The sequence below is a fragment of the Aeromonas sp. 3P genome, assembly GCF_051919745.1.
In the GTDB taxonomy this organism is placed as follows: Bacteria; Pseudomonadota; Gammaproteobacteria; order Enterobacterales; family Aeromonadaceae; genus Aeromonas; species Aeromonas veronii.
On the sequence record NZ_JBQBED010000001.1, the window covers coordinates 2962672 to 3019768 of the forward strand.

Consider the following 57097-nt stretch of genomic DNA (forward strand, 5'->3'; position numbering starts at 1 on the left):
GCGGCCACCCGCCCGACGTCGCGGGCGGCTGCCGACATAATCCCGGGTTGCCATCTATTACATGCGCTCCAGGGTATGGATGCCCAGTACGCCGAGGCCCAGTTTCAGCACCTTGGCGGTGGCGGCACACAGCAGCAGACGGCTCTGACGGGTCGCTTCGTCCACGCCATCCTTGTTGATCGGGCAGGCTTCATAGAAGGTCATGAAGTTGCCGGACAACTCGTACAGGTAGGTACAGAGCAGGTGCGGCATGCCTTTGTCGGCCACGCCGTTGACCGCGTCGGAGAACTGGATCAGCTTCTGGGCCAGCACCTCTTCGGCCTCTTCGTTCAGGGTCACGTTGCCGGTCAGCGTCTCGGCATCGATGTTGGCCTTGCGGAAGATGGACTGGATACGGGTATAGGCGTACTGCAGGTAAGGGGCAGTGTTGCCTTCAAACGACAGCATCAGATCCCAGTCGAAGATGTAGTCGGTAGTGCGGTTCTTGGAGAGATCCGCATACTTGACCGCGCCCATGGCGATGGCGTTGACCACGTTGGCCTTCTCTTCGGCAGAGAGGTCGCTGTTGCGGCTTTCCAGCAGGGCAGCGGCGCGCTCTTCGGCTTCGTTCAGCAGGTCAACCAGCTTGACGGTGCCACCAGAGCGGGTCTTGTAGGGACGACCATCCTTGCCCAGCATCATGCCGAAAGCGTGGTGCTCAAGCGGTACGGATTCCGGCACATAGCCCGCCTTGCGGGTGATGGTCCAGGCCTGCATCAGGTGCTGGTGCTGACGGGAGTCGATGAAGTACATGACACGGTCGGCGCCCAGGGTCTCATAACGGTATTTGGCACAGGCGATGTCGGTGGTGGTGTAGAGGAAACCGCCATCGCTCTTCTGGATGATGACGCCCATGGCCTCGCCATCCTTGTTCTTGAACTCGTCCAGGAAGACAACGGTGGCGCCTTCGCTCTCGACCGCCAGCCCCTTGGCTTTCAGGTCTGCCACGATCTCCGGCAGCATGTCGTTGTACATGGACTCGCCCATGATGTCCTTGTTGGTCAGGGAGACATTCAGGCGGTCGTAGTTGATCTGGTTCTGTTCCATGGTCATGTCGACCAGCTTCTTCCACATGGTACGGCAGTACTCATCGCCGCCCTGCAGCTTGACCACGTAGTTACGGGCGCGCTCGGCGAAGGCTTCGTCTTCGTCGTAGCAACGCTTGGCCTGGGTGTAGAAGGCTTCCAGATCCTTGAGCGCCATGTCGCTGGCGTGCTCGTTGGACATCTTTTCCAGATAGGCGATCAGCATGCCGAACTGGGTGCCCCAGTCACCGATGTGGTTGGCACGGATCACTTTGTGGCCGAGGAATTCCAGCGCGCGCGCAGCCACGTCACCGAGTACGGTGGAGCGGATGTGGTGCACCGCCATCTCTTTGGCCACGTTGGGGGCGGAGTAGTCCACCACCACGGTTTGTGGAGCGGGCAACCGTACGTTGGCGTTGGCAGAGGTCACCATGGCCTCGACCTGACCGGCCAGCCAGCGCTGGTCGAAGAAGAAGTTGATGAAGCCGGGACCGGCGATCTCGACCTTGGCGATCAGGTCGGAGGCGGGCAGGTGCTCGATGATGGCCGCCGCCAGCTCACGGGGATTCTTGCGGGCCGGTTTGGCCAGCAGCATGGCCAGGTTGGTAGCCAGGTCGCCGTGAGCTTTTTCCTTGCATCGGTCTACTTGCACGCGGGCTTCCAGGTCCGCCGGCAGGACGCCTGCTGACTTGAGATTGGCTACCGTTTGTTCAAGTAGATGATGAATATGCTCTTTCATAACTGACCACCAAGGTTGCGCGTCGAAAAATGACTGATATATAAGGGCGTGAATTTTACCCGCATCGGCCCGAGAAAACTATAGGGATGACCCGCCGCTCGCTGTCGGGCGGATATTTCACTGCGTTTAGCGCCATATTCCAGAATATTGGGCGGAAATTACGGTGCTTATCCATTTCTACTGCATATCGAAGCGGCTTGTCCAGGCTATTTTCCCCTGATTGTTAAGGGTTTTTCCTTTCCGATGACGGGAATGATCTCCTCCCTCTGGCCCGGCGTATCAACAGAGGTTCCCAACCGAGGAGTTTGCGATGCGACTGGCGCTGTTTCCCCTATCTGCCCACCTGCTGCCCGGCGGCGTCATGCCGCTGCGGATCTTCGAACCGAGATACCAGCGGATGATCGCAGAGGCGGGGGAGTCCGGCTTTGCCCTCTGCATGGTGGACCCTCGCCAGCCCGACGCCCTGCGCAACATGCTGCCCATCGCCACCCGGGTCACCATCATCGATTTCGACCGGCTGCCGGACGGCATGCTGGGGATCACGGTGCAGGGGATGGAGCGGGTGCAGATAGAGGATCTGTGGCAGGAGCAGGATGGCCTGCGTATCGGCGAGGTGACGCCGCTGACGGCCTGGCCGCCCCGCCGGCTCCATCCCGATCAGCAACCGCTGGTCGAGGCATTGCGGGAGGTGTTTGCCGACTATCCAGACTATGCCGCCCTCTATCCCGCCCCCCGCTGGGACGATGGTAACTGGGTGGCCCAGCGCTGGCTGGAGGTGCTGCCGATCCCCCCTGAACAGAAACAACTGCTGCTGGCCGCCGCCGACAATCAGCCCGCCATCGCCTTACTAAAGGGGGTACTGGTGGCCAGCCACTGATTTTTTCTGACCCGCTGATCCGCCAGCGCCGCAGCGCCGTACAAGTCATTACCACAGCATGTTCGACAGCACACCAAAGGGATGGCGCAATGGCATATACTGGCCAACCACACTCGACCATACGCAGGACCTCGCCCGTGATGGATAACCCGGATGGCGACCTCAAATCTCTGCTGATCAGGGTGGCAGAGCAGGCCGACAAGGCTGCTTTTGCTCGCCTGTTCCAACACTTTGCGCCGCGCATTCGCAGCTACGGGCTGCGCCATCTCGGCAGCGAGGCCAACGCCATGGAGCTGGTGCAGGAGACCATGCTGCTGGTGTGGCAGAAGGCACGCCTCTACCACCCCGAGAAGGGGGCGCCGGCCACCTGGATCTACACCGTGATGCGCAACCAGTGCTTCGACATGCTGCGCCGTCGTCGCGCCAGCAAGGAGGATCTCTGTGCCGAGGAGCTGTGGCCCGTGCTGGAGTTTCAGGCCGAAGAGGAGCATCTGAGCGGGGGGGAGGATGCGGTGCTGACCCGTCAGATGGCCCACTATCTGGGCACCCTGCCGGAGCCGCAACAGCAGGTGGTGCGCGGCATCTATCTGCAGGAGTTCTCCCAGCAAGAGCTGGCGGAGCGACTCGGCGTGCCGCTCGGTACCATCAAGTCCCGCCTCAGACTGGCGTTACAGAAACTGAAAGAGCAAGTGGAGCAAGGCCATGATTAAAGCCCATCCGACCGACCCTATGCTGCGTGCCTTCGCCGCCGATGAGCTCCCTCTGCCGCTGGCGGTAGGGCTCTCCGCCCACTGTGAACTCTGCCCCGATTGTGCTGCACGACTGAAGACATTCGAAGAGGAGCTGGCGCAGCAATATCTTGCCTCGCCAGCAGAGCCCGAGCTGGCCTCCCGCGATGAAGTGGGACTGGACGCCGGATTCGACGCCATGCTGGCGGATATTCTGGCCCAGCCGCTTGCAGAGCCCCTCTCCGAGCCAACACATGACCAACCCCGAGCCCAGCCCGGAGAGCTGGAGGTAGCCGGTCACGCCTACCGTTTGCCACGGGTGCTGGCCCGTTATCGTTCGCCCAAGTGGCGCCATATCGGGGCTATTCGTCAGCATAGTTTGCCGCTGGACGAGATGGGGGCGCGCGCCAGTTTGCTCCATATCGAAGCGGGCGGCCGCATCCCTGAGCACACCCATCAGGGCTATGAGCTGACCTTGCTGCTGGCTGGCAATATTCAGGATGGCGATACCCTTTACAAGGCGGGAGATTTCATCTGGCGCGATGCCAGCCACTCCCACAGCCCGCACACGCCGGATGGCTGCCTTTGCTACACGGTGCAGGATGCGCCGGTGCAGTTTACCAAGGGGCTGTCGCGGCTGCTGAACGGCATCAGCCAGCACCTCTACTGAGCACCATGACGCCATAGAAAAAGGGACCAAGTTGGTCCCTTTTGTCATTTCATGGCTGGCTGCCGGTCAGGCGACAAACACCAGATAGACGGCGAATGCCACGACAAAGCGGTAGATGGCGAACGGGATAAAGTCGATGCGGCGGATCAATGTCAGGAAGGTCTTGATCGCAAACATCGCCACCACGAAGGCGGTGATAAAGCCCACTGCAAACATCGGGAAGTCGGCCATCGAGAGGAAATCGCGGCTCTTGTAGAGATCAAGCCCGCTGGCCGCCACCATCATGGGCACCGCCATGATGAAGGAGAACTCGGCGGCTGCGTGACGACTGATCCCCATCAGCATGCCACCACTGATGGTGGCGCCGGAGCGGGAGAAGCCGGGCCACAGGGCCAGACACTGGAACAGACCGATGCCAAACGCCTGCTTGTAGCTGATGTCATCCAGGGTTTCAGCTGTGACGGCCGGGCGGAACTTCTCGGCGATGATCAGCAGGATGCCGCCCGCAACTAGCGCGTACATGACGGTCTGCGGACCAAACAGGTTGGCCTTGATCCAGCTGTGGATGGCCAGACCGACCACGATGGCGGGCATCATGCCGAGGATGACGTGCACCAGCGACAGGGTGGCGTGATCCCGGGACGGCTTCTGGCCAAAGTGGATGCCAATCAGGCCAAACAGGCGACGCCAGAAGACGGCGACCACGGCGAGGATGGAGCCAAGCTGGATCACCACTTCGAAAGTGGCAGCCTTGGGCCCTTCAAAGCCCAGCAGATGGCCGACGATAATCATGTGGCCGGTGGAGGAGACGGGGAGGAACTCGGTCAGCCCCTCGACGACGCCCAGAATAAAGGCGACCAGCAGGCTATAAGTGTCAGTCATCGAACAAACAATCCTTAACTTCGTTGATGTAAAACGCCCCGGGAGGGTCTCGGGGCGGCTTATCTTGCTCGATAGTGACTGCTGAGGCTATGTAAAAATCATGAAACCTTTAAGTCAGTCGCGGATAAAACGGTAGCGGGTCTGGTGGTAATAACGCCCGCCCGGCAGCAGCCAGGGGTTGCCCAGCTCGGGGCGATTGGGGCTGTCCGGTAGCTGTTGCGCCTCAAGACAGAAGCCGTCGTGATCCCGGTGCGACTGGCCGCTACGGTTCGGGGTATTGGCCAGCCAGTTTCCGGTGTAGAACTGTAGCGAGGGCTGGTTGGTATAGACCTCCATCGCCAGCTGCTTGTCGCCAGAGACTATCCGAGCGGCCCATTCTGATGTCGGGCCGTTGAGCACAAAGGCGTGATCGTACCCCTTGGCCTGTTGCTGCTGGGGATGGCTCAGCCAATCCTGTCCGACAAGGCGCTCGCGGCGCAGATCGAACGGCCCCTCCACCGGAGTGATGGCGATCGGCAAACCGCTCGGGTCGGTCGGCAGGAAGTGGTCGGCATTGATGCTGATGAGGTGGTCACGGACATCGTCGCCATCGGTTTGCCCATCGAGATTGAAGTAGGCGTGGCTGGTGAGGCTGACCGGAGTTGTGGCATCCGTGCTGGCGATGAAATCCACCACCAGATCGCTCTGCTCCAGCCGGTACTCCAGGGTGACCCGCAGATTGCCGGGAAAGCCCTGATCCCCCGTTCGGGAGAGCAGCGCCAGCTTGACCCGATCCGCTTCCAGCTCCTTGATTTGCCACTGCTGGCGATGAAATCCCGCCTGCCCGCCATGCAGGCAGTTGGGTGCCTGATTGGCATCCAGCGACCAGCGCTCGCCATCGCGTAGCAGTTCGGCGCCGCCGATGCGGTTGGCAAAACGCCCCGCCACAGCGCCCAGCCACACCTGCTGGGCGGGATAGGTGTCGTCGGCACAGCCCAGCAGCACTTCACGCCGTTTGCCCGCCACCGGCAGGGTGAGGGAGGTGAGGGTGGCGCCGAAATCGAGGCCGCGCAGCCGCAGCCCCTCCTCGTTTTCCAGTTCGAATGGCGTCATGGTGCTGCTCATAGCTTGCCTGCACCGGCGCTGGCAGAGCAGACGTAGCAGTCGGCCTTGAGGCCCGAGATGGCCGGATACTCCGCTTCGACGGCGGCAATCACCTCGGCCACCTTCTCGGGGCGCAACAGGGCGACCACGCAGCCGCCGAAGCCGCCGCCGGTCATCCGCACGCCGCCATCTGTGCCGATTTTAGCCTTGATGATCTCCACTAGACCGTCGATGGCGGGCACTGTGATCTCGAAGTCATCGCGCATGGCGGCGTGCGACTCGGCCATCAGCTCGCCGAGGCGGGTCAGGTCGTGGCTCGCCAGCGCATCGGCGGCCGCCAGGGTGCGGGCATTTTCCCCAACGATGTGGCGGGCACGGCGATAGCAGGCCTCATCCAGCCCGGCTTTGCCCGCTTCCAGTCCGGCCAGATCGAGATCGCGCAGCGCCTTGACCCCGTAGTGATGGGCGGCCGCTTCGCACTGCTGGCGGCGGGTGTTGTATTCGCTGTCCACCAGACCGCGGCGCACATTGGAGTTGACGATCAGCACAGCCAGATCCGCTGGCATGGGGATGAGGCGAGTCTCCAGCGAGCGACAGTCGAGCAGCAGGGCGTGGTCAGTTTTGCCGCTGGCGGAGATCATCTGATCCATGAGGCCGCAGTTGCAGCCGACGAACTTGTTCTCCGCCTGCTGGCCGTTGAGGGCGATCTCGGCCTGGCTGATGTCGAGCCCCAGCGCCTCCTTGAAGGCCTGACCGATGGCCACTTCCAGTGAGGCTGAGGAGGAGAGCCCCGCCCCCTGCGGCACGTTGCCGGAGACCACCAGATCGAGGCCGCGCAGGGTATAGCCGCGCTCCTGCAGATACTTCACCACGCCGCGGATGTAGTCGCTCCAGCGCTGGCTGGGGTGGTGCTCGATGGGCTGGTCGAGGTCGAACTGGTCGCGCTGGTTGTCGTAGTCGGCGGCGATCACCTGTACTTGCCGGTCATCGCGCAGACCGATGGCGACGCAGGTCTCGTAGTCGATGGCGCAGGGCAGCACGAAGCCGTCGTTGTAGTCGGTATGTTCACCGATGAGGTTGACGCGGCCGGGGGCGCGCACCAGCAGATCGGGCGCTTTGGCAAATTGCTCGGCAAAAACGGCGCTGACGCGTTGGCTCGGGGTCATAGGGCCTCCTCATTGGTTTGATTGGTCTGGTTGTAGTGAATGGGGCTCAGAGCGCGCAGCCGCTCGGCAGCCTGCTCCGGAGTCAGGTCGCGCTGGGTTTCGGCCAGCATCTCGAAGCCGACCATGAATTTGCGCACGGTGGCGGAGCGCAGCAGCGGCGGATAGAAGTGGGCATGCAACTGCCACGCCTCGGGGCACTCCGACTTGGGCGGTGCAAAGTGCCAGCCCATGGAGTAGGGGAAGCTGCACTCGAACAGGTTGTCGTAGCGGCTGGTGAGTTCCTTGAGCGCCACCGCCAGATCCTGTTGCTGGGCCTTGGTCAGGTTGAGCATGGAGGGGACGTGCGCTTTGGGCAGCAGCAGGGTTTCGAACGGCCAGGCGGCCCAGAAGGGAACTACGGCGAGCCAGTGTTCGGTCTCCACCACGACGCGCGAGCGATCCGCCAGCTCCCGCTCCACATACTCCAGCAGCATGGGGCGGCCATGCTTGGCCAGCCAGTCACGCTGGTGCTGTTCTTCACGGGCGATCTCGTTGGGCAGGAAGTCGCTGCCCCAGATCTGGCCGTGGGGGTGCGGGTTGGAGCAGCCCATAACGGCGCCTTTGTTTTCAAATACCTGCACCCACTCCCACTGGGCTGACAGCTCGGTGACCTGATCCATCCAGGTGGTGATCACCCCCTCGATGGCGGGCAGCGGCAGCTCGGGCAGGGTCTTGCCGTGATCCGGCGAGAAGCAGATCACCCGGCTGGTGCCGCGGGCGGCTTCCAGTTTCAGCAGGGGATCGCTGGCGCTATCGGCGGCCGGGGTATCCTGCATCAGGGCGGCGAAGTCGTTGGTAAAGACGAAGGTGCCCTTGTAGTCGGGGTTGATGTCGCCGGTGACCCGGGTGTTGCCCGCGCAGAGGAAGCAGTCGGGATCATGTACCTGTTTGGGGGCCTGACTCACTTTCTCCACCTGCCCCTGCCAGGGGCGTTTGGCCCGATGGGGGGAGACCAGCACATACTGGCCGGTCAGCGGGTTGAAGCGGCGATGGGGATGATCGACGGGGTTGAACATCATCTCTCCTGAATAAGGTATTGAAAAATAAGGTCGTCTATTAACAGGGAGCAGGCAGGCCTACTCCTCGTAACCGTTCGGGTTGGCGGATTGCCAGCGCCAGCTGTCGGCGCACATGGCGTCTATGTCCCGGGTTGCCTGCCAGCCCAGCTCGCGCTCGGCCTTGGCCGGATCGGCCCAGCAGGCGGCGATATCGCCCGGGCGACGCGGTTCGATGCGAAACGGCAGCGGCTTGCCGCAGGCATTGGAGAAGGCGGCGACCAGCTGCAATACGCTCTGGCCCTGGCCGGTGCCTAGGTTGTAGGTGTGCACGCCACCCTTGCCGGCGCAGTGTTGCAGTGCCTTGACATGCCCCTCGGCGAGATCCATCACGTGGATGTAGTCGCGCACGCCGGTGCCATCAACAGTTGGGTAATCGTTTCCAAAGACCGACAGGCAGTCGCGACGGCCGATGGCGACCTGAGTGATATAGGGCATCAGATTGTTGGGAATGCCTTGGGGGTCTTCCCCCATGGTGCCCGACTCGTGGGCGCCGACCGGATTGAAGTAGCGCAGCAGGGTCATGCTCCAGTGCGGCTCGGCCAGCTGCAGATCCTCGAGGAGCTCCTCGATGATCAGCTTGGAGCGACCGTAGGGGTTGGTGGCGCTGCGGGGGAAATCCTCGCGGATCGGCAGACTGGCGGGATCGCCGTAGACGGTGGCCGAGGAGCTGAACACCAGATTGTGCACGCCAGCCCGCTTCATCGCCTGCAGCAGGGTGAGGGTGCCACCGAGGTTGTTCTCGTAATAATCCAGTGGAATGCGGGTCGATTCACCGACCGCTTTGAGGGCGGCAAAGTGGATCACCGCATCGATCTGCTGTTCGGCAAAGATCCGGTCCAGCAGGGCTGCATCGCGAATATCCCCTTGATAGAACACGGGTTGCTGGCCGCTGATGGCGGCGACTCGGGCCAGCACGCTGCGCTTGCTGTTGCCGAGGTTGTCGACTACCACGGGATTCATGCCTGCCGCTTGCAGGGCCAGACAGGTGTGGCTGCCGATATATCCGCAGCCGCCGGTGACCAGAACGTTCATCTTGCTCTCCACTGAAAAGTGTCTGGAAGCAGTCTAGCCGAGGGTGTGGCGACCAAACTGTGAGCTTGCTTGCAAAACAGTGTAAACGATTACACTGTTTTTGTGATCATCCTGACGGCAGATATGCGTTTCACCCCTGTTTTCAAAGGGTTTGCTGGGTATAATGGCGCTCTATTGCACAGTGAAAGAAGTGAAAACAGCATGAGCACCATCAAGGATGTCGCCCGTTTGGCCAATGTGTCGGTGGCAACGGTTTCACGGGTGATGAACAACTCCCCCAAGGCCAGCGCTGCGTCTCGCGAAGTGGTGCAGAAGGCAATGGCCGAACTGGGCTACACCCCCAACGCCAACGCGCGGGCACTGGTCAGCCAGACTTGCGACACCATGGGGGTGGTGGTCGGTGACGTGGCCGATCCCTTCTTCGGTGCACTGGTTAAGGGTGTCTCCGGCATCGCCGTCGAGCAGAACCTTCACCTGCTGATGGGTAACGGTTTTCACAAGGCGCGTCAGGAGCGTGAAGCGATCGAGCTACTGATCGGCAAGCGTTGCGAGGCGCTGGTGGTGCACAGCAAGGCGCTGAGCGACGAGGAACTTTACGATTACGCCATGCGGGTGCCCGGTATGGTGCTGATTAACCGCGATATTCCGGCCCTCAGGGGGCGCTGCATCGCCCTCAACAACCGGCTGGGTGCCGCCACGGCGACCCGTCATCTGATCGAGCTGGGCCACCGCCATATCGCCTTTATCAGCTCGGATCACGCCATCGAGGATGCCACCTTGCGTCTGCAAGGTTATCAGGATGGGCTGATGGAGGCGGGTCTGGCAGCCGATCCCGAGCTTATCGAGAGCGGCACACCGAACGAGGAGGGGGGGGAGCGTGCCATGCTCAACCTGCTGGCCAAGGGGCTCAAGGTGACCGCCGTGGTGGCTTATAACGATGCCATGGCGGCGGGCGCCATCTCTGTGCTGGCCGACAACGGCCTGCGAGTGCCGGAGGAGGTCTCGGTAGTGGGCTTCGATGACATCATCTATGCCAGATATTTGCGCCCCAAGCTCTCCACCATGCGCTATCCCATCGAGTTGATGGCGGCCCAGGCGGCCAAGCTGGCCATTCAGCTGGCGGCGGGGGAGAGTGACGCGACCCAGAGCCGGATCTATACCCCCACCCTGATCAATCGCCACTCGGTGGCACCGGTTCGGGCCGGATAGCCCCCTTTTGCGGCCCTGTTCGGGGCCGTTTCTTGCACAGTTATTGTTTTACCTATTTTTAATCATTTTTACTCCGCTTTACTTAACAAAATTAGTGTAATCGTTTACATCTGTGTGAGCGAGATCGCCGTTCCCTGCGTCATACTTCTCTAGACTGAATACGTTTTCCAATCAGCAGGGAGAGAGTGAATGCTCAGGGAGATAGTGGCGCGTCAGGATTGGCAGACTCAGGCCATTACGTCGGTAAACCGGCTGGCTGCCCATACCCCCATGTTCAGCTGGCGCAGCGAAACGGATGCCAGGGGTGATCTGGCTTCTTCCTCCCGTCTCTTGCTCGATGGCGAGTGGCGCTTCTCCTTCTTTGCCGCTCCCGAATTGGTGCCAGAGAGCTGGCTGGCGCAGGATATGGTGGATGCCACTCCCATTACCGTACCGGGTAACTGGCAGCTGGATGCCGCCTATCCAGCTGCGCGGCCGCTCACCGATGGCCCCATCTACACCAATATCAAGTACCCCTTTCCCTGCGATCCGCCCCGGGTGCCGGCAGAGAACCCCACCGGTTGCTACTCCCGCGAGTTCGAACTGTCCGCCGACTGGCTGGCCAGCGGTCAGAGCCGGATCATCTTCGACGGGGTGAGCAGCGCCTTCCACCTCTTCTGCAACGGCCGCTGGGTCGGTTACTCCCAGGACAGCCGCCTGCCCGCCGAATTCGATCTGACTCATTATCTGCAGAGCGGTCGCAACCGGCTGGCGGTGCTGGTGCTGCGCTGGTCCGACGGCTCCTATCTGGAAGATCAGGATATGTGGTGGCTGTCGGGGATCTTTCGCTCCGTCAGCCTGCTGCACAAACCGTCCCGCCATCTGATGGATATGCGGGTGACGCCCGAGCTGGATGCCTGCTATCGGGATGGCCGTCTCAAGATTGCCCTGCAGGTGGCCAATGCGGCCGGTCTGTCGGTGGAGGCCAATCTCTATGACGGTGGCGAGCGGGTCGCGACCCTGCGCCAGCCGATCGGCACCCAAGTCATTGATGAAAAAGGGGCTTATGACGATCGCGCCGAGCTGTGGCTCGATGTAGCTGCGCCGTGCAAGTGGAGCGCCGAGACGCCCCATCTCTATCGCCTTACCCTGACCCTGCTGGACGAACAGGGCCAGGCTATCGAGAGCGAGGCATGTGATGTGGGCTTTCGGGTGGTGGAGATCCGTGGCGGTCTGCTGCGGGTCAATGGTCAGCCGCTGCTTATTCGCGGTGCCAACCGCCATGAACACCACCCCACCAAAGGCTATGCCATCGATTGCGCCACCATGGAGCGGGATCTGCTGCTGATGAAGCGGCACAACTTCAATGCGGTGCGCTGTTCCCACTATCCCAACCACCCCGACTTCTATCGCCTCTGCGATCGACTCGGTCTCTATGTGGTGGACGAGGCGAATCTGGAGACCCACGGCATGACCCCCATGGGGCGGCTGGCGCGGGATCCCGCCTGGAGCAACGCCTTTCTGGAGCGGGCTACCCGCATGGTGGCGCGGGATTTCAACCACCCCTCCATCATCATCTGGTCGCTCGGCAACGAGTCGGGTTACGGCCCAGCCCACGATGCCATGTATGGCTGGATCAAGCGCAGCGACCCGAGCCGTCCGGTGCAGTACGAGGGGGGCGGGGCCGATACTCCGGCGACCGACATCATCTGCCCCATGTATGCCAGAACCCATCAGGATCAACCCTTCCCGGCGGTGCCCAAGTGGGCGCTGGCCAAGTGGATTGGCCTGCCCGGCGAGCACCGGCCGCTGATCCTCTGCGAATATGCCCACGCCATGGGCAACAGCCTGGGGGGCTACGCCCACTACTGGCAGGCGTTTCGCGATCATCCACGCCTGCAAGGCGGGTTTGTCTGGGATTGGGTCGATCAGGGGCTCGACAAATACACCGCCGATGGTCGCCACTACTGGGGCTATGGTGGCGACTTCGGTGATGTGCAAAACGATCGCCAGTTCTGCTGCAACGGCCTGCTGTTCCCGGATCGCACCCCCCATCCAGCCCTGTGCGAGGCAAAGCGTGCCCAGCAGCCGTTCCGCTTCACTCTGCTTGAGCACACCCCGTTGCGGGTGCGGATCGAGAGCGAATACCTGTTCCGCTCCACCGATAACGAGCGGCTCTGCTGGCAACTGTGCGAGAACGGCCATGTGCAGCAGCAGGGGGAGGTTTCCCTCACGCTGGCGCCGCAAGGGGTGATCGAGTTGACCCTGAGCGAGATACTGCCTCCCTTTGCGGCAGGCTCACTGGCCTGGCTCGATCTGGCCATCGTTCAGCCACAGGACACCCTATGGTCGCAGGCGGATCACAAGGTCGCCCGTCAGCAGTTCACTCTGCCGACCCCCCTTGCCCTGCCTGCTCCCGCCGCTGCCGCCACCCTGAGCGAGCAGCCGGATGGCTGGCGGATCACCGCCGCAAACAGCCAGTGGTGGCTCGACAAGCAGAGCGGTCGCATCACCAGTTGGCAAAAATCGGGGCAGGAGCAGCTGCTGGCGCCGATCATGGATCACTTCTACCGCGCGCCGCTCGACAACGACATCGGCACCAGCGAAGCGGATCACGCTGACCCCAACTCCTGGATTGCCCGCTGGCAGGGCTGTGGCCTCGGTCAGTGGCAGCACCACCGTCTGGGGATCGCGGTCGCCGGAGGGGATATCCGGGTCAGTAATGGCTACTTCCACCACGATGAGCTGCTGCTGGTGAGTCACTGGCATCATCGCTTTACCGACGATGGCGCCATGAGCCTGGAGATAGAGACCGAGCTGGCGCAAGCGCTGCCTTCGCTGCCGCGGATCGGTCTGCTGCTCCATCTGGCCGAGGTGCCAGCGCGAGCCGAATGGCTAGGGCGTGGCCCGCACGAAAACTATCCGGATCGCCTGCTGGGCGCCGATCTGGGGCGCTGGAGTTTGCCGCTGGAGGCCATGCACACCCCTTATGTTTTCCCGAGTGACAACGGCTTGCGCTGCGATACTCGTCAGCTGCAGCTGGGCAGCACGACGGTGAGCGGCAGCTTCCATTTCAGTGCCAGCCGCTTCAGTCAGCAACAGCTGGCCGCTGCTCGTCACCAGAGCGATCTGGGGGCCGAAGAGGGGCTGTGGGTCTGCCTCGATGGCGCCCACATGGGGGTGGGCGGTGATGACTCCTGGAGCCAGAGCGTGCGTCCCGAGTATCAACTGCTCGAGCGTCGTTACCGTTGGGGCTGCACTCTCCGCTAATCCAGCTATTGAAGCGACTGTCTAGCCAGTGCGCCATTTTGACAACAGACCAGTAACGACTAGCCTCAATGCTGTGGGAAAGATTGAGTCTCAAATCTGATTTTTATTTATATGTATTTGAAAAATAAATATAAAGTTTCAATGTAACAGAGTGTAAACGTTTTCATTTTGTTGTCATGATCACAGAAGAAATGACAACAAACTGATTACATTGATTGGCGCTTGCTCAATTGCTCGCCACCCTACAACACAGATAGACACATCGGAGCACACATAATGAAAAAACTGACCACAGTTGCCGCCCTGCTGATGGGCATGATGGCTGGAGCCAATGCCCAGGCTGACACCCGTATCGGGGTAACCGTCTACAAGTACGACGACAACTTCATGGCGGTCGTGCGCAAGGCCATCGAGAAGGAGGCGGCAGCCACTCCAGGGGTGGAACTGCTGATGAACGACTCCCAGAACGACCAGTCCAAGCAGAACGACCAGATCGACGTGCTGCTGGCCAAAGGGGTGAAGGCGCTGGCCATCAACCTGGTTGACCCAGCTGCGGCCCCGGTGGTGATCGAGAAGGCCCGCGGTGAAGATATTCCGGTGGTCTTCTACAACAAGGAGCCGAGCGCTACCGATCTGGCCAGCTACGACAAGGCCTACTACGTGGGCACCGACTCCAAGGAGTCAGGGATCATCCAAGGTCAGCTGATTGCCAAACACTGGAAAGCCCATCCGGAGTGGGATCTGAACAAGGATGGCGTGATCCAGTTCGTGTTGCTGAAAGGGGAGCCGGGCCACCCGGATGCCGAAGCTCGCACCTCCTACGTGGTCAAGACCCTGAACGATGGTGGCGTCAAGACTGAACAACTACACATGGATACCGGTATGTGGGATACCGCCATGGCGAAAGACAAGATGGACGCCTGGATCTCCGGCCCCAACGCCAACAAGATCGAAGTGGTCATCGCCAACAACGACGGCATGGCAATGGGTGCAGTCGAGTCACTGAAAGCCCAGGGCAAGACTGCCATTCCGGTATTCGGCGTCGATGCGCTGCCGGAAGCGCTGGCCATGGTCAAGAGCGGTGCCATGGCGGGTACCGTGCTGAACGATGCGGCCAACCAGGCCAAGGCCACCTTCGAGCTGACCAAGAACCTAGCTGAAGGCAAACCGGCCGGTGAAGGCACCAAGTGGAATATCGTCGACAAGGTAGTACGTGTTGCCTACGTCGGTGTGGATAAAGACAACCTGTCCCAATTCGAGTAATTCCCTCCTCCAGGGCAAGGGAGATCCCCTTGCCCTTTTTTCAACCAGATGTGATGGCTGATATGACAACACAGCAACAATCAGAATGGCTGTTGGAGATGATTGACGTCAGTAAGAGCTTTCCCGGCGTCAAGGCACTCGATAATGTCAATTTACGGGTCCGTCCTCATTCTGTGCATGCGTTGATGGGCGAGAACGGAGCGGGAAAATCCACACTGCTCAAGTGTCTGTTCGGCATTTACGAGAAGGATCAGGGCAAGATCTTCTTCAAGGGGCAGGAGATCAACTTCACCTCCTCCAAAGAGGCGCTGGAAAATGGCGTCTCCATGGTGCATCAGGAGCTCAATCTGGTGCTGCAGCGTACCGTGATGGACAACATGTGGCTCGGCCGCTACCCCACCAAGGGGTGGTTTATCGACCACGGCAAGATGTATGACGACACCAAGCGCATCTTCGATGAGCTGGATATCGACATCGACCCCAAGGTGAAGGTCGCGACCCTGTCGGTCTCCCAGATGCAGATGATCGAGATCGCCAAGGCGTTCTCCTACGATGCCAAGATCGTCATCATGGACGAACCCACCTCCTCCCTGACCGAGAAAGAGGTGAACCACCTCTTCAAGATCATCAACAAGTTGAAGGATAAGGGGTGCGGCATCGTCTACATCTCTCACAAGATGGAGGAGATCTTCCAGCTCTGTGACGAGATCACCATATTGCGGGATGGCCAGTGGGTGGCAACCCAGCCGCTCAAGGGCATGACCATGGATCAGATCATCGGGATGATGGTCGGCCGTGAACTGACCCAGCGCTTCCCGGAAAAGACCAACCAGCCGAAAGAGGTGATCCTCGAGATCGAACACCTGACGGCGAAGAACCAGCCCTCCATTCAGGATGTGACCTTCAACCTGCACAAGGGGGAGATCCTCGGCATCGCCGGACTGGTCGGGGCCAAGCGCACCGACATCGTCGAGACCCTGTTCGGCATTCGTGATCGCAGTCAGGGCAGCATCAAGCTGCACGGCAAAGAGGTGGCCAACCACAACGCCCACGAAGCGATCCGCAACGGCTTTGCGCTGGTGACGGAAGAGCGCCGCTCCACCGGTATCTACTCCCGGCTCGATATCGCCTTCAACTCCCTGATCGCCAACATGGACAGCTACAAGGGCTCCATGGGGCTGCTCAGCGACAACAAGATGAAGAGCGATACCCAGTGGGTGATCGACTCCATGCGGGTCAAGACGCCGACCCAGCAGACCCAGATAGGTTCTCTCTCCGGGGGTAACCAGCAGAAGGTGATCATCGGTCGCTGGCTGCTGACCCAGCCGGAGATCCTGATGCTCGACGAGCCCACCCGCGGCATCGACGTCGGGGCCAAGTTCGAGATCTACCAGCTCATCCTGGAGCTGGCGAAGAAGGACAAGGGGATCATCATCATCTCGTCAGAGATGCCGGAATTGCTGGGGATCACCGACCGCATCATGGTGATGAGCAATGGCCGGGTCGCCGGGATCGTCAATACCAAAGAAACTGACCAGAGCGAGATACTGCGCCTGGCATCTCTGTACCTCTAGAGACAGGAAGACATTTATGGAGTCGGCTAAAAATTTCAATCTGATGCAGGCGCTCAAGGAAAACGCCATCTATCTGGTGCTGCTGGTGCTGCTCATGGTCATCGTGATCCAGGAGCCCTCCTTCCTGAGCCTCACCAACTTCAGCAACATCCTGACCCAGTCCTCGGTGCGGGTCATCATAGCGCTGGGGGTGGCGGGCATCATCATCACCCAGGGGACGGATCTCTCGGCCGGTCGTCAGGTCGGTCTGGCGGCACTCATCGCGGCAACCATGTTGCAGGCGCTGACCAACGTCAACAAGGTGTTCCCGACATTGGGAGAGGTGCCCATTCCGGCGGTGATCCTGCTGGTGTGTGTGGTAGGTGCCCTGATTGGTCTGGTCAACGGTCTCATTGTGGCCTACCTGAACGTAACCCCCTTCATTACCACCCTGGGCACCATGATCATCGTTTACGGTATCAACTCCCTCTACTTTGACTCGGTGGGTGCTTCGCCGGTGGCCGGGTTTGACCCCCGCTTCTCCAGCTTCGCCCAAGGGTTTATCCGGATAGGAGGATTCAAGCTCTCCTATCTCACCTTCTATGCGGCCATCGCCAGCGTCTTTGTCTGGGTGCTGTGGAACAAGACCCGCTTTGGCAAGAACATCTTCGCCATCGGCGGCAACCCCGAGGCAGCCAAGGTCTCTGGCGTCAACGTGGCGGTCAATCTGGTGATGATCTATGCGCTGGCTGGGGTCTTCTACGCCTTCGGCGGCATGCTGGAAGCGGGCCGGATCGGCAGTGCCACCAACAACCTCGGCTTCATGCGAGCTCGATGCCATCGCGGCGTGCGTGGTGGGCGGCGTGTCGTTTGCCGGCGGGGTGGGAACGGTCGCGGGTGTGATCACCGGCGTACTTATCTTCACCCTGATCAACTATGGTTTGACCTATATCGGGGTCAGCCCTTACTGGCAGTTCATCATCAAGGGCGGCATCATCATTTTGGCGGTGGCATTGGATTCCATGAAGTACGCCAAGAAGAAATAACGATTGGCAGGGAGGGTTGGCGTTGCCAGCCCTCTCTTCTGGAGGGAACCCATGCCATTCAAGGTCAAGATTTACCTCTTGCTGCTCCTGGCCATTCTGGTCACCATCGGCACCGCCGGACTCAGTGTGAATCACTTCATCAGTGGCTACATTCGCACTCAGGCCACCCACAACATCAACGAGCAGATCACTCTGGTCAAAGAGAAGCTGGCCAGCGACATCAATCAGAAGATCCTGTTGGCTGCCAACCTCAACTTCGGGGTGACCAACGTCAAGAAGACCCTGCAAGAGACCGGCTTTCACAACATCGTCAAGGTGATCGGCGACATGGCATTCGACGTGAGCGGTGTCATCAACGACAACGCCAAGGTCGATGCCCTGCGCAAGCTGATCCCCGCCGCCAACAACCAGATCACCGTCAGCCCGCTGCAACAGGTGGATGGCAAGCCGGTCATCACCATTCTGGTGCCGCGCGGTGCCGATTCCGCCTATCTCTACTACCTCGACATGAGCGAGTTCAAAAGCCTGCTGGAGAAGATGAGTGGCGATGGCCGCTACTTCTCGCTGGCCGACAGTCAGGGCAACAGCCTCTATAACAGCAAGCCGCAGGGGGAGAGCGAAGCGCGCCCCAACCAGCTGGATATTCGCGGCAGCAGCTGGACGCTGACTGGCTACATCGATCTTGACTACATCCGGGCCATGACCAGGGCCCTCAACGGCCAGATCATCATGGCGCTGTGTGGCGTGGCGATCGTGGTGATGGTGCTGGCAATGCTGGCGCTCAATGTGGCCTATCGCCCCATTCTCTCGTTGCGGGATCTGGTGCTGGAGCTCTCCCGCGGCAGCGGCGATCTCACCCGCCGACTGGCGGTGACCAGCAAGGATGACCTGGGCCAGATCTCGGCCGGGATCAACCGCTTTATCGAGCGGCTGCAGGAGATGATGGGGGAGGTGCGGCAGGCGAGCGGCCAGCTCAACAGTGGTATAGAAGGGCTGGCCAGCCAGACCGGCGCCGCCCAGTCCCTGCTGGCGGAACATGTACGCGAGACCGAGCAGGTGGTGACTGCCATCAACGAGATGAGCCGCACCGCGGTCTCCGTCTCCGAGAGTGCGGCCAGCACCGCCCAGCTCACCGGCCAGAGTCAGCAGCTGGCGAGCCAGTCCCGTCAGGTGGTGGATCAGGCGATGGCCAGCGTGATGGCGCTGGTGGACGAAGTGGAAGCCACTGCCCGCTCCATCGAGGCGATGCAGCAGGATGTGCAGCAGATTGGCTCTGTGCTGGGGGTGATCGGCAGCATTGCCGAACAGACCAACCTGCTGGCCCTCAACGCCGCCATCGAGGCGGCCCGCGCCGGTGAACAGGGGCGTGGCTTTGCGGTGGTGGCAGACGAAGTGCGCTCCCTTGCGGCCCGCACCCAGCAGAGCACAGCCGAGATCCAGACCATGCTGGCCAGTCTGCAGCGGGGCACCCGAACTGTGGTGGATGCCATGGGTAACACCAAGCAGAGCTGTCAGGGGGCGGCCGAGAACACCACCCGGGTCAACGAGTCGCTGGATCTGATGGCAGGGGAAGTAGTGGAGATCAACGATCTCATCAGCCATATCGCCACGGCGGCGGAGCAGCAGAGCGCGGTGGCCGAAGAGATCAACCGCAACATGAGCGCCATCGCCGAGGTGATCCGCCAGCTGACTCACAATGGCGAAGCGACGGTTGCCAGCTCCGCGGCGATGCAGCAGACCTACGACCGGCTGCGGGAGATCGTGGGTCACTTCCAGCTGGAGTGAGGCCGATGTTCAGTCAATAACAAAACAGGGCCATCCGGCCCTGTTGTTGTTTTCCTGTCTGCCTGAATCAACCGGCCTTGCGGCGCAGATAGACCCCGGCTTCCATGTGATGGGTCCAGGGGAACTGGTCGAACAGGGCGAAACGGGCGATCTCGTGGGTTTCGCCCAGCACGGCCATGTTGGCCTGCAGGGTATCTGGGTTGCAGGAGATGTAGAGGATGTTGTCGTACTCCTGCACCAGCTTGACGGTGGCATCATCGAGACCGGCGCGGGGCGGGTCGACGAAGATGGTGTTGCACTGGTAGCTCTTGAGATCGACCCCCTTGAGGCGGTTGAACTCCCGCTCGCCACGCATCGCCATGGTGAACTCTTCGGCCGACATGCGAAGGATGATCAGGTTGTCGACGCCGTTGGCGGCGATGTTGAACTGGGCGGAGTCGACGCTCGGCTTGGCGATCTCGGTGGCCAGCACCTTGCGGAAGTTCTGCGCCAGCGCGATGGAGAAGTTGCCGTTGCCGCAATAGAGCTCCAGCAGGTCCCCTTCGCTCCCCTTGGTCACATCCAGCGCCCAGGCCAGCATCTGCTCGTTGATGGCGGCGTTGGGCTGGGTGAAGCTGTTCTCCACCTGTTTGTAGGTGAGCTGGCGACCCGCCACGTTGAGCTGTTCGATGACGAAGTCATCCCCCAGACAGATCTTCTGCTTGTGGGCGCGGCCAATCAATTGCAGCTCGAACCCCTTGGCGCGCAGATCGGCCTGCAGCACTTCGGCGGCTTGTTGCCATTCGGCCTCCAGCTTGCGGTGATAGAGCAGGCTGACAATGATCTGGCCGGACTGGGTGGAGAGGTAGTCAATCTGGAACAGCTTGCGGCGCAGCACCGGGTGTGGGCGCAGCCCCTCCAGCAGCAGCGGCATCAACTGGTTGATGAGGCGGCTGGCGGTGGGGAAGTGGTCTATCTTGATGATCTCTTTGGTCGCCGGGGCATACATGCAGTGGAAGAGGTCATCCCCTTCGTGCCAGATGCGAAATTCGGCGCGCATCCGGTAGTACTCCGCCGGCGAGCTGTGCACTTCCAGCGCCGGGAGGGTGAAGCCGGCAAACAGCTCGGTGAGGCGAGCGCGCTTTTCGTCGAGTTGGGCCTGATAGTCGGCCGCGGTTCTAGGCGCCGGAGCGTTCGCGGAAGGCTGTTGGGACTGGGTCATAAATACCTCACATGCACACCGGCCGGGCCGGGTCGAAATCGGGGGAAGGCAACAGGCCACCCAAAGGGGCCCGATTTTAAAAGCCAGCCGCAGATTGTCCAGCATTTTATGGTCAAGAAGTGTTCAGTCAGGCCGATAGCTGATCTACAGGCATGGTGGGAGGACACATTATGCAAATCGAAGGCGTGGGCGCAGCCCAACCCAAGGGAGTGGGTGTTTCTCCCAAATCGCCCCAACAGGCGGAGCAGAAACAGGTCAAAAGCGAGGAGGAGGTCTCCTTGCACAAGCCGCCCAAGTGGGCGCAGGTGCTGATCCAGCAGGCGTTGCAGTTCTCGCTGGAGATCAACGGCCAGGGCTATCAGGCGCCGAAGGTGAAAGAGCCCGAAGAGATCACCCCTGAGACCCTGTTCGACTTCCAGTCGGTGGCGGACAACGTGTTGCAATTCGTGACCGGACGGCTCGGCGCCGCGCGGGCCGATGGCAAATCCGACGACGACCTGACCGGGATGATGGAGCAGGCCCGCAAGGGGGTCGACAAGGGCTTTGACGAGGCGAAGAAGCAGCTCGGCAAGTGGGCGACTGACAACGACGATATCAAAACCGGTATCGATCAGAGCTACAAGCTGATCCAGAAAGGGCTCGAGGAGTTCGAGAAGGAGTTCTTCGGCAAGATTTCTCCGACCGACATGGGACAGGCCGAGATGGCCAGTCGCCAGCAGGGGTATCTGGAGATCCAGACCAAGGATGGCGACAAGGTGGTGCTGCGATTCAACGACAGCTGGCAGACCAAGTCCCAGACCAGCGAGAGCGGCAGCCAGTTCAGCCTCAAGTCGAGCCAGAGCTTCAGCTTCTCGCTGGAGGGGGATCTCAACAGTGACGAGATGGAGTCCATCGGCAAGCTGGTCAAGGGGATCGACGAGCTGGCGGGGAACTTCTTCTCCGGCAACTTCGAGGATCTGCTGGACAAGGCGGGCGAGCTGAAACTGGATGACAGCCAGCTGGCCTCCTACTCCCTCAAGCTCAAGCAGAGCGTCAAGCTGAGCCAGACCTATCAGGGGGCGCACTCCCTGCAGGATCTGATCAAGCCGTTTGCCGACTACCTGCCCAAGCTGGATCAGGTGCAGAAACAGGCGGATACCCTGCTGCCACCATCCCAGCAACAGGCGCTGACCCCGGCCGTGCTGGCCGCGAGAGGAGAAGAGGAACCAGCGCAGGTCGATCGCTTCACCAGCTTCAACCAGCGGATGCTGGAGGCGCTGCGGATGATCAACCAGTTCCAGCCCTCCACTGAGCCCACCAGTAAGAACGCCTGAGCCACAGCGCGTTACGCAAGTAATAACCTGCCGTTTGCCAGCCCTTCCCGGGGCTGGCACACTGGCCTTTTCTCCAATCCGGTTGCCCCATGAACCCCAAGAAGCCAAGAGACAAGCGCGAGCTCTGCTACCCCTTTATCTTCGAAACCTCGTTCAAATGTGATTTTGAAATCGCCACCGACGAGCTCTGCTGTCAGGTCGGGGCCGTGCTGTCACACCTTGCGCCGGATGCCGATACCGAGCCCATGCTGGTGGATCTCGCGGCGTTGCAGCGACTTATCTACAACCTAAACGGCTCGGTACGCGGCAAGCTGGGGATCTTCGACGCAGACCTTGAGTGGCTCAAGGCCCGTTACGACCACTACAACGAGGCGAGTCGCGGGAGCGTCACCGGTTTCGTGCTGCCACAGGGGCCGCAGCCCATCCCCACCCTCCATCTGTGCCGCTGCGGCAGCAAGAAGGTGGTGCGGCTGCTGGTCCGGTTGGAAGAGAGCGGGGTGGCCTTCGATCCCATTCTCTATCGCTTCGCCAACCTGCTGGCCAACTTCTTCTTTGTGCTCACCGTCTACCTCAAGCAGCGCTGGCAGGTGCCGGAAGTGCCTTACGTCAGTATCAACTACTGAACACAGCCAAAAAAGCTTTTGTTTTGCATGAAGATCAAACACGATCATCCCATTTGTCGGTCGCCGGGATGGTTCCGGTAGCGCAGCGGGGAAGGTCATGACCATGCTTCATCTCAGTGGCAGTTCGTTCTTAATGCCGGGCAACCTCGCCTGGCGCCCCTTGGCTGAATACGGTCAAGTGCAGGTAGCCCCCCATGGTCAGTGGTTGCAGACCCTGATGCACCAGAGCGCCGATGCCGCGGCTGGGACCCACATCATCATCTGGCTGTGGGAAGATCTGGTGCCCGCCCAGACCCTGCAGGAGTGGGGTCGTCTGACGCAGGACGAGCAGCAGCTGGAGGTGGCCGCCTTCGTCGATGCGCTCTGCCTGCCTCTGTTGCAGCATCTGCAGCGCCGCCCGCAGGATCATGTGCTGGTGGGGGCCTGCAGCCATGCCCCGCTCTCCGTCTATGGCCCGGCCCCTGCCGTGCTCGCTGCGCTGGCCAGTGCGTTTGAGCTGCAGATGGCCCGCCTGCGCCAGCAGCAACCCGGCCTAGATGACTTGCACCTGCCGCTCTGGCTGCAACAGCATGGCCGCCAGCACTGCTTCGATCGGCGCAACCTCTATCTGATGTCCTGCCCCTTCTCCATGGCCGGTCTGGCCAGCCTGGCGCAGTGGATTCTTCCCTTGCTGCAGCGACTGCAGCGACCCGCCCACAAGGTGCTGGTGCTCGACTGCGACAATACCCTGTGGGGCGGCGTGGTCGGCGAAGACGGTGTCGGCGGCGTCCTGCTGGGACAGGACGGGATGGGCCGGCTCTATCAGGCTTTCCAGCAGGCGGCCAGTCATTGGCACGGGCAGGGCATCGTGTTGGCGCTCTGCTCCAAAAATCTGGCGGACGATGTGTGGCGGCTGTTTGATGAGCATCCGGGTATGGTGCTGACACAGGCGCAGATCGCCGCCGCCGAAATCGGCTGGGAGCCCAAATCCCAGGGGTTGCGGCGGCTGGCCGCACGCCTCAATGTCGGGCTGGACAGCCTGGTCTTCTGGGATGACAGCGAGCTGGAGCGGGCCGAGGTGCGGGCTAACTGCCCCGAGGTGATGGTGATGACCCCGCCGGCCGATCTCTGGAGCTGGCCGGATACCCTGCTGACTCTGCCGGCCCTGTGCAGTCGCCACCAGAGCCGAGATGATGGCCTGCGGCAGCACTCTTATCAAGCCCAGGCCGAGGCCGAGGCGGTGCGCCGGCAACTGGGCGACGAGCACGCCTTCCTGCGGCAATTGGCGCTGCAGGCCGACTGGCAGCCGCTCTCTCTGGGCAACCAGTTGCGAGCCGAACAGCTCAGCCAGAAGACCAATCAGTTCAACCTTTCCGGCCGCCGCTATCAGGCGGCAGAGCTGGCCCGGCTGGCAAGCGAGGGGGGCGACGTCTGGCTGGCCAGCCTGCGAGACCGGTTCGCCGATCACGGCATGACGGCGCTGCTGGTGGTGCGCCCGCTCGATGCGGGAAGAGTGCTGTTGGACACCTTGGCCATCAGCTGTCGGGTGCTGGGGCGTGGCTTTGAATACTGGCTGCTGGCCCAACTGGTTGATCGGTTGCTGGCGCAGAACGTGACCGAGCTGGTCATTAGTTTGGTTACTACGGAACGCAACTTGCCCGCACGGGATTTTCTGGCGAATCTGCCAACTCGGCCGATAAACATTCCAGCGGGATTGATACCGCTGCCGGACGAGGTCTTCCTTAGTCTGGATCTGACTTCTCTTTCTCTCCCGTTTTTGGAGTTTTATGCCAATGAATGACCTTCTTTTGCTGGTACGCCAGCAGTTTCCTCAGGCAAATGTCAACGCGCAGTCAGCGCTAGGAAGCTTTCCCGAGTGGGATTCTCTGGGCCATTTCAATCTTCTGTTACTGATCGAGCAGCACTATAGCGTGCGTTTCGAGCCGAACGAGCTGGTCGAATTGAAGAGTCTGGCCGACATCCAGCAAGCCCTGCAGAGCAAAGGGGTTGTCGTGTGAAGCTGGCGCTCGAGCATACGCTGACCGAGCTGGGGATCCCTCAAGGCTGCGCCCTGATGGTGCACTCCGATGCCATGGTTGTGGCCCAGTTTGCCGGGATGGGCAACGCCGCGGGTATCGCGGCTTTCTGGACATGCTTGGAGCAGTGGCTGGGCGGACACCTGCTGGTGCCGACCTTCAGTTACAGCCCGATGGCGGACGAGTGCTTCGACCCTGTGCAGACCCCGAGCAAGGTGGGGCTGATGACGGAGCTGTTCCGCCAGCGCGAAGGGGTGGTGCGTACACTGGACCCCATCTTCAGTATGGCGATTAGCGGTCCGCAGGGGCCTGCGCTGGTAGCCCGGGAGTGCCACGACTGTTTCGGTCAGGAGAGCCCATTTGGCTGGCTGGCGGAGCAGGATGGTTGGCTGATGGGGTTGGGTTGCCCCCCTAGTACCACCTTTACTCACTATGTAGAGCAGAGATTGGTCGTATCCTATCGCTATCACAAGGGGTTTGTGGGTCAGGTGCGCGTCGATGGGCGCGTGCGGGAGTGGCTGGCCGACTACTATGTGCGCGACCTGTCGCTGGCCAGCGAGATCGACCTTTCCCGGCTGGTAGCCTTGTTGCAGGAGCGGGGGGGCTGGCGCCAAGCGTTGTGCCATCGGGTGCCAGTCTGGGCTGTCTCGTGCCACGACTTTATGATTGCTGCTGGTGAGCTGCTGGCGGTAGCACCATATGCTCTGATCCGGGCGGGAGGGGAGCCCCATGCAGTTTGAGCGTATCGGACTGGTGGTGCCGAACCTCGCCTTTAGGGGGCAGCCTATTGCTGTGACGAATTGGGGGTGAGCCGCTTCTTTATAGCGGTATAGCGGTGGAAGAGCAGCAAGACGAGCATGGTTTGTGTTACGAACAGGTAGCCCCGACAGGTTAGGATAGTCCGGAGGTTCTGCTACTCAAGACTCCGTGCAACGTTATCAACCACATTGCCTGTCGGGTAGTCTGCAAGCAGGAGTGGATCGTCTGATTGAGGGAACTGCGATATCTTCCTTTGGAACCTGCCAGGCTGCCATCGCAGTTGGTGGTGCCTATATCTAATTTTGCTTGAACCCATCTAGACATATTGTGGAGTTGATTGAGGAAGCCTCATGATATCTAAAAAAATTATTGGTTATTTGCCAACGGACTGGGACGATCAGACTCAACTTGGCGAGAAATTGCATCATTTATTGACCCTGTTATTTCCGCTCAATCGCAGTTTGACTGGTGATGGTGTGAGGAAAACATTAGCCTTGTTTCGCGAGCATTGTTTACCTGAACTGCAGATTCATGAAGTTGCTAGCGGAAGCACATTTTTTGATTGGACTGTGCCGGATGAGTGGAATGTCAGAGCGGCATACATCATAGGTCCCGATGGGCACAAGGTGGTTGACTTCAATGATAGTAACTTGCATCTGGTGGGGTATTCAGAGCCAGTGCGCTGTACCCTCTCCTTGGCTGAACTACAGTCCCACTTGTATTCATTGCCTGAATTACCGGATGCCATCCCTTATGTTACTTCTTATTATCACCGTCACTGGGGCTTCTGTTTACCACATAAAGTTCGAGAGGCGCTACCGGAAGGCAACTATGAGGTGGTAATCGATGCAAGTTTGCAGCCTGGTTCACTTACTTATGCTGAGTGGGTGTTGCCAGGAGATAGCCAGCAGGAGGTTCTGTTATCCAGTTATATTTGCCATCCATCTATGGCCAACAATGAGCTATCTGGTCCCGGTATCGGGGTGTTTTTGATGGCTTGGCTAGCCTCATTACCCCGGCGTCGTTATAGCTATCGGCTAATGCTTGTTCCAGAAACACTAGGTGCAATAGTTTATCTATCGCGTCATTTGGAACATTTAAAAAAACATACAATAGCTGGTTTTAACCTGACCTGCATGGGGGACGAGCGGTGTTACTCCTTTTTGCCATCTCGGCAGGGTAATTCTTTAGTTGATCGTATAGGTCGTCATGTGTTGCATCATATCGCCCCTGATTTTATACAATATAGCTATCTTGATAGAGGCTCGAATGAGCGCCAGCTGTGTGCACCAGGAATTGATTTACCTGTTACGACTATAATGCGTAGTAAGTATGGCTGTTATGCTGAATATCATACATCACTGGATGATATGTCGCTTGTCACGCCATCTGGCCTAGCTGGCAGTTTCGCCGCTCTGCGGCGAGCCATTGAATGTTTGGAGCTGGATCAAAGATACAAGGCTGCGGTGCTAGGGGAGCCCCAGCTCGGCAAACGTGGTCTTTATCCTAATCTTTCGATGCGTAACTCGGGTGAACATATCCGAGATATGATGAATTTATTGGCCTATAGTGATGGGGAATTAACCCTGTTTGAGATCGCGGAGGTCATTAATGTACCATTTTGGCGAATAGAGCCACTCGCAAGATTATTGCTTGATGCTGGTGTGTTACTTCGTATTTCAGGTGATGTACAGACAGGATGAAAATTCATTATTATTCATGTGACTTGTGGGATGACAGTGTTCCGATATCAGATTGTTTATCAAACATGGCATGCTCTATGTGACATGAAAATATAATGTTATTGACCTTGATTATGATTTAAGGAAAAAGTTATGAAGTGTCCATATTGCCACAGTGATAATACATCAACCTTCCTTGAACGAAAAATGCCAACCGTTTTGTCTGCATATTCTGGTGAATTTCCTGTCAAGGTGGCAGAAATGCAAGTCAGTGTTTGCAAGGACTGTTTGCTCGGCTTCGCATCAAAAAAATTATCCTCAGAAGAGTTGGCGGAGATATACGATAATTATTTATACATCTCTCCTCTTAATAATATCGGCATAACTAAATACGATGGAATAATTAATACTATTAGACGCTATTTTAGTTGTGATGATGAAATACTAGAGGTAGGTTGTTCAGAAGGATATCTTCTCACAAAACTGGGTGAAATTGGCTTTCATAAGGTTAGGGGTATTGAGCCGGGGCCTCAAGCTGATAGTGCAAAGGCATTAGGATTAAATGTAACAAAAGGTTATTTTGACGCATCTCATGCAAATAAAAAAATAGATGGATACTATTTAATGCATGTTTTTGAACATTTTGAAGATCCATTTTCGATCTTCCAGTTAATGTCGGATACCTTGAAGGATAGTGGTAAGATAGTAATTGAAGTACCAGATTTTGGTGGTTTTCATGTTCAGCATCTTTTCTATTACAATATCTATTTCATGCAACTTCTATCTCACGACAACAATTTAAAAATAATAGATTACTGTATCGAGGATGATAACCTCAGAGTTGTTTTGGCAAAAAAAGATAATGCTAAATATAGTGAGATTGATGTGGTTTTTGACAAGGCTGGCTATATGTCAAGATTGGTTGACATTAAGAGCCATTGTGAATCCTTGCGGCAGAGAGTTCACGATTTTCTAAGAAAAAAAGAGAAGATAGTTTGGTGGGGCGCCGGTTCTGCATCGGTAATCCTATTGAACGGAATAGAGAATGATATTCTTTGCAATACAACAATTATTGTTGTTGATGGGGACGAAAATAAGGCTGGACTCATGATTCCTGGTGTTAATTTAAAAGTCCACCATTTTAATGAAATTAAAGGTATGCATATAAAAAATCTGGTTATTGCATCCAGCTTTTATAAAGAAATACTTAATTCAATAAGACTTGGTGGAATAACATACGATAATGTTGAAATTTTCAGTCATGCTTAATAAGTAGTCTCAAATAGAGGCCGGCAATCTCTATTTAGCATGACCTTGTGAAGTACGATTTTGGTCTGCTATCACAGATAGACCTGTATATACAGGTCTATCAAATGGAAAAGTGAGGTGGGGGCGGAAGTGTTTCCACCTTTCAAGTGGATATTCCCCTTATAGTCAGCTGGAGATCAGCACTCTCGCCGAGTTGGCCGGGATGGTGAGCTGCACCTCGCCCTGCACCACCTCGAACTTCTCGCCATTGAAGGCATCGGTGAAGCGGCTGGCGGGACTCGCGGTCTGCCACAGGGGCAGGCCGATGGTGCGCGGCTCGCTCGGGTGGCGGTTGCAGGCTACTACCACCTGATCGCTTTGCAGGGTACGGGCGAACACATAGCTGTGGGGCCCGGCGTAGAGGGTCTGGATATCGCCGCGGCGCAGGGAGGGGCGCTGGCGGCGGATCTGGATCAGCCGACGATAGTGGTCGTGCAGCACGTGATCCCAGTCTGTGGTATCCCACGGGAAGCAGCGGCGGCAGTCCGGGTCGTTGCCGCCGGAGAGCCCCACTTCATCGCCGTAGTAGATGGACGGCACACCGATATAGGTGAGCAGCAGGGTGGCGGCCAGCTGCATCCGCTGCTTGTCTTCACCCAGCAGGTGGAGGAAGCGGGCGGTATCGTGGCTGTCCAGCAGGTTGAACTGGGCCAGCTGGTTCTTGAACGGGATATGGGCCCGCGCCAGCTTGAGCCAGCGATCCAGCTCTTCGGCGCTGATCTTGATGGGGTGGTAGGCGATGTCCTGCCCCGCCAGGAAGGCGCGGACCGGGTGGGCGAAGCCATAGTAGTTCATGGCGCCATCCTCCTGATCCCCTTGCAGCCACTGGCTCGCCTCGAAGAAGTGTTCGCCGAGCACATAGGCATCCGGGTTCTCCTGCTTCACTGCCCCGCGAATGGCGCGCACGTGACTGCGATTGCCCTCGGCGGTGCCGCGCTCGCCCAGCATGTGGATGACGTCAAAGCGCCAGCCATCGATCTGGTAGGGGGCGCGCATCCAGTAACGGAGGATGGCGTCGTCGGCCCGATAGACGGCGTCTTGCACCTTCTCGCAGGAGAAGTCGAGCTTGGGCAGGCTGCGAATGCCCTTCCAGCTGACGTAATCCCCTTCTTTATCAAAGGTGTAGAAGCTGCGCCACGGGGAGTCCGGGTTGCTCTGGGCTCCCAGTGGCGGGCAGAACCAGGGGTGCTCGGTAGAGGTGTGGTTGACCACCGCATCGAGGATGATCTTCATGCCGCGCTGGTGCAGGTTGCGGGTCAGCTCAGCGAACTGCTCGTTGCTGCCGAGGTGGGCATCCACCTTGAAGTAGTCCTGGGTGTCGTACTTGTGGTTGCTCGGCGAATCGAAGATGGGGTTGAGGTAGAGCGCCGTTACCCCGAGAGATTGCAGATAGTGCAGCTTGGCATCGATCCCCGCCAGATCGCCGCCATAGAATTCGCAGGCGCCGTGGCCCTCTTCGTGGCGACTGACCGGCTCGCCCCACGCTTTGCTGATCACCGCTTTGCCGCGATATTCATACTCGTGATGCTTGACGCTCAGCGACGGATCGCCGTTGCAGAAGCGGTCGGGGAAGATCTGATAGAACACCTGATCCTGCACCCAGGCCGGTGGCTGGTGCAGGCTGTTGAAGCGAAAATGCTGCTCCCGTGGCGGCATGGACGCGCTGACGCCCGCCCCGTGCAGCCACCACTGCTCCTCGTCGGTGAGGCACTTGAAGCTGTAGAGGTGGATATCCTGTCCCTTGATGAGCGGCAGGGTCGCCTGCCACACCTGCAGCCGATCGCGGGTGGAGACTGCCGTCATCGGGATCAGGTACTCCTCGTTATCCGGCTCGTGGCGCAGCAACACCTCGCGGATCGGCGCATCCAGCTCGCTAAAAAGAGTCAATTGCAGTGCGTCGGCGCTCTCTTTGAACCAGGGCGCCACCTGGGGATGAAACAGAAACGGATGGGTCATGATGCTTATTGAGTCAGAAGATCGGCGAGGGCATTACCCTGTTCATGCAATGTTTCGAGCTGGCCTGCCAGCGACTTGGGATCCAGTCCCAGCTGATCGGCGAGCGGTTTGGGGAAGCGGGCGATGATGGCCTGGGCAGGCACGCCCGCGTTCCAGGCGAAGGAGATAAACACGGCGAGGCGGATCAGCACCGCCTCCTTGCTGACCGGATCGTGGGAGAGCGGGTCAAGCTGTTGGGAGATGGCATCGACGAAGGCCTCGGAGAGGTTCCAGCGCCGCGCCAGCTCGGCACCGAGCTGAGCATAGTCGTAGCCCAGCATCTCCCGCTGGGCCTCGACCCGGCTGCTGCCGTTCTGGAGCGCCATGTTGATGAGCTCGGCCTCCTCCGGCAAGGTGCTCTGGATAAGCAGTTCGCCGATGTTGTGGATCAGGGCGCAGGTAAAGGCGGTCTCGGGATCCATCACCTTGGCCTCCTGGGCCAGGGTTCGGGCTATGGTGGCGACCTGGAAGGTCTCGGTCCAGAACTTGTTCTTGTCGAAGCTGGGCGGGGCCTTGAAGGTGCCGATGATGCCGGAGGCGACCACCACGGAGCGCAGCCGGTTGAAGCCGAGCCGGATCACCGCCTGCTCAATGGAGGTCACTTCGTTGCCCCGGCGCAGGGCGGCCGAGTTGGCCATCCGCAGCACCTTGACGCTGATCACCTGATCCATGGCGATCTTGGCCGCAATCTCGTCGATGCGGGCATTCTCGTCGTTGAAGCTCTGCATCAACTCGTGCAGCAGCTTGGGAATAGTGGGGAGTTGTTTGATCTTGTCAAACAGGCGATCCATCGACATGGCTGAGGCAGCCTCCGTTGCGAACTCTGCCTCATATTGTGCCACAGCCGGACAACATGTTCCTGTTTGTGATGCGGCTTTGTGAGCGCTAGAACACCCAGTCGCGCAAGGTGTATTCCAAACGGTGCTGTTTGCCCTGCAGGATCAGGTTCTGACTGGTACCGCTCAAGGTCGCCCCCTCGGTAAGGGTGGTCAGCACGGCCTGTTCTATGGTGTCGAGCGGTGGCATGCAGGCCATTTCGGTACTGCCCAGACTGGTGACCCACAGTTTGTCATCTTCCAGATGGCCCTGACCGAAGTAGCGGTTGCAACCGGCGATGCCGTTGACGGTGAAGTGCTCGCCGATCTCGAAATCGGGGGGATTGTTGCGGGGTGCCTTGATCGGTTCGCCATCCAGTTTGCTCAGTACCCAGTGGTGGTGTTGCAGATCTTGCTGAACAAAGGCGGTCGAGCTGCAGCCAGCGAGCAGTAACAGGGGGATCAGCAAAAAGGGCAATCTGGGCATGAGGGGGCTCCGGTTGGGGGAGCGTCAAGAATACCCTTTTTGGGCCGTCGGGAGCAGGGCGGGAGAGGGGACGACCGACCGCTTCTGTCGCCCCTTGTCCCGCGCGACTGTCGCTTAATGGCAACACACGGGTGATGTTGCCATCGATTTACGCTATCTCAGGGCTCAGTTGGCGAACAGCCGCTCGGCATAACGGGCAAGACCCGCGGCCACCGAGCCGAAGTCATCCCCCCCCTCAAGCGGGATGGACGGGAGCTTCTGGCGGATAAAGCTGGCGATCAGCGGCGAGCGGGCGCTACCGCCGGTGACGAAGATGCGATCCGGCTGCACACCGGCGGCGGCAATCGCTTCGTCCATCAGATCGCCAATCTTCTCCAGCAGCAGGGCCGAGGCGTTGGCCAGCTGTTCGCGGGTCAGCTCCGCTTCCAGCCCTTTTTCCAGCTCGGCCAGCGACTGGCGATTGAGTTCCCGCTCCGAGAGGGCGATCTTGCCCTGCTCGGCACGCCACACCAGCTGGTGGCTCAGCTTGTGTGCCCGCAGGTTGGCCAGACGCCCCAGCTTGCTGCCGGGCTGGCTGTCGAGCTGCAGATCCTGCAGCTGGCGGGCGGTGTCGAGGCTGTAGAAGCGGCTCTGGGCGCTGACGTCGTTGATGGCGGCCGCATCCCAGAACAGCGGGTGGGGCAGCGGCTTGCCGGTCTTGAGGGTCTCGTGCATGCCGAGCAGCGGCATCATCCCTTCCACCGTCAGGCGGATGTCGAAGTCGTTGCCGCCGATCCGCTGGCCGCTGTGGCCAAGCAGATCGCCGCTGCGATCCAGCTGATCGCGGTAGCTGGGACCCATCCGCAGCATGGAGCAGTCGGTGGTACCGCCGCCGATATCCACCACCAGTACCACGGCGTCTTCGGTGAGGCGCGCCTCGAATTCAAACCCGGCTGCCACCGGCTCGTAGAGGAACTCCACCTGCTCGAAACCGGCCAGACGGGCCGCCTCGGTCAGGATGGCGATAGCTTGCTGGTTGCTCTCTTCCCCCGCCAGACCCTGGAAGTTGACCGGTCGACCGATCACCGCCTGGCGGATAGGGGCGCCGAGCTGCTGCTCCGCCTGTTGGCGGACATGGAGCATCATAGCGCAGACGATGTCTTCAAACAGGGCGATCTGGGGGGCCTTGAGGCCATAGGCACCGAGGAAGGATTTCGGCGATTTGATGTAGTAGCCGTCGTCCGGCTCTTCCAGATAGCGCTCCAGCGCGGCACCGCCAAAGCTCAGCTCGTCGATCAGTCCCTCTTCGCGCATCTGGCGGCGAACCATCTGGGCGCGGGTGACCACGGGGCCACGCAGCTTGAGGTACTCCGCCTGCTGGGCGGGGGCCAGCCCTTCGGCCAGCAGACCGGCGATAGCATCCCGGTGGGGGGCATGCAGGGTGGAGGGGAGATAGCGGGATGCGCCAAGATTCAGCAGCCTGGGGCTACCTTGTTCCATCACGGCCACGGCACAGTTGGAGGTGCCGTAATCAAATCCGATAAACATGGGCGCCAGACTCCTGAATAAAAAAGGGGGGCTAGCCTACCCGAAGGCGCCGGGTCTCACAACCCGGCGCGTGACGAAGAGAGGGCGAGCCCTTATTCCACTTCGTTGTCGCAGCGGCCCTGGCTCTCGATGGCGCGGATATTGCCGAGGGTGGTATCGGCGATGGCGTGCAGCGCCTCGCGGGTCAGGAACGCCTGATGGCCGGTGAACAGCACGTTGTGGCAGGCTGACAGGCGGCGGAACACGTCATCGGTGATCACCTCGTTGGACTTGTCGGAGAAGAAGAGATCCTCTTCCTCTTCGTAGACGTCCAGCCCCAGAGCACCGATACGGGAGGTCTTGAGCGCCTCGATGGCGGCGTTGGAGTCGAGCAGGCCGCCACGGCTGGTGTTGATGATCATCACCCCGTCCTTCATCTTGGCGAACGCCTCCTTGTTCAACAGGTGGTAGTTCTCTTTGAACAGCGGGCAGTGCAGGCTGATGATGTCGGATTGGCGGAACAGGGTATCGAGATCCACGTACTCGGCACCCAGCTCGATGGCTGCCGGATTCTGGTAAGGATCGTTCACCAGCAGGCGAACCCCGAAGCCCTTGAGGATGCGCAGGGCGGCCAGACCGATCTTGCCGGTGCCGATGACGCCAACGGTCTTGCCATGCATGTTGAAGCCGACCAGCCCTTCCAGCGAGAAGTTGGCGTCGCGGGTGCGCTGATAAGCCTTATGGATGCGGCGGTTGAGGCACATCATCATGCCGACGGCGTGTTCTGCAGTCGCCTCGGGGGAGTAGGCGGGCACCCGCACCACTTTCAGCCCCAGCTCTTTGGCGGCGGCCAGATCCACGTTGTTGTAACCGGCGCAGCGCAGGGCAATCACCTGGGTACCGTTGGCGGCCAATTCGGTCAATACCTCGCGGTCGGCATCGTCATTGACGAACAGACACACCACCGGGAAGCCGTGAGCCAGTCGGGCCGTTTTGGCCTCCAGCCGCACATCGAAAAACTCCAGGTCGAAGCCGTACTGGCTGTTGGCCTGGTTGAAATGCTCTTTGTCATAGCTCTTGGTACTGAATACGGCGACTTTCATGTTATGTGCTCCGCAGCGTGTGTGTCGTCAAATTACAACAAAATGGGTCAGCTATCACCGGACAAACCGGCTGGTTATTGTCCCCATGGCATAATGGGAACGGCGCTGACTGCACTCTTGTACGAACCATCCACCAGTTTGGTGCTGTAGGTCAGGTAAACCAGTGCATTGCGTTTCTTGTCGTAAAAACGCACCACTTTCTGCTCCTTGAACACCAGTGAAGTGCTGACATCGAACACCTCTTCCCCCGCCTTCAGCTTTTCGGGCAGGGTGATGGGGCCGATCTGGTGGCACGACAGGGAGGCGTGGGAGGGATCTTCCGCCAGTCCCAGCCCGCCTTTGACGCCACCAGTCTTTGGGCGAGCCAGATAGCAGGCGACGCCGTCGATGCGCGGGTCGTCGAACGCCTCCACCAGGATCTTGTGGTTGGGGCCAAACAGCTTGAAGGCTGTGCTCACTTCACCGACCGGGTCGGCCTTGTCGGCCAGTGCCGGGCCGGCAAACAGGGCCCCCAGCAGTAGGGGCAGGGCGCGGCGAAGGGCGTTATGTCGTGTGTGGTTATGTGTCATGGTCTCTCCTGTTGGCCCGGCACTCCTCAATAGGGAATGCCCAGGCGACGATAGAGGCTGGCAAGCACCCAGGCGGGGCCAATCAGCAGAAATTGCAGGTCGGCGAGGAAGGAGGGGCGCTTGCCCTCGATCTTGTGGCCGACAAACTGGGCTATCCAGAGCAGCACGAACGCTGCCACGGCCGGCCACAACAGCGGCCCCTGCCATTGGTGGCAGATCCACAGTCCCAGTGCGGTTAGCCCGGCCATCCCCGCGAACAGCGAAAACGACAGCTGCAGATAGAACAGCAGCACCGGAATAGCCGCCACTGCCGCCCAGTTGAGGATCTCTGGCAAGGGCCCGTGTGGCAGACACCAGAGCAGCGCCAGCGAGCAGAAATAGATGCCCGGCACCGCCAGCTTATGGATGGCGACGTTGACCGGATGGCGATGGCTCTGGCCGTACTCCACAAACCACTCCTGGATTCCCTTCATGGCACCTCCCTGGCGCACTTTGTTCTCGCTGCCTGACCTTCGTGGTCAGGCGTTCGTGATGCTTATCCTTGCGGTGGATACTCCCAATATTGGGCCGGAATGGATTTTAGCAACGGGGTCATATCCGGATTGGGCAGGGCGATGGTGACCCGCTGATCGAGGTTGGCGCTGGCGAGCGCTTCGCGGATCTTGGGGTTGTCATTGAAGAACTTCATAAAACTGCCATCGGCATAGGCCCGCTCCAGCCCGGTCTGAATCGCCTTGGCCAGCTTGGGGTATTCGGGGCTGACGAAGAAGAACTGGGCAAAGGGGTAGCGGATCAGCAGATGCTGCTCGATGGCGAGGTTGGGATACTGCGCCACCAGCTCGCTGCGCTCGGCGAAGATCTCCACCAGGGCGCGCGGGAAGAAATCGATCTTGTCGCCGTCGTTGATAAGGCGAAACAGGCTGCTGTATCGGCCGGAGAAGGTCGGGATGCCCGCATTTTCCAGAATTTTGTTATCGGCCCAACCGACCCCTTGCGCCGCCTTCAGCTGTTTGAGGTCGGCCAGGGTATTGATCTGGTTGAACTTCTCCTGAGCGTCCGCGTGGATGAATGACAGCCGCAATCCTTCCAGCCCGCGAAACAGCGGAATGGGGACGGCAATCAGGGAGGATTCGAGTGCGCTGGAGGTGCCCATCCAGAAGACGTTGATGGTCTTGCCCTTGCTCAGCTGCTGCTGGAGGGTGAACTGGTTGAGGTCGAGTTCGACAGGCTGGATGCGAAAGGGTTGCCCGGAGCGGGTCAGGGCCAGTTCCAGCAGCTTGTACTGGTACTCCTGGTCAAGATTGTTGACGGGACGGCTGGGGACCTTGACCGTCAGAACCTGTGCTTGTGCCAGCAGTGGCAGGCACAAACACAGCTTGATGAGCCATTTCACTCTCTGTTCTCCTGTAGATTCCGGAAGGTGTCCGGAGTCTAACAGAACTTGTCACCATCTTGCTGCGAGGCGTTGTGCAAGGTTTGAGCGCGGTGCCCTGCCTTGTTGGCGTCTGTTGCACCAGAATGGTGACGGTTCTTCGAAGAATCAGGCGACGCGACGGAACACGTGGGTATCGTTAAATTCCTTGGTGCTCTGGCATTCGACGCAGAAACGGGATTCCGGACGGGCATGCAGCCGCTTGAGGGAGATCTCGTCACCGCAAGATTCGCAGTAACCAAAATCCCCTTCGCTGATGCGCTTCAATGCGCCCCGCAGCTTGCGCAGGTGCAGCTTGTCGTGCTCGATGCGGTTCAGCTCCAGACGGCGGGCTTCCTCGATACTGGCACGGTCAATTTCATCAGCCATCTCGTTGGTGTCGGTGGCGATGGCCTGGCTGGCCTGGGAGTTCAGGCGCTCTTCGAGCTCGACGATCTGTCGCTCGATCTGCCCCTTGTAAAAGGCCAGTTGGTCTTCAGTCATGAAATCACACATACGATTAACTACCAGTCAGTTTACTAACCCAATTATCCCTGTTTATGGGGGCTGTCTGCCTACAGACCAAGCCCTTGTATCCCGATTTGCACCTGTTTCATGCAAGAGAGTGCAAATCAGGGCGGGCCTTGTACCAAAAAAATGCAGCCAAGCAAAGCAAATAGGATAAGGATTGTGCGCCCTTGCAAAAAAATGGTCCGTTCCTGCGGGGGATTGGTCGGGATCTGGCGCCTGCTTCACCCTCTGTTGGCATCGCCTTTGCAACAATGAGAGGGGGGGGCTTCGTACGGATTTGAGTGTTTAGTATTTGGTGCCGCCTTGGTCATTATATGCGCCGTTATTTATAGTTTTTTAAACACGCCCGCTTGACATTGCCCTTGATGGCGGGCTTTTATGGTGATGTTGATTACAATTTTATAACAAGGGTGTTCCATATATTAGACACCCTTGCCAATGGCAACCGTAAAGTCGGGGTTTAACATGGACAGTATCAAAGGCTGGATGGAGAGCAATCGCATCACGGAAGTGGAGTGCCTGTTCCCGGATTTCACCGGCAACGCCCGGGGCAAGATCATCCCAGCCAACAAGTTTTTGCGCGAAGGGGGCATGCGTCTGCCCGAGGTGATTTTCACCCAGACGGTGACCGGCGAATATCCGGATGACGACAGCATGATCGACCCGCTGGAGCGGGACATGCAGCTCTATCCCGACCCCAACACCATCCGTTTTGTCCCCTGGGCGCTGGAGCCCACTGCCCAGGTGATCCACGACTGTTTCGACGTCAACGGCAAGTTGATCGACATCGCGCCGCGCTCCGTGCTGCGTCGGGTTCTGTCATTTTACGAGAAGCAGGGCTGGAAGCCGGTGGTGGCGCCCGAGCTGGAATTCTATCTGGTCACCCGCAACGAAGACCCCGACTATCCGCTGGTACCGCCGGTGGGTCGCAACGGCCGCCCGGAGACCGCCCGCCAGTCGTTCAGTATCGATGCGGTCAACGAGTTCGACCCCATTTTTGAAGACATGTATGACTACTGCGAGGCGCAGGAGCTGGAAGTGGACACCCTGATCCACGAGTCGGGCGCCGCCCAGATGGAGATCAACTTCCTGCATGGTGATGCCATCGATCTGGCGGATCAGGTGTTCCTGTTCAAGCGCACCATGCGTGAGGCCGCTCACCGCCACGGCATCTATGCCACCTTTATGGCCAAGCCGATGAGTGACGAACCGGGGTCGGCCATGCACATCCACCAGAGTCTGGAAGATGTGAACGGCCACAACCTGTTTGGCACCCCGAGCGGCGGCAACAGCGAACAGTTCATGCACTTCATCGCCGGTCTGCAGAAATACACCCCGGCGGTGACCGCCCTGCTGGCCCCCAACGTCAACTCCTACCGCCGCCTCACCTTTGGCGAGAGCGCGCCGCGCAACGTCCAGTGGGGGGTCGAGAACCGCACTTGTGGCCTGCGGGTGCCCTTCTCCGACCCGAGCGCGCGGCGGGTGGAGAACCGTTTCGCCGGTGCCGATGCCAACCCCTATCTGGCGCTGGCCGCTACTCTGGCCTGTGGCTATCTCGGCATGATGGAGAAGCTGGAGCCGCTGCCGGAGATGAAGTCGAGCGCCTATGACCTGCCCTACAGCCTGCCCCGCTCGCTGGAGGAGGCACTCAGCCATCTCGAACAGTGCGAGCCCATCAAGGAGATGCTGGGGGAGCGCTTCACCCGCGCCTTCGTCGCGGTCAAACGCAAAGAGTACGAGACCTACTTCGGGGTGATCAGTCGCTGGGAGCGGGAGTTCCTGCTGCTGAACGTTTGATCCCCCTGTAACGGGGAGGCCGGAGTCGGCCTCCCCGATCCCTGTATCGAAGAGACCGGAACGCGAGTCAGGTGGCGGCTGCCGCCTGTGAGTAGTTGTGGCTGCGAGCATGCAAGCCCGCCTGACTACCCACCTGACTGCTTGACGACTGAATCTTGCTAAATCGAAGGAACCGAGGAGCAACAAATGCAGCAGACAACCCGTGAGTGGCAACAACTGGATGCCAGCCACCACCTGCACCCCTTTACCGACTTTCAGGCCCTGAACAAGAAGGGTTCGCGCATCATTACCAAAGCCAGCGGTGTCTATCTGGAAGACTCCGAGGGCAAACGCATTCTCGACGGCATGGCGGGCCTGTGGTGCGTCAATATGGGCTATGGCCGCCAGGAGTTGGTGGATGCCGCTACCCGTCAGATGCAGCAGTTGCCCTACTACAACCTCTTCTTCCAGACCGCTCACCCGCCGGTGATCGAGCTGGCGACCCTGCTGGCCGAGGTGACACCCGCCCATCTCAACCACGTCTTCTTCACCGGCTCCGGCTCCGAGTGCAACGATACCGTGCTGCGGATGGTGCGCCACTACTGGGCCAGCAAGGGGCTGCCTGACAAACAGGTGATCATCAGTCGCCATAACGCCTATCACGGCTCCACCGTGGCGGGGGCGAGTCTGGGTGGCATGAAGGGGATGCATGCCCAGGGCGGACTGCCCATTCCCGGCATAGTGCACATCGATCAGCCCTACCACTTCGGTGAGGGGCAGGGGATGAGTGCCCACGAGTTCGGGCTGGAGCGAGCCCGTCAGCTGGAGCAGAAGATTCTGGAGCTGGGGGTGGACAAGGTTGCTGCCTTTATCGGCGAGCCGATCCAGGGGGCGGGCGGCGTCATCATTCCGCCTGACAGCTACTGGCCGGAGATCCAGCGCATCTGCGATCACTACGGCATCCTGCTGATCGCCGACGAGGTGATCTGCGGCTTTGGCCGCACCGGCCACTGGTTTGCCAGCGAAGGGTTTGGCATCAAGCCGGACCTGATGTGTCTGGCCAAGGGGATCACCTCTGGTTATCTGCCGCTCGGCGCAGTGATGGTCAGTGACCGGGTTGCCAAGGGGCTGGTGGAGGAGGGGGGCGAGTTCAACCACGGCTTCACCTACTCGGGTCATCCGGTCTCTTGCGCCGTGGCGGTGGCCAATATCCAGCTTATGCAGAAAGAGAGCATAGTTAAGCGAGTGCATGATACTATCGGCCCCTATTTGCAGCGCCGTTGGGCGGAGCTGGCCGATCATCCGCTGGTGGGAGAAACCCGTGGCAAAGGATTGGTCGCCGCGCTGGAAATCGTTGAGGACAAGCAGACCAACCGGCGTTTCCCGGCTCAGGCAAATGCGGGGATGACTTGCCGAGAGTTCTGCTTTAACAATGGCTTGGTGATGAGGGCGGTAGGCGATACCATGATCATATCGCCCCCCTTGGTCATCACCAAGGAACAGGTTGATGAATTGGTCGATCTGGCCAGGCGCAGTCTGGATCTGACAGCCGCAAAGCTGAAGGGTTGAGGCCGGTCGGGCAGGTTGGCATGCGCATACAATTTGCTTAGGAGACAAGGATGATGTCTTTCAAAACAGGAGTGATCGCTGCCTCTGTGGCTCTGGTCATGGCAAGTGCCGGAGCAATGGCTGAAGAGAAGGTGCTGCACGTCTACAACTGGAGCGACTACATAGCGCCGGATACCCTGGATAATTTCCAGAAGGAGACGGGGATCAAGGTGGTCTATGACGTGTTCGACAGTAACGAGGTACTGGAAGCCAAGTTGCTGGCGGGTAGTTCGGGCTACGACATCGTGGTGCCATCCAACCCCTTCCTGGCCAAGCAGATCAAGGCGGGCGTGTTCCAGAAACTGGACAAGTCCAAGCTCTCCAACTGGCAAAACATGGATGTCGACCTGCTCAAGGCGCTCGAGCCGAGCGATCCGGGCAACCAGTACTCCATCCCCTATCTGTGGGGCACCATCGGCTATGCCTACAACGCCGAGAAGGTGAAAGCCGTGCTGGGGGCCGATGCCCCGGTCAACTCCTGGGATCTGGTGTTCAAGCCGGAGAACATGGCCAAGTTGAAAGAGTGTGGCGTCTCCTTCCTCGATTCACCGACCGAAATGCTGCCAGCTGCCCTGCAATATCTGGGCTTCAAACCGGATAGCCAGAAACCGGCCGAGCTGAAGAAGGCCGAGGAGCTGTTCCTCTCCATCCGTCCCTATACCGCCTATTTCCACTCCTCCAAGTACATCTCGGATCTGGCCAACGGCAACCTCTGCGTAGCGGTCGGTTACTCCGGTGACTTGCAGCAGTCCAAGGCGCGGGCAGCCGAGGCCAAGAATGGCGTCGCGCTCACCTACACCATTCCGAAAGAGGGGGCAGGCAGCTTCTTTGACATGATCGCCATTCCGGCGGATGCCAAGAACGTCGAGGCGGCCCACACCTTCATCAACTACCTGATGAAGCCCGAGGTGATCGCCAATATCACCAACGTGGTGCAGTTCCCGAACGGCAACAAGGCGGCGACCCCGCTGGTGGATGAGGCGATCCGCACCGATCCGGGTATCTACCCTGATGCGGCAACCCTGCAGAAGATCTACACCTTCCCGGATCTGCCGGCCAAGGTGCAGCGTCTGATGACCCGCAGCTGGACCAAGATCAAGTCCGGCAAGTAAGTAACGAATGCCCCTCCCGGTCCGCAGTTCGGCCGGGAGGGTAGTGATGCCATCCATCCGGATGGGCCGCGCGAATGGATGCGCAGACGGTCAACCACTGAAACAGGAGAACTGACACCGTGAATACAACCAGATTGCTAACCATAGCGCTGACCATGGGATTGGCGAATGTGGCCCAGGCTGCCCCTGTGCTGCACTTCTACAACTGGTCTGACTATATCGGCGAGACCACCCTCAGCGATTTCCAGCAGGCGACCGGGATCAAGACCGTCTATGACGTGTTTGACTCCAACGAGACCCTGGAAGGCAAGTTGCTGACGGGGCGGACCGGTTACGATTTGGTGGTGCCCTCCAATAATTTCCTGGCCAAGCAGATCAAGGCGGGAGCCTTCCAGAAACTGGATAAATCCCTGCTGCCCAATCTGGCCAACCTGGATCCCGTGCTGCTCAAGCAGCTCGACAAGGTGGATCCGGGTCATCAGTACGCGGTGCCCTATCTGTGGGGGACCAACGGCATCGGCTACAACGTCGACAAAATCAAGGCGGTGCTGGGAGTCGACAAGATTGACTCCTGGGCCACCATCTTCGAACCGGAAAACATGGCGAAACTCTCTCGCTGCGGCGTCGCCTTCCTCGACTCTGCCGACGAGATGATCCCTGCAGCTCTCAACTACCTCGGGCTCGATCCCAACAGTCATGCGACGGGGGATATCAAGAAAGCCGAGGCGCTGCTACTCAAGGTGCGGCCCTATGTGGCCTACTTCCACTCCTCCAAATACATCGGCGATCTCGCCAATGGCGACATCTGCGTGGCGGCCGGTTTTTCCGGTGACATCCTGCAAGCCGCTGCCCGCGCCGATGAAGCTGGCAAGGGGGTGAAAATTGCCTACAGCATTCCGAAAGAGGGGGGCAATCTCTGGTTCGACATGATGGCGATCCCGTCCGATGCCACCAATGTCAAAGAGGCGCACGCTCTCATCAACTACGTCCTGCAGCCCGAAGTGATCGCCAAGGTCAGCGACTATGTGGGCTATGCGAATCCCAACTCAAGGGCGGGCGAGTTTATGGATGAGGCGGTGCGCAACAATGAGGAGGTTTATCCCCCTCAGGCCGTGCTGGAGCGACTCTATGTGCAGGAAGCACATCCCCGCTCGGTACAGCGTCTAATCACCCGGAGTTGGACCAAGATCAAGTCCGGTACCTAACCTTGGTGCCCGTTCGGGGGCGCCAAATCGCTTTTATGGATCGGCCGCAAGGCTGGTATCACGTTGGGGAGTTTGGTAATGGCGATAGCCTCCAGTGCCTACAAGAAAGCCCTCGAGGGCAGTCAGCAGCGCAAAGAAGTGCTGGTGAAAATTGATCGGGTAAGCAAGCAGTTCGACGAAACGCTGGCGGTCGATAACGTATCTCTCAATATTCACAAGGGGGAGATTTTCGCCCTGCTCGGCGGGTCCGGTTCCGGCAAATCGACCCTGCTGCGGATGCTGGCCGGTTTCGAGCGCCCGACCGAGGGGCGGCTGTTCCTCGACGGGGTCGACATCACCGACATGCCCCCCTATGAACGCCCCATCAACATGATGTTCCAGTCCTACGCCCTGTTCCCCCATATGACGGTGGCCCAGAACATTGCCTTTGGCCTCAAGCAGGATGGCCTGCCCAAGGCCGAGATCGATGCTCGGGTGGAGGAGATGCTCAAGCTGGTGCAGATGACCCAGTATGCCCGTCGCAAACCGCATCAGCTCTCCGGTGGCCAGCGTCAGCGGGTGGCGTTGGCTCGTTCCCTGGCCAAGCGTCCCAAACTGTTGCTGCTGGATGAACCCATGGGGGCGCTCGACAAGAAGCTGCGTTCCAAGATGCAGCTGGAGCTGGTTGAGATCATCGAGCGGGTCGGGGTGACCTGTGTCATGGTGACCCACGATCAGGAAGAGGCCATGACCATGGCGGAGCGGATCGCCATCATGCACCTCGGCTGCATCGAGCAGATCGGCAGCCCGATGGATATCTACGAGACCCCAGCCAGTCGGCTGGTGTGCGAGTTTATCGGCAACGTCAACCTGTTTGACGGCCTGCTGGTGGAGGATGAGCAGGACCACGCGACTATCGCCTGCGCCGATCTGGAACAGCCCATCTATGTGGGCCACGGCATCAGCTCCCGCGCCGAGAACAAGAAGGTGACCTACGCCCTACGGCCAGAAAAACTGCTGATGAGTCTGCAAAAACCGGAGGAGATCGAGCACCCGGACTTCAACTGGACCAAGGGTGAGGTCTATGACATCGCCTATCTGGGCGGTCACTCGGTTTATCACATCCAGCTGCCCTCGGGCAAAATCGTTCAGGCTTTCATCGCCAATGCCGAACGCCACGGCAAGCGGCCAACCTGGGATGACCAGGTGTTCCTCTACTGGGAAGATGACAGCGGCGTGGTGCTGCAATCATGAAGTTCTTGCAACGACTGAAGCGGGTCGGGGGGCGCCGACTGGTGATCGGCATCCCCTTCTTCTGGCTGTTCCTCTTCTTCCTGCTGCCCTTTGTCATCGTGGTGAAGATCAGTTTTGCGGAAGCGGATGTGGCGATCCCGCCCTACACCGATGTGGTGAGCTGGGCCGACAATCAGCTCACCATCCTGCTCAACATGGGTAACTACCTGCTGCTGCAGGAGGATGAGCTCTATATCGCGGCCTATCTGGGCTCCCTCAAGATGGCCTTCGTCAGTACTTTGCTCTGCCTGCTGATTGGCTATCCGATGGCCTACTCCATCGCTCGGGCCAACAAGGAGACCCAGACAGTTCTGCTGCTGCTGATCATGATGCCGACCTGGACCGCCATTCTGATCCGGGTCTATGCGTGGATGGGGATCCTCAGTAACAACGGCCTGCTCAACAGCGTCTTGCTGGGGATCGGGGTGATCGACGAGCCGCTGCAGATCCTCAACACCAACCTGGCGGTCTATATCGGCATCGTTTACTCCTACCTGCCCTTCATGGTGCTGCCGCTCTACGCCAATCTGGTCAAACACGATCAGAGCCTGCTGGAGGCGGCCTCCGATCTGGGGGCCCGCAACCTGACCCGTTTCTGGCAGATCACGGTACCGCTCTCCAAGAACGGCATCATCGCCGGCTGCATGCTGGTGTTCATTCCGGTGGTGGGGGAGTTCGTTATTCCGGAAATGCTGGGCGGCCCGGAGACCCTGATGATCGGCAAGGTGCTGTGGCAGGAGTTCTTCAACAACCGCGACTGGCCGGTTGCCTCTGCGCTGGCGGTAGTGATGCTGGCGGTGCTGATCATTCCGATCATCCTCTTCAACCGTAACCAGGCCAAAGAGCTGGAGGGCAAGGCATGATGAGACGTTTCGGTTTTGCCAAACTGATGCTCTGGCTGGGGCTGCTGTTTATCTACCTGCCCATGATCATCATGGTGATCTACTCCTTCAACGCCTCCAAGCTGGTGACGGTGTGGGGTGGCTGGTCGCTCAAGTGGTACTTCGGCCTGCTCGACAACAAGCAGCTGATTGGATCCGTGTTCCGCTCGCTGGAGATCGCCTTCTACACCGCGATCGCTGCAGTGGCGCTGGGGACGGTGGCGGCCTTCGTGCTGACCCGAATTCCCCACTTCCGTGGTCGCACCCTGTTCGGCGGCATGGTGACGGCGCCGCTGGTGATGCCCGAGGTGATCACCGGTCTGTCGCTGCTGCTGCTGTTCGTGGCGATGGCCCAGCTGGTGGGCTGGCCCGCCGAGCGGGGCATGCTGACCATCTGGATCGCCCACACTACCTTCTGTACCGCCTATGTGGCGATCGTGGTGTCGGCGCGCTTGCGGGAGCTGGATCTCTCCATCGAGGAGGCGGCGATGGATCTTGGCGCCAAGCCGTGGAAGGTGTTCTTCCTGATTACCATCCCGATGATCGCCCCCTCGCTGGCGGCAGGCGGCATGATGTCGTTCGCCCTGTCGCTGGATGATCTGGTGCTGGCGAGCTTCGTCTCCGGCCCGGGCTCCACTACCTTGCCGATGGAGGTCTTCTCGGCGGTACGGCTCGGGGTGAAACCCGAGATCAACGCGGTGGCCAGCCTGATCCTGCTGTCGGTATCGCTCTTTACCTTCGGCAGCTGGTATCTGATGGCCAGGGCGGAGAAGCGCCGTCGCGCCGAGATCGCCATGACCACCCAGATGCAGGCCGTGGTCTGACGCCATGATAAGATCCGCCTACTCTCGTCAACCTGGAGGATGAGTATGCGGATCTCCCTTTTTAGCGGTCGTGGCACCGAGCTGGTGCCCGGCCTCACCAGTGCCATTCACAAGCAACCGATCTCTGCACCAGTTCGCTGTACCTTTGCCGGTCTGGAAGGGGATGAGCAGTGTGACCTGCGCCACCACGGTGGCCCGGATCGGGCGCTCCACTACTATCCGGCCGATCACTATCTCTGGTGGCAGACCTGGCAAACTGCGCTGGGTCTTCCTGCTCCCCGCACTCCCTGGCAACCCGCCGCCTTTGGCGAGAACCTGTCCGGTGTCGGGCTGACCGAGACGCAGGCCTGCATTGGCGATGTCTATCGACTTGGTGAGGCACTCATCCAGATAAGTCAGCCAAGATCGCCCTGCTTCAAGCTCAATCAGCGTTTCGGCTATGGCCAGATGTCGCAGGTGATGCAGCTAAATGGCCGTTGTGGTTGGCTGCTGCGGGTGCTGGAGGAGGGGATGATTACACCCGAGGTGACCATGGAGCTGGTAGACAGGCCTTACCCGGATCTGACGGTAAAGCGCACCGCCAATATCCTGTGCAATCAGGTGCGCAATGAAGCGGATCTGTTGCTGCTGCTGGAGAATCCGTCCCTCTCACCCAACTGGCGTCAGCATGCGGCGGATTGGCTGGAGCACGGCACAGTCGCTGACTGGCAACGTCGTCTGCTGGGGCCCGAGTCGCTGCGCTTGCCTTGAGGCAGAGTTAGCGGAATGTCACCATCCGGCTGCATTTCGGTAAATGGAGACGAAGAGTGCTGAATAGTTGAGCGAACGGCACTTTTTTTCCTGCCAAACGCAAAAAAGGCTTGTGTCGGGTCGGGGCTTTCGGTAAATTCCCGTCCCGCAGACATCGGTGTGTAGCGCAGCTTGGTAGCGCACTTCGTTCGGGACGAAGGGGTCGGAGGTTCGAATCCTCTCACACCGACCAAATTTGAAAAGGCCGCTCAATAGAGCGGCCTTTTTGCATTTTCCTTCCAGTTACTCGGTTTTTCATTAGCTGCTGACCTGTTACCTGGCCAAGTGATCTGACTTGCAGTATGCAGGGTCGAAGCAAGACCACGGACATTAAAAGGGCCACCGCTCGGTGGCCCATCGGTGGAGTCTTATCCTGACTCCGGCACTCTAGATTGTGGCAATCTCGCTATGGGTCTTGTCTATGGTGCCCTCCTTGCGCGCCAGGCGCTTACTCAGATATGCCAGTGCTGATGCCGCAAAGCCTTGAAACTGTGTTGAGGCAGCAAGGCCGCGTGCTTGGGGTACTCACTAATGAAATGTTCTATTCCCTCCATCAGTTGTGCACGTAATGAAATCACGGGCTCATGCCAGGCTTGCAGGCATAAATGGCCGGGGATCAACTGCTCCTGATAATCTTCCAGCAGCTGTTCTGGCCAGGGTTCAATACCGGAATTGCGTTGCAGCAAATAGTGGGCGGCGGGTTCACGGGCATAAATGAACTGAATTTGGGCCAGATCGCGTTGGCATAGCGTTTGACTGTTGATGTGACAGGTCAAATATTTTCCCGTTTTCAGATCCAGAAAGTGACCGCGTTGCCGACAGGGAACGATGCGATACCAAGGCAAGGGTGAGGAGAGAGAATACCCCTCAAGCTCCTGTTCCAACCAGTGGCGACACTCGGGTGTCTGCACCTCGTCGAGCATGGACTCGAGCTGTGTCAACAAGGCTCTGGATGGTTTGATGGCCAGTTTCGCACTCATCGCCTGCAATCCTCCCTCTGCACACAATCCCGACTATCAGTATGGACCTTGTTCGGCCAGAGGGGGTAAGGAATCTAATGATTAAAAGTGGATTAGCCGCGTGGTTTTTATGCACTAACTTGGTTCAACCCACCAGATAGGTACCGGTGCCGAAGGCGATGTGGGTGCCTTCTTCGTTGTGCAGCTCCATCCGGGCGACAGCCACCTTGCTGCCAGCCCGGATGATGTGGGCGGTGGCGATAAACTCGTTGCCGCGCCCCGGGCGCAGGTAGTCCACCCGCAGATCTATGGTGCCGAGGCGGGCGAAGCGCTCCTTGAGATAGCTGGGGGAGAACTCCTCCAGCTCGTCGATGCAGGAGGCGGCGACGATCATGCCACCCGCCACATCCAGCAGCGTGGCGGTGACGCCGCCGTGCAGGATGTTGTGGAAAGGGTTGCCGATCAGCTTCTCGTCCATCTTGATACGTAGCTCCACCTTGTCGAAGTCGTAGTGGGTCACCTGCATGCCGATCAGTTTGTTGAAGGGCATCTTCTCGGCAAACAGGTTGGCAATGCCACTGAGCGCCATCTTCTTGAGCATCTGTTTCATTCTCTGATCCCAATCCTTGTCATCAAAGCCGAGTAAAAACTCCAGCCAGTCTGCAACAGTTCCTTAACAGTCGCAATGGCAGGTTTATTGTGGGCGGCGGCTGCTTTAGAATGGCGACCCCAAAGGAGAGCCCATGACCGCGATTGCCGAAACCCTGCCAGATCCTCAGCCAGAGAGTCCGCTTGCCCTGCTGCAGGCGGTCTTCGGCTATCAGCAGTTTCGGCCGGGTCAGCTCGAGATCATCGAGCAGATCGTCGCGGGGCGTGATGCGCTGGTGCTCAAACCCACCGGTGGCGGCAAGTCGCTCTGTTACCAGATCCCGGCACTGCTGCGGCCCGGGCTCGGTGTGGTGGTCTCTCCCCTTATTTCGCTGATGAAGGATCAGGTCGACAGCCTGCGCGCCAACGGCGTAGCGGCGGTCTACATCAACTCGGCCCTGAGCCGGGAGGAGATGATTCAGAACTTCGCCGCCATGCGCCGCGGCGAGATCAAGCTGGTCTATGTCTCCCCCGAGCGCTTGCTGCAGCACGAGTTTATGGACCGGCTGGCCGAACTGCCGCTCGGGCTGTTCGCCATCGACGAGGCGCATTGCGTCTCCCAGTGGGGCCACGATTTCCGGCCTGAGTATGCGGCGCTGGGGCGACTCAAGCAGTGGTTCCCGCAGGTGCCGGTGGTAGCGCTTACGGCCACCGCCGACGAGGCGACCCGTAGCGACATGCTGCATCGGCTGGAACTCCACGACCCCTTTATCCACACCGCCAGCTTTGACAGACCCAATATCCGCTACAGCCTGGTGGAGAAGTTCAAGGCGGCGGAGCAGCTGCTGCGCTACGTGCAGAGCCAGAAGGGCAACTGCGGCATCGTCTACTGCTCCAGCCGCAATCGGGTGGAGGAGGTGGCCGAGCGGCTCTCCCGCCACGGCTGCAAGGCGGCGCCCTATCACGCCGGCCTGCCGCTCGAGCTGCGTCAGCAGACCCAGGAAGCCTTCCTCAAAGATGACATCGAGATAGTGGTGGCGACGGTGGCGTTCGGTATGGGTATCGACAAGCCCAACGTACGTTTCGTGGTGCACTACGACATTCCGAAGAACATTGAATCCTACTATCAGGAGACCGGTCGTGCCGGTCGCGATGGCACTCCCGCCGAGGCGCTGCTGCTCTACGATCCTGCCGATATCGGCCGGGTGCGCCGCTTGCTCGATAACATCGAGAATCCGCAGCAGTTGCAGGTGGAGCAGTACAAGCTCAACGTGATGGCGGCCTTTGCCGAGGCGCAAACCTGCCGCCGTCAGGTGCTGCTCAACTATTTCGGCGAGTACAACGACAAGCCCTGTGGCAACTGCGATATCTGTCTCGATCCGCCCAAGAGCTATGACGGCACCGAAGATGCCCAGAAGGCGCTCTCCTGCGTCTGGCGGGTGGGGCAGAATTTCGGGGTGGGTTATGTAGTGGAAGTGCTGCGCGGGTCGCTGAACCAGCGCATCAAGGATCACGGCCACGACAAGCTCTCGACCTACGGCATCGGCAAGGATCAGAGCCACGAATACTGGATGAGCGTGATCCGCCAGCTGATCCACAAGGGACTGCTGACCCAGAACATCACCCGCAATCTGGTGCTGCAGCTGACCGAAGCGGCCCGCCCCGTGCTGCGTGGAGAGGTGAAGCTGGAGCTGGCGGTGCCCCGCCTGCAGCCTATCTCCAGCCGCAAGGAGAAGCGCAATGGCCTGCTCGACAACGCCAACTACGACAAACGGTTGTTCAAGGAGCTGCGCGGCCTGCGCAAGCAGATTGCCGAGGACGAAGAGGTGCCGCCCTACGTGGTGTTCAACGATGCGACCCTGGTGGAGATGGCTCAGCTGATGCCGATGACCGAAGACGAGATGCTGGCTATCAACGGTGTCGGGCACCGCAAGCTGGAGCGCTTCGGCGAAGCCTTTATGGATCTGATCATCGACTACTGCCGGCGGTAGGGTCGATTAGGCAGCCTAATCGACCACGGTAAGCGCGGCTCGGAAGAACCTGGGTCAGACGCGAGGTTATTTCAGGCTGGCATAGAAGGCGGCTAAATTGTCGATATCCGCATCGGTCAGCGGCGCCATGAAGGGGTCCATCAAGGGCTCTTTGCGAGTGCCATCCTTGAACGCTTTCAACTGTTTCACCAGATAGGCGGCATTCTGACCCGCCAGATGGGGATAGTTGGGGATCATCGCCTTGCCTTCCACGCCGTGACAGGCGGCACAGACCGCTGCCTTGGCTTTGCCGGCCTCGATATCCGCAGCCTTGGCCTGATGACCCCACGCCAGTGCCAGCAAGGGCAGGGCATATACCCATTTTTGCATCTTCTTCTCCTTGAATTGAAAAATGATGGTTGCCAGTTAGCGCAAGCATGGCTGACGGCAGTATAAAGAGTGACACGAGCATACGCAGGGACGAATGGTACAACCATGAAGTTGATCAACACTTTTGCGACCGAGTTGCCCTGGGCCTGTGAACCTGTAGCCCCCCAGCCGCTACAGCAACCCCGGTTGCTTCATCTCAACCGGGCTTTGTTGGCCGAGTTGGGGCTGGGAGGCGTCAGCGAGGCTGACTGGATCGCCTGTTGTGGCGAGGGAAAACGGCTGCCCGGCATGCAGCCGGTGGCGCAGGTCTATGCAGGTCATCAGTTCGGGGGTTATAGCCCTAGGCTCGGGGATGGTCGGGCGCTGCTATTGGGTGAGCAGCTGGCGCCCGATGGCAGCCGCTGGGATCTCCATCTGAAGGGGGCAGGAAAGACGCCGTTCTCCCGTTTTGGCGATGGCCGTGCCGTATTGCGCTCCAGCATCCGCGAATATCTCGCCTCCGAAGCACTCCATGCCCTTGGCATCCCGACCACCCGGGCGCTGGTATTGGTGGGGAGTCAGGAGCCCGTTTACCGCGAACAGGTGGAGACCGGGGCGACCGTGCTGCGAACCGCCCCCAGCCATCTGCGCTTTGGTCATATCGAGTATTTCGCCTGGAGCGGGCAGGGGGAGAAGATCCCGCCGCTCATCGAGTATCTGCTGCGCCACCACTTCCCCGAGCTGGAGAGTGGCGTCGAACTGTTTGCCGAGGTGGTGCGTCGCACCGCGCGGCTGATTGCCAAATGGCAGGCGGCGGGTTTCTGTCACGGGGTGATGAACACCGATAATATGTCGCTGCTCGGGCTGACGCTGGATTACGGCCCCTATGGTTTTATCGATGCCTACGTGCCCGATTTTGTCTGCAACCACTCGGATCCGGCGGGTCGTTACGCGCTGGATCAGCAGCCCGCGGTCGGCTACTGGAATCTGCAAAAACTGGCGCAGGCGCTGGCGGGGCATGTCGACGGTGATGCGCTGGCTGCGGCGCTGGCCCAGTACGAACAGCAGCTGATGCTGCACTACTCCGAACTGATGCGGGCCAAACTCGGGCTGGCGGTGTGGGAGGAGGATGACCCGGCGCTGTTCCGCGAGCTGTTCCGGCTGCTGGCGGCTAACAAGGTGGATTACCACTTGTTCCTGCGTCGTCTCGGTGAGGTGACGCAAGAGGGAGCCTGGCCCGCGTCTCTGCTGGCCCTGTTGCCTGATCCGCGGGGTTGGCAGGCGTGGCTGGAGCGCTATCGGGCGCGGTTGGTGCGCGAAGGAAGAGTGGATGCGGTGCGCAAGGCGCAGATGGATGCCATCAATCCCAAGTATGTACTGCGCAATGCGCTGGTTCAGCAGGTGATCGATGCCGCCGATGCAGGGGATATGCAGCCGTTCGAGCGGCTGTTCGCCGCCCTGCAGTATCCCTATGATGAACAACCCGAATATGAGGATCTCGCCACCCCGGCGCCGGCATGGTATTGCGGTGGCGAGCTATCCTGCAGTAGCTGAGAGACAGGGAATGAGTTGGCAGATCAAACAGATAGATAACGAAGCCTCCGTGGTGACGCTGGATTGCCCGGCGCTCGACTGGGACACGTTTCCGGTGTTGGCGCAGGCCTTGCTGCGAGAGTGGGAACTGCAGTCGTTCGAGCAGGATGTGGGGGCCGACCGCCACAGCTGGCGGCTAGCGTTTGAAGGGAGCCAGTTCCGGCTGGAGTATGAACACTACAGCGGTTGCTGGCTGGAGGCGGTACGCCCGGCGGATCGGGAGGTGTTGCTCTGGCTCGCCAGGCAACACAAGGAGTAACCATCGCCCGCGAGGCCTGCTCTGCGGCTGGCCAATCCGGGCGCATATCATCGCATAAAGATTGAACTATCGATTTGGGGGCGTATAATCTCGCCCCTCGATTATCGCCAATGGTGGCGGTATGGGTTCCCTAACCCCATTAACCAAAAAGGTCACAAGATGAATCTGACCCCTGCGCAGTACCAAACGGCGCTTGTTCGCCTGTCGTTGTTCCACATCCTGATCATTGCCAGCAGCAACTATCTGGTGCAGCTGCCGATCACCGTGTTTGGCTTCCATACCACCTGGGGTGCGTTCAGCTTCCCGTTTATCTTCCTGGCGACTGACCTGACGGTGCGGATCTTCGGTGCCGGTCTGGCGCGCAAGATCATTCAGACCGTGATGCTGCCTGCGCTGGCAGTCTCCTATGCGCTCTCCGTGCTCTTCTTCGAAGGGAGCTTCCAGGGTGTTGGCAATCTGGCCGAGTTCAATCTGTTCGTGGCACGCATCGCGCTGGCCAGCTTTATGGCCTATCTGGTGGGTCAGTTCATGGACGTGGTGGTGTTCAACCGGCTGCGACTGATGAAAGCCTGGTGGGTTGCCCCGGCGGCGTCCACCCTGTTCGGTAATCTGGTCGATACCATCGCCTTCTTCAGTGTGGCCTTCTGGCGCACCACAGATCCCTTCATGGCGGAACACTGGGTCGAGATCGCAACCGTCGATTACGTATTCAAGTTGCTGATAAGCCTTGGTTTGTTCGTGCCGCTCTACGGCGTCTTGCTGCGTTACCTCAGCCGCAAGCTGGTGGGCGAGGCCGGATTATCCAGCCTGCAGACGGCCACCCGACAAGCCTGATGAAATTGACCACCCTTCGCGGTGGTCATTTTTTTGCACTTTCTGCAAATAGCGCTTGCCTAGTTAAATGAGAATGATTATTGTTAACTTGTTTTCCGGGAAAGACTTCATTCGTTCCAACGTGATGGACTTCTTGTGAAGGCACGACATTGCTCACATTGCTTCCAGTTAAGGGCCAGTTTATCTGGCCCTCTTTTTTTGTTTTTTTTCAGCAAATTGCAGCCATAAAAAACGGGAGCCAAGGCTCCCGTCGTTACGCTGTCTGTGGCTTACTCGATGTCGAGTGCCTCGGGTGAGAGGATCACCCCTGTGGTATCGGCGTAAAGGTGGTCGTCAGGCAGGAAAGTCACGCCACCGAAGTTGACCGGCAGATCGGTCTCCCCTACATCCTTGCTGTCGGCACCGACCGGAATGGCTGCCAGCGCCTGAATGCCGATATCCAGATCTTCCAGAATATCGACCTCGCGGACGCAACCGTAGCAGACAATCCCTTCCCAATCGTTCTCGGCCGCCGTGGTGGCGATGTCGCTGTCGATCAGGGCACGGCGCATGGAGCCACCGCCATCGATCAGCAAGACGCGCCCCAGTCCATTCTCTTTGACGAGTTCACGGATCAGGCCATTCGATTCGAAGCATTTGACTGTGGTGATGACGCCGCCGAAAGAGGCGCGGCCGCCGAAGGAGCAGAGCATGGGTTCGAGTACATCCACCATGTCCTGATAGATGTCGCACAATTCTGAAGTGTTGTATTCCATAGTGTCAAATCCACGGCTGGAAACAGGTGCAACCAGTATAAGGAGTGGGTGTGGCATTTCAATGAATATTCCTTGCACAGATCACCCGTCGCCGCTTTTCTGCATAAGCTCAATGCAGTCCATTGCCTGGTTTGCGAGAGGTCCATCGTGCTTATACGTCATAAATTGATCCTGAATACCGTGCTGGTGGCGATTGCCATGCTGGTACTGAGCGGTCTGTTTCTCTACTCCAGTCAGGTCAGTCGCCATCTGGCCGATGCCCAGCGCAATGTGGATCAGTTGGAGATCGCCATGCTCAATCTGCGGCGGGCCGAGAAGGATTTTGTGATCCGCAAGGAGATGACCTTCGTCGATCAGTTCAATAAAGTGCTGGCGAGTTTCCATGCGCTCAACCGCACTCTGAGTACCGATGACAATATCAGCGTGGTACATGGTGAGCTGGCCCGGCTGGATCAGCAGATGGGGGCCTATGGCAGCGCCTTCAGCGCCCTGGTCGCTCAGCAGCAGAAGATAGGGCTGGGGCCGGAAGATGGTCTCTATGGCAAATTGCGGGCCGCAGTGCATGAGGTGGAAGATGGCCTCAAGCAGCTGGATCAGCAGGGGCTGCTCATCACCATGCTGCAACTGCGGCGGGCGGAGAAGGACTTTATGCTGCGCTCCGACATCCAGTATCTGGATCGCTTCGAGACCTTGCACAAGAGCTTTCAGGATAGCCTTGCCGCTCTGCCGGAGGCGGATCGCGGCAAGCTGGAGCAGGCCAGCAAGCAATACCGGCAGGATTTTGTCGCCCTGGTGCAGGGAATGCAGGTGCTGGGTCTGAAAGAGGGTGAAGGGTTGCGCAACCAGATGCGGGATCTGGTGCATCAAACCGAACAGGGGTTTGCGACCGTCGACCAACACATTGTCGATGAACTGGAGCGGCAGACCGCTCGCCTCAACAGCCTGATGCTGGTCTGTGGCGGGGTGATTATCGTGCTGATCGGCATTATGAGCGTGTTGCTGGGGCGCAGCATCGACCGTCCCATTACTCAGGTGAATGATACCGTCAACCGCATTCGTAAGGATAATGACCTGCGCCTGAAGATAGATCTGCGCGGGGCAGATGAAATGGCCCAGCTGGCAGGTAATCTCGACGTAATGCTGGGCGGGTTTCGCGATCTGATCGGCGATGTGAAGCAGAGCGTGCACACCCTGACCGAAGCGGCGGATCACCTCTCGGCCAACGTCAAGCGCACCAGTGAAGGGGCGGCGCGCCAGCTGCAGGAGACTGATATGGTGGCGACCGCTTCCACCGAGATGGGCTCCACCATCGAAGAGATCGCCCGCAACACCGAGCAGGCGGCCAACAATGCACAGGCAACCAACAACAAGGCGATGGAGGGGCGGGCTGCGGTCGAGAATACTGTCGAGCAGATCCGCTCGCTGGCGGGCAATCTGGAGAGCTCATCTCGCGAGGTGAGCCAGCTGCAAAAAGAGAGCGAGACCATCGGCTCCGTGCTCGACGTGATCCGTGGTATTGCCGAGCAGACCAACCTGCTGGCCCTCAACGCAGCCATCGAAGCAGCTCGGGCAGGGGATCAGGGACGCGGTTTTGCGGTGGTTGCCGATGAGGTGCGCAATCTGGCCATCCGTACCCAAAAATCAACCCAGGAGATCGCCGGCATCATCAGCTCGCTGCAGAAACAGACCGGCAGCATCGTAGAGGTGATGGCGACCTGCCGCGAGCAGGGCAACCGCAGCTCGGATCAGGCCAGTACTGCAGGGGAGTTGTTGGGGCAGATCACTCAGGATGTTACCCATATCATGGACATGAGCACCCAGATTGCCGCCGCCATCGAACAGCAGAGTCTGGTGGCCAACGAGGTGAACCGCAACGTCAACAACATCCGCGACATCGCCCAGGAGTCGAGCATCATGGCAGAGGAAAATGCGAGATCCAGCGAGGGTCTCAACGAGCAGGCCCAGCTGCTCAACAAGGCGGTGGCAAAATATCGGGTTTAGTGAGCAGACTGGCATCCTTGTGAGGTTTTTGCACCAGAGTGGCAATGATTTGATCGTAATGGCTGTTATTGGGGGAATTCGCTCATATAATCGCCGCCACTATGATGATTCGGAAGGATTCGATGGCAAAGTTGCTGGTGGCCGTATTCGGGCTGCTCTGTTCCTGTCTGGTGTTGGCAGGGCCGGCGCCTCAGGCTACCCCACTCAAGCCCGGTATGGAGCCGCTACTCAGCTGGTTCAACGGGGCCTTTACGAGCCGGGAGCAGGCCAGTTACGACAGCCGCTTTACCAGTGCCGAGCTGCGCCTGATGGAGATCTGGCCCGGCTATCAGGGCTATCGCTGGGTCTATGCCGAGCAGTACCTGAGTCTGCGCTCCGTCCGTCCTTTTCGCCAGCGCATCTATCGCTTCTCACCCGCCCCTGACGGGCGGATCCTGATGGCAGAACTGACCATGCCCCGGGCTACCGATTTTGCCGGTGCCTGGCATGATCCTGCCCTGCTCGACAGTCTGACCCCGCAGCAGCTCTCCTTGCGCCACGGTTGCGAGATCTGGCTGACACGCACTCCCTCCGGCGAATATGCCGGTCACACCCGGGTGGGCCACTGCTCCACCGATTTTGGTGGTGCCACGACGCTGGTGCAGCATATCTGGATTGGCCCCGACAGCGTCAGATTGCTGGATCGCGCCTATGACAACGCAGGGAGCCCGCGCTGGGGCAGCCCGGGTGAGGGGTATGTCTATTTGCGTCGTTCCAAAGGGTTTGGCCAGTAGGGGCGAGTGCATCTGGCTGCGGGAACATGAAGGATGAAAAACAGGGATCGTAAAAAAGGCGCCCGATGGGCGCCTTTTTCAGAATTCTTCAGAAGTAAAATTACTTCTTGGTGGTCATCGCACCGAAACGCTTGTTGAACTTGTCTACGCGGCCGCCGCTAGAAACTTCTTTCTGCTTGCCGGTGTAGAACGGGTGGCACTCGGAGCACACGTCCAGGTTCAGATCTTTACCGATGGTAGAGAAAGTGTTGATGACGTTACCGCAAGAGCACTTGGCGGTGATGGCTACGTAGTCAGGATGGATACCAGCTTTCATGGACAACCTCAATTAATAGGCCGTGTCGCCATCCGATCTCTTGTCGGACACCACACGATTGTTGAACACAGTTTCAAAGGCTGCGAATAATATAGGAAATGCCTGAGATCAGGCAAGTGGCTTCGCAGAAAAAATAGGCAACCCCTGGTGAATTCTTCCCAAACGCTGGATCTGGTTCGTGTCGCTGTCCCGGTACCGTTACGCCGTCACTTCGACTATCTCTCTCCCCTGCCGTTACCTGCCCCCGGTTGCCGGGTCGAGATCCCTTTCGGTCCCCAGACCCTGGTCGGGCTGGTGGTGGATCATCCGGCTGACAGCCAGGTGCCCCGCAACAAGCTCAAGCCCATCAAACGGGTATTGGACACGGCACCAGTGCTAGGGCCGGATATTCTGGCGCTGATGAACTGGAGCGCCAGCTACTACCAGCATCCGCTGGGTGAGGTGCTGCCCCA

Annotated in this window: 52 protein-coding genes, 1 tRNA gene and 1 pseudogene (2 of these 54 running past the window's edge); 32 read left to right on the top strand and 22 right to left on the bottom strand. The window is 59.3% G+C overall.

Annotation, left to right across the window (positions count from 1 at the left end):
- Positions 1–54, bottom strand: the start of a protein-coding gene (locus tag ACTG19_RS13605; protein WP_005340771.1) for an SPOR domain-containing protein. Its footprint begins 792 nt before the window's first position; the window shows 54 of its 846 coding nt (coding positions 1–54); its start codon is at positions 52–54; the stop codon falls past the left edge of the window.
- 3 nt (positions 55–57) lie between these two features.
- Positions 58–1803, bottom strand: a complete 1746-nt coding sequence (gene argS / locus ACTG19_RS13610) for an arginine--tRNA ligase (protein ID WP_005355547.1) — start codon at positions 1801–1803, stop codon at positions 58–60.
- 310 nt (positions 1804–2113) lie between these two features.
- Here argS and ACTG19_RS13615 point away from each other — a divergent pair, with 310 nt between their 5' ends.
- The 3 genes from ACTG19_RS13615 (at position 2114) to ACTG19_RS13625 (ending at position 4078) form a co-directional block, all read left to right on the top strand.
- Positions 2114–2680, top strand: a complete 567-nt coding sequence (locus ACTG19_RS13615; protein ID WP_101530424.1) for an LON peptidase substrate-binding domain-containing protein — start codon at positions 2114–2116, stop codon at positions 2678–2680.
- A 140-nt stretch (positions 2681–2820) separates the two neighbouring features.
- Positions 2821–3390 carry a sigma-70 family RNA polymerase sigma factor gene (locus tag ACTG19_RS13620; protein WP_058056409.1) on the top strand — a complete coding sequence of 190 codons (570 nt, stop codon included), beginning with the start codon at positions 2821–2823 and terminating at the stop codon, positions 3388–3390.
- Positions 3383–4078 (top strand): ChrR family anti-sigma-E factor, encoded by a 696-nt coding sequence (locus ACTG19_RS13625; protein WP_255911619.1) that lies wholly within the window; start codon positions 3383–3385, stop codon positions 4076–4078. The genes ACTG19_RS13620 and ACTG19_RS13625 overlap by 8 nt, the downstream gene beginning before the upstream one ends.
- 66 nt (positions 4079–4144) lie before the next feature.
- On the opposite strand, the gene bacA is transcribed toward ACTG19_RS13625, so the two are convergent.
- The 5 genes from bacA to galE all read right to left on the bottom strand — a co-directional run bounded on the left by bacA (position 4145) and on the right by galE (position 9338).
- Positions 4145–4960: an undecaprenyl-diphosphate phosphatase gene (gene bacA / locus ACTG19_RS13630; protein ID WP_439989168.1), complete on the bottom strand. Its 816-nt coding sequence runs from the start codon at positions 4958–4960 to the stop codon at positions 4145–4147.
- 114 nt (positions 4961–5074) lie between these two features.
- Entirely contained in the window at positions 5075–6064 is a 990-nt protein-coding gene (gene galM / locus ACTG19_RS13635; protein ID WP_439989169.1) for a galactose-1-epimerase, read from the bottom strand.
- Positions 6061–7209 (bottom strand): galactokinase, encoded by a 1149-nt coding sequence (gene galK / locus ACTG19_RS13640; RefSeq protein ID WP_439989170.1) that lies wholly within the window; start codon positions 7207–7209, stop codon positions 6061–6063. The genes galM and galK overlap by 4 nt, the downstream gene beginning before the upstream one ends.
- Positions 7206–8264, bottom strand: coding sequence for a UDP-glucose--hexose-1-phosphate uridylyltransferase (locus ACTG19_RS13645; protein ID WP_439989171.1), 1059 nt, complete (start codon positions 8262–8264; stop codon positions 7206–7208). The genes galK and ACTG19_RS13645 overlap by 4 nt, the downstream gene beginning before the upstream one ends.
- 60 nt (positions 8265–8324) lie before the next feature.
- Positions 8325–9338 (bottom strand): UDP-glucose 4-epimerase GalE, encoded by a 1014-nt coding sequence (gene galE, locus ACTG19_RS13650; protein WP_439989172.1) that lies wholly within the window; start codon positions 9336–9338, stop codon positions 8325–8327.
- A 201-nt stretch (positions 9339–9539) separates the two neighbouring features.
- Here galE and ACTG19_RS13655 point away from each other — a divergent pair, with 201 nt between their 5' ends.
- From ACTG19_RS13655 to ACTG19_RS13680, 6 genes and pseudogenes are all read left to right on the top strand, one after another.
- Positions 9540–10547, top strand: coding sequence for a substrate-binding domain-containing protein (locus ACTG19_RS13655; RefSeq protein ID WP_110304264.1), 1008 nt, complete (start codon positions 9540–9542; stop codon positions 10545–10547).
- 189 nt (positions 10548–10736) lie between these two features.
- Positions 10737–13796 carry a beta-galactosidase gene (locus tag ACTG19_RS13660; protein WP_439989173.1) on the top strand — a complete coding sequence of 1020 codons (3060 nt, stop codon included), beginning with the start codon at positions 10737–10739 and terminating at the stop codon, positions 13794–13796.
- 276 nt (positions 13797–14072) lie between these two features.
- Entirely contained in the window at positions 14073–15059 is a 987-nt protein-coding gene (mglB, locus tag ACTG19_RS13665) for a galactose/glucose ABC transporter substrate-binding protein MglB (RefSeq protein ID WP_005340747.1), read from the top strand.
- A gap of 53 nt (positions 15060–15112) precedes the next feature.
- The gene (mglA, locus tag ACTG19_RS13670; RefSeq protein WP_033136359.1) at positions 15113–16633 is read left to right on the top strand and encodes a galactose/methyl galactoside ABC transporter ATP-binding protein MglA; all 1521 of its coding nucleotides are present in this window, start codon (positions 15113–15115) and stop codon (positions 16631–16633) included.
- Between the two features lie 16 nt (positions 16634–16649).
- A pseudogene (gene mglC, locus ACTG19_RS13675) lies at positions 16650–17658 on the top strand (galactose/methyl galactoside ABC transporter permease MglC).
- A 51-nt stretch (positions 17659–17709) separates the two neighbouring features.
- Positions 17710–19443, top strand: coding sequence for a methyl-accepting chemotaxis protein (locus ACTG19_RS13680; protein ID WP_439989174.1), 1734 nt, complete (start codon positions 17710–17712; stop codon positions 19441–19443).
- Positions 19444–19510: 67 nt separating this feature from the next.
- Here the strand turns inward: ACTG19_RS13680 and trmA are convergent, their stop codons facing one another.
- Positions 19511–20644: a tRNA (uridine(54)-C5)-methyltransferase TrmA gene (gene trmA / locus ACTG19_RS13685; protein ID WP_236767560.1), complete on the bottom strand. Its 1134-nt coding sequence runs from the start codon at positions 20642–20644 to the stop codon at positions 19511–19513.
- Between the two features lie 170 nt (positions 20645–20814).
- Here trmA and ACTG19_RS13690 point away from each other — a divergent pair, with 170 nt between their 5' ends.
- From ACTG19_RS13690 to ACTG19_RS13720, 7 genes are all read left to right on the top strand, one after another.
- On the top strand, positions 20815–21957 hold the full coding sequence (locus ACTG19_RS13690) for a DUF5610 domain-containing protein (RefSeq protein WP_439989175.1): 1143 nt from the start codon (positions 20815–20817) through the stop codon (positions 21955–21957).
- 89 nt (positions 21958–22046) lie between these two features.
- Positions 22047–22580, top strand: coding sequence for an ATP--cob(I)alamin adenosyltransferase (locus ACTG19_RS13695; RefSeq protein WP_139463128.1), 534 nt, complete (start codon positions 22047–22049; stop codon positions 22578–22580).
- A 97-nt stretch (positions 22581–22677) separates the two neighbouring features.
- A complete protein-coding gene (locus ACTG19_RS13700; protein WP_201990880.1) occupies positions 22678–24360 on the top strand; it encodes an HAD-IIIC family phosphatase in 1683 nt (560 codons plus the stop codon).
- Positions 24353–24577: an acyl carrier protein gene (locus tag ACTG19_RS13705; protein ID WP_113740172.1), complete on the top strand. Its 225-nt coding sequence runs from the start codon at positions 24353–24355 to the stop codon at positions 24575–24577. The genes ACTG19_RS13700 and ACTG19_RS13705 overlap by 8 nt, the downstream gene beginning before the upstream one ends.
- Complete coding sequence (locus tag ACTG19_RS13710; protein ID WP_113740171.1) at positions 24574–25335, top strand: AAC(3) family N-acetyltransferase; 762 nt, start codon at positions 24574–24576, stop codon at positions 25333–25335. The genes ACTG19_RS13705 and ACTG19_RS13710 overlap by 4 nt, the downstream gene beginning before the upstream one ends.
- 369 nt (positions 25336–25704) lie before the next feature.
- Positions 25705–27057: a DUF4910 domain-containing protein gene (locus ACTG19_RS13715; protein ID WP_113740170.1), complete on the top strand. Its 1353-nt coding sequence runs from the start codon at positions 25705–25707 to the stop codon at positions 27055–27057.
- Positions 27058–27189: 132 nt separating this feature from the next.
- A complete protein-coding gene (locus tag ACTG19_RS13720) occupies positions 27190–28305 on the top strand; it encodes a methyltransferase domain-containing protein (protein WP_113740169.1) in 1116 nt (371 codons plus the stop codon).
- A gap of 165 nt (positions 28306–28470) precedes the next feature.
- On the opposite strand, the gene malZ is transcribed toward ACTG19_RS13720, so the two are convergent.
- The 9 genes from malZ to ACTG19_RS13765 all read right to left on the bottom strand — a co-directional run bounded on the left by malZ (position 28471) and on the right by ACTG19_RS13765 (position 36746).
- Complete coding sequence (gene malZ, locus ACTG19_RS13725; RefSeq protein ID WP_113740168.1) at positions 28471–30300, bottom strand: maltodextrin glucosidase; 1830 nt, start codon at positions 30298–30300, stop codon at positions 28471–28473.
- A gap of 5 nt (positions 30301–30305) precedes the next feature.
- On the bottom strand, positions 30306–31136 hold the full coding sequence (locus tag ACTG19_RS13730) for an HDOD domain-containing protein (protein WP_058059399.1): 831 nt from the start codon (positions 31134–31136) through the stop codon (positions 30306–30308).
- 88 nt (positions 31137–31224) lie between these two features.
- A complete protein-coding gene (locus ACTG19_RS13735; RefSeq protein ID WP_439989176.1) occupies positions 31225–31641 on the bottom strand; it encodes an META domain-containing protein in 417 nt (138 codons plus the stop codon).
- A gap of 165 nt (positions 31642–31806) precedes the next feature.
- Complete coding sequence (yegD, locus tag ACTG19_RS13740; RefSeq protein ID WP_439989177.1) at positions 31807–33168, bottom strand: molecular chaperone; 1362 nt, start codon at positions 33166–33168, stop codon at positions 31807–31809.
- A gap of 92 nt (positions 33169–33260) precedes the next feature.
- On the bottom strand, positions 33261–34250 hold the full coding sequence (locus ACTG19_RS13745) for a 2-hydroxyacid dehydrogenase (RefSeq protein WP_005340720.1): 990 nt from the start codon (positions 34248–34250) through the stop codon (positions 33261–33263).
- Positions 34251–34324: 74 nt separating this feature from the next.
- Positions 34325–34819, bottom strand: coding sequence for a CreA family protein (locus ACTG19_RS13750; RefSeq protein ID WP_005355485.1), 495 nt, complete (start codon positions 34817–34819; stop codon positions 34325–34327).
- Positions 34820–34845: 26 nt separating this feature from the next.
- Positions 34846–35292 carry an Mpo1 family 2-hydroxy fatty acid dioxygenase gene (locus ACTG19_RS13755; protein WP_113740166.1) on the bottom strand — a complete coding sequence of 149 codons (447 nt, stop codon included), beginning with the start codon at positions 35290–35292 and terminating at the stop codon, positions 34846–34848.
- Between the two features lie 62 nt (positions 35293–35354).
- Positions 35355–36212: a hypothetical protein gene (locus ACTG19_RS13760; RefSeq protein WP_042081792.1), complete on the bottom strand. Its 858-nt coding sequence runs from the start codon at positions 36210–36212 to the stop codon at positions 35355–35357.
- Between the two features lie 147 nt (positions 36213–36359).
- A complete protein-coding gene (locus ACTG19_RS13765) occupies positions 36360–36746 on the bottom strand; it encodes a TraR/DksA family transcriptional regulator (RefSeq protein ID WP_005356952.1) in 387 nt (128 codons plus the stop codon).
- A 480-nt stretch (positions 36747–37226) separates the two neighbouring features.
- On the opposite strand from ACTG19_RS13765, the gene ACTG19_RS13770 reads away from it, so the two are divergent.
- The 9 genes from ACTG19_RS13770 to ACTG19_RS13810 all read left to right on the top strand — a co-directional run bounded on the left by ACTG19_RS13770 (position 37227) and on the right by ACTG19_RS13810 (position 46421).
- A complete protein-coding gene (locus ACTG19_RS13770) occupies positions 37227–38558 on the top strand; it encodes a glutamine synthetase family protein (protein ID WP_088868211.1) in 1332 nt (443 codons plus the stop codon).
- Positions 38559–38744: 186 nt separating this feature from the next.
- Positions 38745–40106 (top strand): aspartate aminotransferase family protein, encoded by a 1362-nt coding sequence (locus tag ACTG19_RS13775; RefSeq protein ID WP_439989178.1) that lies wholly within the window; start codon positions 38745–38747, stop codon positions 40104–40106.
- Between the two features lie 53 nt (positions 40107–40159).
- Positions 40160–41257, top strand: coding sequence for an extracellular solute-binding protein (locus tag ACTG19_RS13780; protein WP_005340709.1), 1098 nt, complete (start codon positions 40160–40162; stop codon positions 41255–41257).
- Positions 41258–41376: 119 nt separating this feature from the next.
- Positions 41377–42462, top strand: coding sequence for a polyamine ABC transporter substrate-binding protein (locus ACTG19_RS13785; RefSeq protein ID WP_113740164.1), 1086 nt, complete (start codon positions 41377–41379; stop codon positions 42460–42462).
- A 78-nt stretch (positions 42463–42540) separates the two neighbouring features.
- On the top strand, positions 42541–43695 hold the full coding sequence (gene potA, locus ACTG19_RS13790) for a polyamine ABC transporter ATP-binding protein (RefSeq protein ID WP_005340704.1): 1155 nt from the start codon (positions 42541–42543) through the stop codon (positions 43693–43695).
- Entirely contained in the window at positions 43692–44597 is a 906-nt protein-coding gene (locus ACTG19_RS13795) for an ABC transporter permease subunit (RefSeq protein WP_005340703.1), read from the top strand. The genes potA and ACTG19_RS13795 overlap by 4 nt, the downstream gene beginning before the upstream one ends.
- Entirely contained in the window at positions 44594–45439 is an 846-nt protein-coding gene (locus tag ACTG19_RS13800) for an ABC transporter permease subunit (protein WP_005340701.1), read from the top strand. The genes ACTG19_RS13795 and ACTG19_RS13800 overlap by 4 nt, the downstream gene beginning before the upstream one ends.
- Positions 45440–45484: 45 nt before the next feature.
- Entirely contained in the window at positions 45485–46189 is a 705-nt protein-coding gene (locus ACTG19_RS13805; RefSeq protein WP_113740163.1) for an MOSC domain-containing protein, read from the top strand.
- A gap of 155 nt (positions 46190–46344) precedes the next feature.
- Positions 46345–46421, top strand: a tRNA-Pro gene (locus ACTG19_RS13810).
- A gap of 259 nt (positions 46422–46680) precedes the next feature.
- On the opposite strand, the gene ACTG19_RS13815 is transcribed toward ACTG19_RS13810, so the two are convergent.
- Entirely contained in the window at positions 46681–47208 is a 528-nt protein-coding gene (locus ACTG19_RS13815; protein WP_005356927.1) for an AbiTii domain-containing protein, read from the bottom strand.
- 124 nt (positions 47209–47332) lie between these two features.
- Positions 47333–47797: a thioesterase family protein gene (locus ACTG19_RS13820; protein ID WP_005355465.1), complete on the bottom strand. Its 465-nt coding sequence runs from the start codon at positions 47795–47797 to the stop codon at positions 47333–47335.
- 133 nt (positions 47798–47930) lie between these two features.
- Here ACTG19_RS13820 and recQ point away from each other — a divergent pair, with 133 nt between their 5' ends.
- Positions 47931–49766: an ATP-dependent DNA helicase RecQ gene (gene recQ / locus ACTG19_RS13825; RefSeq protein ID WP_113740162.1), complete on the top strand. Its 1836-nt coding sequence runs from the start codon at positions 47931–47933 to the stop codon at positions 49764–49766.
- A gap of 66 nt (positions 49767–49832) precedes the next feature.
- Here recQ and ACTG19_RS13830 read toward each other — a convergent pair whose 3' ends face one another.
- A complete protein-coding gene (locus tag ACTG19_RS13830) occupies positions 49833–50135 on the bottom strand; it encodes a c-type cytochrome (RefSeq protein WP_005340687.1) in 303 nt (100 codons plus the stop codon).
- A gap of 105 nt (positions 50136–50240) precedes the next feature.
- Between ACTG19_RS13830 and ACTG19_RS13835 the strand changes: the two genes are divergently transcribed.
- From ACTG19_RS13835 to ACTG19_RS13845, 3 genes are all read left to right on the top strand, one after another.
- Entirely contained in the window at positions 50241–51668 is a 1428-nt protein-coding gene (locus ACTG19_RS13835; protein ID WP_439989179.1) for a protein adenylyltransferase SelO, read from the top strand.
- Positions 51669–51678: 10 nt separating this feature from the next.
- Positions 51679–51966 carry a DUF3630 family protein gene (locus tag ACTG19_RS13840; protein ID WP_439989180.1) on the top strand — a complete coding sequence of 96 codons (288 nt, stop codon included), beginning with the start codon at positions 51679–51681 and terminating at the stop codon, positions 51964–51966.
- Between the two features lie 159 nt (positions 51967–52125).
- Positions 52126–52800 carry a 7-cyano-7-deazaguanine/7-aminomethyl-7-deazaguanine transporter gene (locus tag ACTG19_RS13845; RefSeq protein WP_042059239.1) on the top strand — a complete coding sequence of 225 codons (675 nt, stop codon included), beginning with the start codon at positions 52126–52128 and terminating at the stop codon, positions 52798–52800.
- Between the two features lie 269 nt (positions 52801–53069).
- Here ACTG19_RS13845 and rraA read toward each other — a convergent pair whose 3' ends face one another.
- Complete coding sequence (gene rraA / locus ACTG19_RS13850) at positions 53070–53555, bottom strand: ribonuclease E activity regulator RraA (RefSeq protein ID WP_005340678.1); 486 nt, start codon at positions 53553–53555, stop codon at positions 53070–53072.
- A 147-nt stretch (positions 53556–53702) separates the two neighbouring features.
- On the opposite strand from rraA, the gene ACTG19_RS13855 reads away from it, so the two are divergent.
- Both ACTG19_RS13855 and ACTG19_RS13860 read left to right on the top strand, forming a co-directional pair.
- Positions 53703–55556 carry a methyl-accepting chemotaxis protein gene (locus tag ACTG19_RS13855; RefSeq protein ID WP_439989181.1) on the top strand — a complete coding sequence of 618 codons (1854 nt, stop codon included), beginning with the start codon at positions 53703–53705 and terminating at the stop codon, positions 55554–55556.
- 122 nt (positions 55557–55678) lie between these two features.
- Positions 55679–56329: a chromophore lyase CpcT/CpeT gene (locus ACTG19_RS13860; protein ID WP_202003663.1), complete on the top strand. Its 651-nt coding sequence runs from the start codon at positions 55679–55681 to the stop codon at positions 56327–56329.
- Positions 56330–56429: 100 nt separating this feature from the next.
- Here the strand turns inward: ACTG19_RS13860 and rpmE are convergent, their stop codons facing one another.
- Positions 56430–56645: a 50S ribosomal protein L31 gene (gene rpmE, locus ACTG19_RS13865; protein WP_005340673.1), complete on the bottom strand. Its 216-nt coding sequence runs from the start codon at positions 56643–56645 to the stop codon at positions 56430–56432.
- Between the two features lie 147 nt (positions 56646–56792).
- Here rpmE and priA point away from each other — a divergent pair, with 147 nt between their 5' ends.
- Positions 56793–57097, top strand: the start of a protein-coding gene (priA, locus tag ACTG19_RS13870) for a primosomal protein N' (RefSeq protein ID WP_439989182.1). The gene runs 1903 nt beyond the window's last position; the window shows 305 of its 2208 coding nt (coding positions 1–305); the start codon lies at positions 56793–56795; its stop codon lies beyond the right edge, outside the window.

Bases quoted from the DNA above. Each gene is read 5' to 3' on its own strand.
- galM (WP_439989169.1), bottom strand. From the start codon at position 6,064: ATGAGCAGCACCATGACGCCATTCGAACTGGAAAACGAGGAGGGGCTG.
- ACTG19_RS13835 (WP_439989179.1), top strand. From the start codon at position 50,241: ATGAAGTTGATCAACACTTTTGCGACCGAGTTGCCCTGGGCCTGTGAA.
- ACTG19_RS13645 (WP_439989171.1), bottom strand. From the start codon at position 8,264: ATGTTCAACCCCGTCGATCATCCCCATCGCCGCTTCAACCCGCTGACC.
- ACTG19_RS13800 (WP_005340701.1), top strand. From the start codon at position 44,594: ATGATGAGACGTTTCGGTTTTGCCAAACTGATGCTCTGGCTGGGGCTG.
- galK (WP_439989170.1), bottom strand. From the start codon at position 7,209: ATGACCCCGAGCCAACGCGTCAGCGCCGTTTTTGCCGAGCAATTTGCC.
- ACTG19_RS13840 (WP_439989180.1), top strand. From the start codon at position 51,679: ATGAGTTGGCAGATCAAACAGATAGATAACGAAGCCTCCGTGGTGACG.
- galE (WP_439989172.1), bottom strand. From the start codon at position 9,338: ATGAACGTTCTGGTCACCGGCGGCTGCGGATATATCGGCAGCCACACC.
- mglB (WP_005340747.1), top strand. From the start codon at position 14,073: ATGAAAAAACTGACCACAGTTGCCGCCCTGCTGATGGGCATGATGGCT.
- ACTG19_RS13830 (WP_005340687.1), bottom strand. From the start codon at position 50,135: ATGCAAAAATGGGTATATGCCCTGCCCTTGCTGGCACTGGCGTGGGGT.
- rraA (WP_005340678.1), bottom strand. From the start codon at position 53,555: ATGGAATACAACACTTCAGAATTGTGCGACATCTATCAGGACATGGTG.
- ACTG19_RS13805 (WP_113740163.1), top strand. From the start codon at position 45,485: ATGCGGATCTCCCTTTTTAGCGGTCGTGGCACCGAGCTGGTGCCCGGC.
- ACTG19_RS13820 (WP_005355465.1), bottom strand. From the start codon at position 47,797: ATGAAACAGATGCTCAAGAAGATGGCGCTCAGTGGCATTGCCAACCTG.
- recQ (WP_113740162.1), top strand. From the start codon at position 47,931: ATGACCGCGATTGCCGAAACCCTGCCAGATCCTCAGCCAGAGAGTCCG.
- ACTG19_RS13720 (WP_113740169.1), top strand. From the start codon at position 27,190: ATGAAGTGTCCATATTGCCACAGTGATAATACATCAACCTTCCTTGAA.
- yegD (WP_439989177.1), bottom strand. From the start codon at position 33,168: ATGTTTATCGGATTTGATTACGGCACCTCCAACTGTGCCGTGGCCGTG.
- ACTG19_RS13680 (WP_439989174.1), top strand. From the start codon at position 17,710: ATGCCATTCAAGGTCAAGATTTACCTCTTGCTGCTCCTGGCCATTCTG.
- argS (WP_005355547.1), bottom strand. From the start codon at position 1,803: ATGAAAGAGCATATTCATCATCTACTTGAACAAACGGTAGCCAATCTC.
- malZ (WP_113740168.1), bottom strand. From the start codon at position 30,300: ATGACCCATCCGTTTCTGTTTCATCCCCAGGTGGCGCCCTGGTTCAAA.
- ACTG19_RS13770 (WP_088868211.1), top strand. From the start codon at position 37,227: ATGGACAGTATCAAAGGCTGGATGGAGAGCAATCGCATCACGGAAGTG.
- ACTG19_RS13695 (WP_139463128.1), top strand. From the start codon at position 22,047: ATGAACCCCAAGAAGCCAAGAGACAAGCGCGAGCTCTGCTACCCCTTT.
- ACTG19_RS13755 (WP_113740166.1), bottom strand. From the start codon at position 35,292: ATGAAGGGAATCCAGGAGTGGTTTGTGGAGTACGGCCAGAGCCATCGC.
- ACTG19_RS13860 (WP_202003663.1), top strand. From the start codon at position 55,679: ATGGCAAAGTTGCTGGTGGCCGTATTCGGGCTGCTCTGTTCCTGTCTG.
- bacA (WP_439989168.1), bottom strand. From the start codon at position 4,960: ATGACTGACACTTATAGCCTGCTGGTCGCCTTTATTCTGGGCGTCGTC.
- ACTG19_RS13745 (WP_005340720.1), bottom strand. From the start codon at position 34,250: ATGAAAGTCGCCGTATTCAGTACCAAGAGCTATGACAAAGAGCATTTC.
- ACTG19_RS13845 (WP_042059239.1), top strand. From the start codon at position 52,126: ATGAATCTGACCCCTGCGCAGTACCAAACGGCGCTTGTTCGCCTGTCG.
- ACTG19_RS13620 (WP_058056409.1), top strand. From the start codon at position 2,821: ATGGATAACCCGGATGGCGACCTCAAATCTCTGCTGATCAGGGTGGCA.
- trmA (WP_236767560.1), bottom strand. From the start codon at position 20,644: ATGACCCAGTCCCAACAGCCTTCCGCGAACGCTCCGGCGCCTAGAACC.
- ACTG19_RS13735 (WP_439989176.1), bottom strand. From the start codon at position 31,641: ATGCCCAGATTGCCCTTTTTGCTGATCCCCCTGTTACTGCTCGCTGGC.
- mglA (WP_033136359.1), top strand. From the start codon at position 15,113: ATGGCTGATATGACAACACAGCAACAATCAGAATGGCTGTTGGAGATG.
- ACTG19_RS13690 (WP_439989175.1), top strand. From the start codon at position 20,815: ATGCAAATCGAAGGCGTGGGCGCAGCCCAACCCAAGGGAGTGGGTGTT.
- ACTG19_RS13765 (WP_005356952.1), bottom strand. From the start codon at position 36,746: ATGTGTGATTTCATGACTGAAGACCAACTGGCCTTTTACAAGGGGCAG.
- ACTG19_RS13715 (WP_113740170.1), top strand. From the start codon at position 25,705: ATGATATCTAAAAAAATTATTGGTTATTTGCCAACGGACTGGGACGAT.
- ACTG19_RS13780 (WP_005340709.1), top strand. From the start codon at position 40,160: ATGTCTTTCAAAACAGGAGTGATCGCTGCCTCTGTGGCTCTGGTCATG.
- potA (WP_005340704.1), top strand. From the start codon at position 42,541: ATGGCGATAGCCTCCAGTGCCTACAAGAAAGCCCTCGAGGGCAGTCAG.
- ACTG19_RS13615 (WP_101530424.1), top strand. From the start codon at position 2,114: ATGCGACTGGCGCTGTTTCCCCTATCTGCCCACCTGCTGCCCGGCGGC.
- ACTG19_RS13750 (WP_005355485.1), bottom strand. From the start codon at position 34,819: ATGACACATAACCACACACGACATAACGCCCTTCGCCGCGCCCTGCCC.
- ACTG19_RS13705 (WP_113740172.1), top strand. From the start codon at position 24,353: ATGAATGACCTTCTTTTGCTGGTACGCCAGCAGTTTCCTCAGGCAAAT.
- ACTG19_RS13730 (WP_058059399.1), bottom strand. From the start codon at position 31,136: ATGTCGATGGATCGCCTGTTTGACAAGATCAAACAACTCCCCACTATT.
- ACTG19_RS13655 (WP_110304264.1), top strand. From the start codon at position 9,540: ATGAGCACCATCAAGGATGTCGCCCGTTTGGCCAATGTGTCGGTGGCA.
- ACTG19_RS13795 (WP_005340703.1), top strand. From the start codon at position 43,692: ATGAAGTTCTTGCAACGACTGAAGCGGGTCGGGGGGCGCCGACTGGTG.
- rpmE (WP_005340673.1), bottom strand. From the start codon at position 56,645: ATGAAAGCTGGTATCCATCCTGACTACGTAGCCATCACCGCCAAGTGC.
- ACTG19_RS13815 (WP_005356927.1), bottom strand. From the start codon at position 47,208: ATGAGTGCGAAACTGGCCATCAAACCATCCAGAGCCTTGTTGACACAG.
- ACTG19_RS13625 (WP_255911619.1), top strand. From the start codon at position 3,383: ATGATTAAAGCCCATCCGACCGACCCTATGCTGCGTGCCTTCGCCGCC.
- ACTG19_RS13660 (WP_439989173.1), top strand. From the start codon at position 10,737: ATGCTCAGGGAGATAGTGGCGCGTCAGGATTGGCAGACTCAGGCCATT.
- ACTG19_RS13700 (WP_201990880.1), top strand. From the start codon at position 22,678: ATGACCATGCTTCATCTCAGTGGCAGTTCGTTCTTAATGCCGGGCAAC.
- ACTG19_RS13775 (WP_439989178.1), top strand. From the start codon at position 38,745: ATGCAGCAGACAACCCGTGAGTGGCAACAACTGGATGCCAGCCACCAC.